The sequence below is a fragment of the Martelella sp. AMO21009 genome (assembly GCF_053484295.1).
In genome coordinates, this window is record NZ_JBAKFR010000038.1 from 1 (window position 1) to 42,739 (window position 42,739).

Annotated in this window: 43 protein-coding genes and 1 tRNA gene; 24 read left to right on the forward strand and 20 right to left on the reverse strand. The window is 63.1% G+C overall.

Annotated features, from left to right (window positions below):
- Positions 1-127: 127 nt before the first annotated feature.
- Positions 128-1,042: an EamA family transporter gene (locus tag V6766_RS22840; RefSeq protein WP_448470519.1), complete on the reverse strand. Its 915-nt coding sequence runs from the start codon at positions 1,040-1,042 to the stop codon at positions 128-130.
- Between the two features lie 261 nt (positions 1,043-1,303).
- On the opposite strand from V6766_RS22840, the gene V6766_RS22845 reads away from it, so the two are divergent.
- The 6 genes from V6766_RS22845 to V6766_RS22870 all read left to right on the forward strand — a co-directional run bounded on the left by V6766_RS22845 (position 1,304) and on the right by V6766_RS22870 (position 6,267).
- Complete coding sequence (locus V6766_RS22845; protein WP_448470521.1) at positions 1,304-2,008, forward strand: pyrimidine 5'-nucleotidase; 705 nt, start codon at positions 1,304-1,306, stop codon at positions 2,006-2,008.
- 114 nt (positions 2,009-2,122) lie between these two features.
- Entirely contained in the window at positions 2,123-2,911 is a 789-nt protein-coding gene (locus V6766_RS22850; RefSeq protein WP_448470523.1) for an EF-hand domain-containing protein, read from the forward strand.
- A gap of 185 nt (positions 2,912-3,096) precedes the next feature.
- Positions 3,097-3,948, forward strand: coding sequence for a 2,3,4,5-tetrahydropyridine-2,6-dicarboxylate N-succinyltransferase (dapD, locus tag V6766_RS22855; RefSeq protein WP_448470525.1), 852 nt, complete (start codon positions 3,097-3,099; stop codon positions 3,946-3,948).
- Positions 3,949-3,986: 38 nt separating this feature from the next.
- Entirely contained in the window at positions 3,987-5,171 is a 1,185-nt protein-coding gene (gene dapE, locus V6766_RS22860; RefSeq protein ID WP_448470527.1) for a succinyl-diaminopimelate desuccinylase, read from the forward strand.
- Complete coding sequence (locus tag V6766_RS22865; RefSeq protein WP_448470529.1) at positions 5,155-5,739, forward strand: hypothetical protein; 585 nt, start codon at positions 5,155-5,157, stop codon at positions 5,737-5,739. The genes dapE and V6766_RS22865 overlap by 17 nt, the downstream gene beginning before the upstream one ends.
- Before the next feature lie 63 nt (positions 5,740-5,802).
- The gene (locus V6766_RS22870; RefSeq protein ID WP_448470531.1) at positions 5,803-6,267 is read left to right on the forward strand and encodes a hypothetical protein; all 465 of its coding nucleotides are present in this window, start codon (positions 5,803-5,805) and stop codon (positions 6,265-6,267) included.
- Between the two features lie 25 nt (positions 6,268-6,292).
- On the opposite strand, the gene arsH is transcribed toward V6766_RS22870, so the two are convergent.
- From arsH to def, 5 genes are all read right to left on the reverse strand, one after another.
- A complete protein-coding gene (gene arsH, locus V6766_RS22875) occupies positions 6,293-6,937 on the reverse strand; it encodes an arsenical resistance protein ArsH (protein WP_448470601.1) in 645 nt (214 codons plus the stop codon).
- Positions 6,938-6,998: 61 nt separating this feature from the next.
- The gene (gene arsC, locus V6766_RS22880) at positions 6,999-7,412 is read right to left on the reverse strand and encodes an arsenate reductase (glutaredoxin) (RefSeq protein ID WP_448470533.1); all 414 of its coding nucleotides are present in this window, start codon (positions 7,410-7,412) and stop codon (positions 6,999-7,001) included.
- Between the two features lie 81 nt (positions 7,413-7,493).
- Positions 7,494-8,246 carry a tRNA pseudouridine(38-40) synthase TruA gene (truA, locus tag V6766_RS22885; protein ID WP_448470535.1) on the reverse strand — a complete coding sequence of 251 codons (753 nt, stop codon included), beginning with the start codon at positions 8,244-8,246 and terminating at the stop codon, positions 7,494-7,496.
- Positions 8,246-9,184, reverse strand: a complete 939-nt coding sequence (fmt, locus tag V6766_RS22890) for a methionyl-tRNA formyltransferase (protein ID WP_448470537.1) — start codon at positions 9,182-9,184, stop codon at positions 8,246-8,248. Before fmt ends, truA begins: the two co-directional genes overlap by 1 nt.
- 281 nt (positions 9,185-9,465) lie before the next feature.
- Positions 9,466-9,981 carry a peptide deformylase gene (def, locus tag V6766_RS22895; RefSeq protein WP_448470539.1) on the reverse strand — a complete coding sequence of 172 codons (516 nt, stop codon included), beginning with the start codon at positions 9,979-9,981 and terminating at the stop codon, positions 9,466-9,468.
- Between the two features lie 158 nt (positions 9,982-10,139).
- On the opposite strand from def, the gene V6766_RS22900 reads away from it, so the two are divergent.
- Positions 10,140-11,312 (forward strand): DNA recombination protein RmuC, encoded by a 1,173-nt coding sequence (locus V6766_RS22900; RefSeq protein WP_448470541.1) that lies wholly within the window; start codon positions 10,140-10,142, stop codon positions 11,310-11,312.
- Positions 11,313-11,488: 176 nt separating this feature from the next.
- A complete protein-coding gene (locus V6766_RS22905; RefSeq protein ID WP_448470543.1) occupies positions 11,489-12,388 on the forward strand; it encodes a ribokinase in 900 nt (299 codons plus the stop codon).
- Between the two features lie 463 nt (positions 12,389-12,851).
- On the opposite strand, the gene mmsB is transcribed toward V6766_RS22905, so the two are convergent.
- From mmsB to chvE (V6766_RS22925), 4 genes are all read right to left on the reverse strand, one after another.
- Positions 12,852-14,048, reverse strand: a complete 1,197-nt coding sequence (gene mmsB / locus V6766_RS22910; protein WP_448470545.1) for a multiple monosaccharide ABC transporter permease — start codon at positions 14,046-14,048, stop codon at positions 12,852-12,854.
- 7 nt (positions 14,049-14,055) lie between these two features.
- The gene (gene mmsA, locus V6766_RS22915; RefSeq protein ID WP_448470547.1) at positions 14,056-15,576 is read right to left on the reverse strand and encodes a multiple monosaccharide ABC transporter ATP-binding protein; all 1,521 of its coding nucleotides are present in this window, start codon (positions 15,574-15,576) and stop codon (positions 14,056-14,058) included.
- Between the two features lie 144 nt (positions 15,577-15,720).
- Positions 15,721-16,794 (reverse strand): multiple monosaccharide ABC transporter substrate-binding protein, encoded by a 1,074-nt coding sequence (chvE, locus tag V6766_RS22920; RefSeq protein WP_448470549.1) that lies wholly within the window; start codon positions 16,792-16,794, stop codon positions 15,721-15,723.
- Positions 16,795-16,975: 181 nt separating this feature from the next.
- Positions 16,976-18,046: a multiple monosaccharide ABC transporter substrate-binding protein gene (gene chvE / locus V6766_RS22925; RefSeq protein WP_448470551.1), complete on the reverse strand. Its 1,071-nt coding sequence runs from the start codon at positions 18,044-18,046 to the stop codon at positions 16,976-16,978.
- A 411-nt stretch (positions 18,047-18,457) separates the two neighbouring features.
- Between chvE (V6766_RS22925) and V6766_RS22930 the strand changes: the two genes are divergently transcribed.
- Positions 18,458-18,534 (forward strand) — tRNA-Arg (locus V6766_RS22930).
- A gap of 45 nt (positions 18,535-18,579) precedes the next feature.
- Here the strand turns inward: V6766_RS22930 and V6766_RS22935 are convergent.
- Entirely contained in the window at positions 18,580-19,416 is an 837-nt protein-coding gene (locus V6766_RS22935) for a VHL beta domain-containing protein (protein ID WP_448470553.1), read from the reverse strand.
- A 116-nt stretch (positions 19,417-19,532) separates the two neighbouring features.
- Between V6766_RS22935 and V6766_RS22940 the strand changes: the two genes are divergently transcribed.
- A complete protein-coding gene (locus V6766_RS22940; protein ID WP_448470555.1) occupies positions 19,533-20,006 on the forward strand; it encodes a VOC family protein in 474 nt (157 codons plus the stop codon).
- Positions 20,007-20,045: 39 nt separating this feature from the next.
- On the opposite strand, the gene V6766_RS22945 is transcribed toward V6766_RS22940, so the two are convergent.
- From V6766_RS22945 to V6766_RS22960, 4 genes are all read right to left on the reverse strand, one after another.
- On the reverse strand, positions 20,046-21,554 hold the full coding sequence (locus V6766_RS22945) for an AMP-binding protein (RefSeq protein ID WP_448470557.1): 1,509 nt from the start codon (positions 21,552-21,554) through the stop codon (positions 20,046-20,048).
- The gene (locus V6766_RS22950; protein WP_448470559.1) at positions 21,551-22,708 is read right to left on the reverse strand and encodes a thiolase domain-containing protein; all 1,158 of its coding nucleotides are present in this window, start codon (positions 22,706-22,708) and stop codon (positions 21,551-21,553) included. The genes V6766_RS22945 and V6766_RS22950 overlap by 4 nt, the downstream gene beginning before the upstream one ends.
- A gap of 1 nt (position 22,709) precedes the next feature.
- Positions 22,710-23,678, reverse strand: a complete 969-nt coding sequence (locus tag V6766_RS22955) for a fumarylacetoacetate hydrolase family protein (RefSeq protein ID WP_448470561.1) — start codon at positions 23,676-23,678, stop codon at positions 22,710-22,712.
- 128 nt (positions 23,679-23,806) lie between these two features.
- The gene (locus V6766_RS22960; protein ID WP_448470563.1) at positions 23,807-24,475 is read right to left on the reverse strand and encodes a TetR/AcrR family transcriptional regulator; all 669 of its coding nucleotides are present in this window, start codon (positions 24,473-24,475) and stop codon (positions 23,807-23,809) included.
- A 114-nt stretch (positions 24,476-24,589) separates the two neighbouring features.
- Between V6766_RS22960 and V6766_RS22965 the strand changes: the two genes are divergently transcribed.
- The 5 genes from V6766_RS22965 to V6766_RS22985 are packed head-to-tail and all read left to right on the forward strand — an operon-like array spanning position 24,590 to position 29,177.
- Complete coding sequence (locus V6766_RS22965) at positions 24,590-25,663, forward strand: C4-dicarboxylate TRAP transporter substrate-binding protein (RefSeq protein ID WP_448470565.1); 1,074 nt, start codon at positions 24,590-24,592, stop codon at positions 25,661-25,663.
- A gap of 57 nt (positions 25,664-25,720) precedes the next feature.
- Entirely contained in the window at positions 25,721-26,242 is a 522-nt protein-coding gene (locus V6766_RS22970; protein ID WP_448470567.1) for a TRAP transporter small permease subunit, read from the forward strand.
- Positions 26,239-27,552 carry a TRAP transporter large permease gene (locus V6766_RS22975; RefSeq protein ID WP_448470569.1) on the forward strand — a complete coding sequence of 438 codons (1,314 nt, stop codon included), beginning with the start codon at positions 26,239-26,241 and terminating at the stop codon, positions 27,550-27,552. Before V6766_RS22970 ends, V6766_RS22975 begins: the two co-directional genes overlap by 4 nt.
- A gap of 11 nt (positions 27,553-27,563) precedes the next feature.
- The gene (locus V6766_RS22980) at positions 27,564-28,571 is read left to right on the forward strand and encodes an MBL fold metallo-hydrolase (protein WP_448470571.1); all 1,008 of its coding nucleotides are present in this window, start codon (positions 27,564-27,566) and stop codon (positions 28,569-28,571) included.
- Between the two features lie 18 nt (positions 28,572-28,589).
- Positions 28,590-29,177, forward strand: a complete 588-nt coding sequence (locus V6766_RS22985; RefSeq protein WP_448470573.1) for a glutathione S-transferase family protein — start codon at positions 28,590-28,592, stop codon at positions 29,175-29,177.
- On the opposite strand, the gene V6766_RS22990 is transcribed toward V6766_RS22985, so the two are convergent.
- On the reverse strand, positions 29,144-31,174 hold the full coding sequence (locus V6766_RS22990) for an ATP-binding protein (RefSeq protein ID WP_448470575.1): 2,031 nt from the start codon (positions 31,172-31,174) through the stop codon (positions 29,144-29,146). The two genes, V6766_RS22985 and V6766_RS22990, sit on opposite strands and share 34 nt — an antisense overlap.
- Before the next feature lie 186 nt (positions 31,175-31,360).
- Entirely contained in the window at positions 31,361-31,741 is a 381-nt protein-coding gene (locus V6766_RS22995; protein WP_448470577.1) for a DUF4189 domain-containing protein, read from the reverse strand.
- A 283-nt stretch (positions 31,742-32,024) separates the two neighbouring features.
- Between V6766_RS22995 and V6766_RS23000 the strand changes: the two genes are divergently transcribed.
- Positions 32,025-32,744 carry a response regulator transcription factor gene (locus tag V6766_RS23000; protein WP_448470578.1) on the forward strand — a complete coding sequence of 240 codons (720 nt, stop codon included), beginning with the start codon at positions 32,025-32,027 and terminating at the stop codon, positions 32,742-32,744.
- Here V6766_RS23000 and V6766_RS23005 read toward each other — a convergent pair.
- Complete coding sequence (locus tag V6766_RS23005; RefSeq protein ID WP_448470580.1) at positions 32,737-33,936, reverse strand: winged helix-turn-helix domain-containing protein; 1,200 nt, start codon at positions 33,934-33,936, stop codon at positions 32,737-32,739. The genes V6766_RS23000 and V6766_RS23005 overlap by 8 nt on opposite strands.
- 149 nt (positions 33,937-34,085) lie before the next feature.
- Between V6766_RS23005 and V6766_RS23010 the strand changes: the two genes are divergently transcribed.
- The 3 genes from V6766_RS23010 to V6766_RS23020 are packed head-to-tail and all read left to right on the forward strand — an operon-like array spanning position 34,086 to position 35,952.
- On the forward strand, positions 34,086-34,763 hold the full coding sequence (locus tag V6766_RS23010; protein ID WP_448470583.1) for an energy-coupling factor ABC transporter ATP-binding protein: 678 nt from the start codon (positions 34,086-34,088) through the stop codon (positions 34,761-34,763).
- Positions 34,763-35,383 carry an energy-coupling factor transporter transmembrane component T family protein gene (locus V6766_RS23015; RefSeq protein WP_448470585.1) on the forward strand — a complete coding sequence of 207 codons (621 nt, stop codon included), beginning with the start codon at positions 34,763-34,765 and terminating at the stop codon, positions 35,381-35,383. Before V6766_RS23010 ends, V6766_RS23015 begins: the two co-directional genes overlap by 1 nt.
- The gene (locus V6766_RS23020; protein ID WP_448470587.1) at positions 35,380-35,952 is read left to right on the forward strand and encodes a biotin transporter BioY; all 573 of its coding nucleotides are present in this window, start codon (positions 35,380-35,382) and stop codon (positions 35,950-35,952) included. The genes V6766_RS23015 and V6766_RS23020 overlap by 4 nt, the downstream gene beginning before the upstream one ends.
- Before the next feature lie 31 nt (positions 35,953-35,983).
- On the opposite strand, the gene V6766_RS23025 is transcribed toward V6766_RS23020, so the two are convergent.
- The gene (locus V6766_RS23025; protein ID WP_018065431.1) at positions 35,984-36,382 is read right to left on the reverse strand and encodes an acyl-CoA thioesterase; all 399 of its coding nucleotides are present in this window, start codon (positions 36,380-36,382) and stop codon (positions 35,984-35,986) included.
- Between the two features lie 236 nt (positions 36,383-36,618).
- On the opposite strand from V6766_RS23025, the gene V6766_RS23030 reads away from it, so the two are divergent.
- The 5 genes from V6766_RS23030 to V6766_RS23050 all read left to right on the forward strand — a co-directional run bounded on the left by V6766_RS23030 (position 36,619) and on the right by V6766_RS23050 (position 41,976).
- Entirely contained in the window at positions 36,619-36,873 is a 255-nt protein-coding gene (locus V6766_RS23030; RefSeq protein WP_448470589.1) for an exodeoxyribonuclease VII small subunit, read from the forward strand.
- A gap of 34 nt (positions 36,874-36,907) precedes the next feature.
- A complete protein-coding gene (locus V6766_RS23035) occupies positions 36,908-37,837 on the forward strand; it encodes a pirin family protein (RefSeq protein ID WP_448470591.1) in 930 nt (309 codons plus the stop codon).
- Positions 37,838-37,986: 149 nt separating this feature from the next.
- The gene (gene dxs / locus V6766_RS23040) at positions 37,987-39,906 is read left to right on the forward strand and encodes a 1-deoxy-D-xylulose-5-phosphate synthase (RefSeq protein ID WP_448470593.1); all 1,920 of its coding nucleotides are present in this window, start codon (positions 37,987-37,989) and stop codon (positions 39,904-39,906) included.
- Positions 39,907-39,945: 39 nt separating this feature from the next.
- Positions 39,946-40,713: a TlyA family RNA methyltransferase gene (locus tag V6766_RS23045; RefSeq protein ID WP_448470595.1), complete on the forward strand. Its 768-nt coding sequence runs from the start codon at positions 39,946-39,948 to the stop codon at positions 40,711-40,713.
- A gap of 6 nt (positions 40,714-40,719) precedes the next feature.
- Entirely contained in the window at positions 40,720-41,976 is a 1,257-nt protein-coding gene (locus V6766_RS23050; protein WP_448470597.1) for a class I SAM-dependent RNA methyltransferase, read from the forward strand.
- 49 nt (positions 41,977-42,025) lie between these two features.
- Here V6766_RS23050 and V6766_RS23055 read toward each other — a convergent pair whose 3' ends face one another.
- Positions 42,026-42,574: a BA14K family protein gene (locus V6766_RS23055; protein WP_448470599.1), complete on the reverse strand. Its 549-nt coding sequence runs from the start codon at positions 42,572-42,574 to the stop codon at positions 42,026-42,028.
- Positions 42,575-42,739: the final 165 nt, after the last annotated feature.

Consider the following 42,739-nt stretch of genomic DNA (forward strand, 5'->3'; position numbering starts at 1 on the left):
ACTTCGTCTCCCACCCCATCCCAACCTCCCAGATTGCAATCCGAGAAGTGTCAGGTATGTATCAAGGCCGTACACTTGACCCGAGGGTCCAGGCAGCGTTCTCCGTGTGGCCGAAGGGGTGAGACCTTCACGCAAACAGCAGCACCAGCACGCCGCAGACCACCAGCCCGCAGCCGAGCAATTCCACGCGGGTGATTTTTTCGCGGAAGAAAAGCACCGAGGTGGCGATGGTGAACAGCATTTCGACCTGCGCCACCGCCTTGACGATAGAGGCCTGCTGCAGGGTCATGGCGATGAACCAGCCGAAGGACGCGGTCGCGCCGACGAAGCCGACGGCCAGTGCGGGACGCCATGCGCGCAGCACCTTGCCAAGCTCCGTACGGTCGAAGGCGAGCATGTAGGCGATCATCGCAACCGCCTGGATCACGATCACCACCAGCAGTGTGAAAGCCGCCTGCATGATGCTGTCGGGCTGAGGCAGTGTGGGCGCCAGCGCCAGCGAGGCCGCTCGGTAGGACACCGCCGAAAGCCCGAACAGCGTGCCGGACGCGATGCCGATCAGTGCCGTTCGGGTCATCAGACCGGCAATCAGGGCATGCAAGCTGACGGCGCTGCGCGACAGTGAGATCAGCATGACGCCGGCAATAGAGATCAGGATGGCGATCACCGCCACATAGGAGATCGTCGCCCCGAAGAACAGAAATGCGAGAATGGCGGCCTGGGCCGGCTCGGTGCGCGAATAGGCCGTGCCAACCGCGAAATTGCGGAAAGAAAACAGGTAGACGAGCAGGAATGTCGCCGCGATCTGCCCTGCCGCGCCGATCACCGACCAGAACAGGAAATCGCCATTGACGGATGGTATGGGCCGGTCGAGGCCATAGGCGAGAATCGCGAAATAGAGCGCGGCGAACGGCACGCCGAACCCGAAACGGGTGAATGTGGCCCCGAGTGTGGCCATGCGCCCTTTCAGATATTTCTGAAGGGATGAACGCAGATTTTGCAGGAATGCGGCCGCAAATGTAATGCCGATCCAGATTTCCATGGGAATTGACCTTGAAGAGGATGAAAGGGGTATATCTGACGGCAGAGGCCGCCGTTTACCGCTTCAAAGTCGTCCGTTCACCGTCTTGCAGAAATCGGCAAAGAACCGCACCGGCAGGCGCTTGCGGTCCTGCAGGATGATCGGGCTCTGGCGAATGCATGTCGACATAGACCCTGTCTACCACGCCCTTTGCCCCGGCGCCAGTTGGGTCGAAACGCAAAGCCCGTTCCCTTCCCGCCCGCACTCTGCCATAAGGCAGGCATGACAACACCGATGACGCACCCCAAGAAAACCGATTTCGAGACCGTCCGCGACTGGGTCTTCGATCTCGACAACACGCTCTACCCGCATCACGTCAACCTGTTCTCGCAGGTCGACCGCAACATGACGGACTATGTCGCCCGGCTGCTCTCGCTGCCGCATGACGAGGCGCGGGTCTTGCAGAAGCAGTATTACCGCGACCACGGCACCACGCTGCAGGGGCTGATTATCAACCACCAGATCGACCCGAACGACTTTCTCGAAAAGGCGCATGAGATCGACTACACCGTGATCGAGCCCAATCCGGTGCTGGGCGAGGCGATCAAGGCGCTGCCGGGCCGCAAGTTCATCTTCACCAACGGCTCCGTGCCGCATGCCGAAAAGACCGCCGCCGCACTCGGCATCCGCGATCATTTCGACGACATCTTCGATATCGTCGCCGCCGGCTTCGTTCCCAAGCCGGATGCGATAGCCTATCGCAAGTTCCTCGACCGCTCCGGCGTCGACACCAGTCATGCGGCGATGTTCGAGGACCTGCCCCGCAATCTGCGGGAGCCGAAAGCGCTCGGCATGCGCACCGTGCTGATCGTGCCGCCCAATCTGGAATACGGGTTCGCCGAAGCGTTCGAGCAGCTTGGCGACGAAACGGGCCACATAGATTACGTGACGGAAGACCTGACGGGTTTCGTTTCCAGCCTGTTATGATGAACGGAATATGAATTACCGATTATTCAGGCTACCTTTCCGTAAATTAAGTCGTCTTTGAGCAGGCGCTCACCTACTCTTTCCTCATCGCAACACCACAATGAGGAAGAAGTCATGAATCGCAAGCAGTTCACCGTCTCCGCCCTTGCCGCGACGCTGGCGCTCGGCGCCGCCGCAACCCCGAGCCTCGCCCGCGACATGCGCGGCCCCGCTCCCGAACGCGGCTTCATCTACCTGCTGAAGACCTCCGACACCAACAAGGACGGCAAGATCACCGAGGACGAGGTCGTGGCCTTCCAGGACGGCCGGTTCGAGGAAATCGACGTCAATGGCGACGGCGTGATCACGCCTGGCGAATTTGCCGATTTCCGCGAGGCCGAACGGCAGGCCTTCCGCGACGCCAACCCGCGCCCTGAAGGCAAGATGGCCGCCCGCGACGACGCGCCCGCAAAGCCGGGCCCCGGCGGCAAGATGGCGGCGCAGAATGGCGGACCAGACGGCATGCCCGGCCCCGGCGGCAAAATGGCCGCGCAGAATGGCGGCCCGAACGGCATGCCCGGCCCCGATGGTAAGCCCGCCCGCGAGATGGCAGACAAGGAAGCCGGCCCCACAGGCATGAACGAGGATGCCCCGCGACGCATGGCGATGAACGGCGATGGCCCGCAGCACCGCATGGGCGGCCGCGATGACGATCACGGCAGGAACCGGGATGGCAAGGAATGGGGCGGACGGCCCGGCAATGTCGAACGCATCTTCTTCGTGCGCGCCGACACCGACCGCAGCGGCCAGGTGAGCCAGGAAGAGTTCGCCCAGCTTGCCGCCAAGATGTTTTCCCGCATGGACCGCAATGGCGACATGGTGATCACGATCGAGGACCTTCCGGATCGCCGCCCGATGCGCTGATCGGCAGCTTACAGACCTCCATCGAAGTGCCCCCGCCCCTGCGGGGGCATTTTCGTTTGGCATGACGGCGGCTTGTCCGGGAAGAACGGTCGGCAAAGATTGACGCCGTGGCTGGCCTCGCTTAGATCGGTTCAGACCAAGGCTTATCTTTGCGCCCATCGGCGCGACCGGCACAGGATACCAGCATGACCGATCTCACATCCCTCGAGAAAACCATCGACAACGCCTTCGAAAACCGCGGCGAAATTTCGGTTTCGACCAAGGGCGAGGTGCGCGATGCCGTCGAAGAGGCGCTGAATCTGCTCGACAGCGGCGAGGCTCGCGTGGCCGAAAGGCAGGAACACGGCGCCTGGAAGGTCAACCAGTGGCTGAAGAAGGCGGTGCTGCTGTCGTTCCGCCTGAACGACATGGAAGTGGTCAAGGGCGGCCCCGGCAACGCCACGTGGTGGGACAAGGTGCCCTCCAAGTTCGAGGGCTGGGGCGACAACCAGTTCCGCGCGGCCGGTTTCCGCGCCGTGCCCAACGCCGTCGTGCGCCGCTCGGCCTATATCGCGCCGGGCGTGGTGCTGATGCCATCCTTCGTCAATCTCGGCGCTCGTGTCGATGAAGGCACGATGGTCGATACCTGGGCCACCGTCGGCTCCTGCGCCCAGATCGGGAAGAATGTGCATCTGTCCGGCGGCGTCGGCATTGGCGGCGTGCTGGAGCCGATGCAGGCGGGTCCCACCATCATCGAGGACAATTGCTTCATCGGCGCGCGGTCCGAAGTGGTCGAGGGCTGCATCGTGCGCGAGGGCTCCGTGCTTGGCATGGGGGTCTATATCGGCCAGTCGACCAAGATCGTCGACCGCGCCACCGGCGAGATCAGCTATGGCGAAATCCCGCCCTATTCGGTCGTCGTCGCCGGCACGCTGCCGGCCGCAAAGCCGATGGGCAATGGCGCGCCCGGCCCCGGCCTCTACTGCGCGGTGATCGTCAAGCGCGTCGATGAAAAGACCCGCTCGAAGACCGGCATCAACGAGCTTCTGCGCGACTGACCACTGGCAATCGCCGTGGAAATATCCAGATAGAGATGATGAGCGCCACCGATCCCGTCGAGAACCTGCAAGCCCTGATCCGCTGCCCCTCCGTGACCCCGGAAGAAGGCGGCGCGCTCTCGGCGCTTGAGGCGATGCTTGCCCCGCTCGGCTTTACCGTCGAGCGGATGACGGCAAGCGGGGACGACACACCGGATGTCGAAAATCTCTACGCCCGGCTCGGCGCGGAGGGCCCGCATCTGATGTTTGCCGGCCATACCGACGTGGTGCCGCCCGGCGACGAGACCTCCTGGTCCCATCCGCCCTTTGCCGCCGAGATCGCCGACGGCCTGCTTTACGGTCGCGGCGCCGTCGATATGAAGGGCGGCATTGCCTGTTTCGTGGCCGCGCTCGCCCGCTTCATCGGCGAAAACGGCAAGCCGGCGGGCTCCGTGTCGCTGCTGATCACCGGCGATGAGGAAGGCCCGGGCATCAACGGCACGGACAAACTACTGCAATGGGCGGCCGCGCGCGGCGAGCACTGGGACGCGGCGCTTGTAGGCGAGCCGACCAATCCGGACGCGCTCGGCGACATGATCAAGGTCGGTCGGCGCGGTTCGCTGACGGGCCGGCTGACCCTGACCGGCGTTCAGGGCCATGTCGCCTACCCGCACCTCGCAGACAACCCGCTCAGGACCATGGCCGGCGCGCTCGATGCGCTGATGGGCACGCCGCTCGACAACGGCACGGATCTGTTTCCGCCGACCAATCTGGAGGTGACCTCGGTCGATACCGGCAATCCGGCCACAAATGTGATCCCGGAAAAGGCGACAGCGACCTTCAACATCCGTTTCAATGACCTTTGGAGCGAAGAGACGCTGAAGGCCGAAATTCTCGACAGGATCGAACGCGCGGCGCGCACCGGCGGAAAGGATACCACCCGTTTTGCTGTCGAATGGCTCGGACGCGTCAGCCCCGTGTTTCTCACGCGTGACGAACAGCTTGCCGGCAGCCTGTCCGACGCGATCGAGGCGGTCACCGGCAAGACGCCGCAGCTTTCCACCACCGGCGGCACCTCGGATGCCCGCTTCATCAAGGATTACTGCCCGGTTGTCGAATTCGGCCTTGTCGGCCAGACCATGCACAAGGTGGATGAGCGCGTGGCGGTCGCCGACCTCGAAAATCTCACCGAAATCTACCGGCATTTCATAGAGAGGTGGTTCGCGCTTGCCGCTGCTTGCTGAGGTCCTTTTCTACCTGCGCGGACTTTGGCTGTTGTTCAAGGCCGATCCGGCCCATGCGCGCTATCTGGATTTCACCGAGCGGGGCGTGGCGCGCTCGTTCTGGGCGCTTGCCTATTGCCTTCCGCTGATGGTGGCGAGCGAGCTGGTGAGCCTTACCCGCCTTGTGCAGCCCCCGATCGACCTCACGCTCGTAACGCTTCTGCGCACCGCATTGATTCAGGGGTTGAGCTGGATGGCGCCGCTGGTTGTGCTCGGCGTCGTCTGCATGGTCTCCGGCCTGCCGCGCGCCTTCCTCAAGATCATCGTCGCCACCAACTGGCTGAGCCTGCCGGTGAACATCTTCGCAGCACTCGCGATCTTCCTGATCGCGACCGGGCTGCAGCCGCTGGCGACCATCGTGCTGATCGTGTTCCAGACCGTGCTGCTCGGCGCCTTTCTGTTCGAGATCCGGATCGTCTACATGCTGATGGATGAAAAAGTGCTGCCAACGGCGGCGGCGATCATCGCCTCGGCGATCACCGCGCTGCTGGTCACCGATATCGGCACGCGCTATATCGTGGGTGGGTGAGAGCGCCCTTACTTGACAGGGGCTGCCGCTCACGCAAAGATTGTATGCATCGGGGGATATGTCATGACCAGAAAAGCGCTGGCGCTCGCCGTTCTGCTGGGGCTCGTCGCCTGCCAGACGGGGCCGGTTTCGATTTTGTACAAGGAAGGCTCGACCCGCGCAGAGCGGCAGGAAGCCTATGACCAGTGCTTCATCGCCGCGCTGAAGGATGTGCCGCAGAACATGGTGACCGAAGTGACCGGCGGCTACAGCTACCCCGGCTTCGTGAGCTGCGACACCAACGGCGACACCACCATATGCGGCGAAGTTGGCGGCTACACCACGCCGGTGGAAAGCTATAGCTACGACACCAACGAGAAACTGCGCCAGCGCCTGATCAACCGCTGCCTTGCAGACAAGGGCTTTTCCGACGTCACGATACCCTATTGCCAGACCAAGGAAGAGCGCGCCGCCTATCAGATGCAGGTCGCCCAGCCGCCGCTCGGCGAACTCACCTGCGTCACCGGCCAGACCGTTTCAACGCAGTGAGGATGCGCCGCCGCGCATTCCAGCGTCAGGCGCCGGTCTGGCGCACGTGTTTCTCGGCCGCCTCGACCCGCTCGGAATAGCGCTCGGTCAGATATGCGCTCTGCCCGCGAAGCAGAAGGATGAACTTCACCAGTTCCTCCATGACATCGACGACGCGCCGATAATAGGGTGACGGCTTCATCCGTCCGCTCTCGTCGAATTCGTTGTAGGCCTTGGCGACGGAGGATTGGTTGGGAATTGTGAACATCCGCATCCAGCGGCCGAGAATGCGCATCTGATTGACGGTGTTGAAGCTCTGGGATCCGCCGCATACCTGCATCAGCGCCAGGGTCCGCCCCTGTGTCGGCCGCACGCCGCCCGCCGAAAGCGGCAACCAATCAATCTGGGTTTTCATGACCGAGCTCATCGCGCCGTGCCGTTCGGGCGAGCACCAGACATGCGCCTCGGACCAGATCGAGGCGGACCGCAACTCCTGCACCTTCGGATGATCTTCATCGGTGCTGCCGACCAGTGGAAGTCCGTGCGGATCGAAAATCCGCACCTCCGCGCCGAATGCCGCAAGCAAACGCGCCGCCTCCTCCGTCAGAAGCCGGGAATAGGAGCGTTCGCGCAGCGACCCGTAGAGCATCAGCACCCTGGGCGGATGCGCGATCCGGTTGCCGGAAAACAGGCGTTCGGGATCGACAGGGCCGTTTCATCCAGCGCGGGCATTGATCCCGCGTCCGGCAGGTTCACTTTTTGCCCTGCGGCGAGACCACCTCGCCGTCTTCCTTGGTGAAGCCGCCGATTGCCGGGTTCGGCAGGATTTCGAGCACGGTCTCCGACGGGCGGCACAGTTTTGCGCCTTTCTCGGTCACCACAATCGGGCGGTTGATCAGGATCGGATGTTCCATCATGGCGTCGAGCAGCTCGTCGTCGGAAAGCGCCGGATCATCGAGGCCGAGGTCTTCATAGGGCGTGCCCTTGCGGCGGAGCAGATCGCGCACCGGAATTGCCATCGCCGCGATCAATTCCTGAAGCTTTTCGCGCGTTGGCGGGGTCTTCAGATATTCGATGACCTCCAGCTCCTCGCCGGACTGCCGGATCATTGCCAGCACGTTGCGCGACGTTCCGCAGGCGGGATTGTGGTAGATGGTGACGGACATCGGAACCTCAAACATATCCATAAAGCTGGAAATATAGATATATCGGAAGACCGAACGACGCAAGCCCCGTCCGGATATCGCTCAATCGCCCGGGTAGTCCACCTGCATGAAATAAAGCCCTTCCGGCGGGGCCACCGGACCGCAGGCCTTGCGGTCGCGCGCCTCCAGCGCCTGGCGCACGTCTTCCGCCGACATCTTGCCCTCGCCGGCAAGTTTCAGCGTGCCTGCAAAGGAGCGGATCTGGTTGTGCAGAAAGCTCTGGGCGGTGGCGCGGATCTCGATGATATCGCCGTCGCGCGTCACATCGAGCCGATCGAGCGTGCGCACCGGCGATTTCGCCTGGCACTGCACCGAGCGAAATGTTGTGAAATCGTGCCTGCCGATGAGCATCTGGGCCGCCGCATGCATGGCCGCGTGGTCCAGCGGCTTCGGCACCCACCAGCCGCGCTTCCATTCCAGCGCCGGATGAGCGCGCCGGTTGATGATGCGATAGAGATAATGCCGCCTGAGCGCCGAGAACCGGGCATCGAAATCCGGCTCGGCCTCGACCACATCGACCACCGAAATGCCATCGCCGGCAAGCCGAAGATGGGCGTTGACCGCATTCAGCAGCGTGAACGGGCTCCAGGGCTTGATGAGATCGAGATGCACCACCTGGCCGCGGGCGTGAACGCCTGAATCCGTGCGCCCCGCCCCGCGGATCGACACGGTCTCGCCGGAGAACCCGGCGATCGCCTCCTCCAGCGCGCTCTGCACCGAGCGCCCCTCGGCCTGTCGCTGCCAGCCGACAAATGCCGTGCCGTCATACTCAACCTTCAGGCGGTAACGCGGCATCAGGCAATCACCATTCCCGGGAGAAGCGGCGTGCCGCGCAGGAAATCCTCGGCCGAAAGCGGCTTTCCGCCGGCCTTCTGCAGCCGGAGGAGCCGCACCGCGCCCTTGCCGCAAACGATCGTGAGATCCGGCCCCGCAAGCACCGTGCCGGGCGCGCCCTCGCCTTCGCCGAGCGCGCTTTCATGCACCTTGACCCGCTCGAGTCTCTTGCCCGCCGGCACCTCCATCCAGGCGCCCGGAAACGGCGCAAGCCCCCGGATATGATTATGCACCTCGGCGGCCGGCCGGCTGAAATCGATCCGGGTCTCGCTCTTGTCGATCTTCTTCGCGTAGGTGACGCCATCTTCGGCCTGCGGCGAAAGCGGCAGGTCACCGGCCTCGAGCTTCTTCATCGCCTCCGCCATCAGCCGCGCGCCGTCATGCATCAGCCGGTCGTGCAGCGCGCCGGCCGTCATGTCGGGACCGATCGTGACCCGTTTGGTCAGCGCCACCGGCCCGGTATCGAGCCCCTTTTCCATCTTCATGATCATCATGCCGGTCTCGCGGTCGCCGGCCATGATCGCGCGCTGGATCGGAGCAGCACCCCGCCAGCGGGGCAGAAGCGAGGCATGGCCGTTATAGGCGCCAAGCCGCGTGCCGTTCAGCACCGCTTCCGGCAGCAGCAGACCATAGGCGACCACCACCGCGACATCGGCATCGAGCGCGGCGAAGGCGGCGCGATCTTCGGGTTCACGGAAATTTTCCGGCGTGCGCACCGGCAGGCCGAGCAGTTCGGCAGCCTGATGCACCGGCGACTTCACCTCTGTCAGCCCGCGCCGGCCGGCCGCCCGCGGCGGCTGGGTATAGACGCAGGCAATCTCGTGGCCCGCCTCCTTCAACGCCCTGAGGGTGGGAACGGAGAATTCGGGTGTACCCATAAAAATGATTCTGAGGGTCATGATCGCTCCTTCCGGCCCACGCAATGCGGCAACCACGAAACCGCGGCAACCGGATAGATAGAACGCGGCCGCCGTGCTGCCAAAGACAAATCTGCCGCACCCGGAAATACACCGAACCGCAACGGCCTCCCGGCGGGACGAAACGACGCGCTTCGATATCGCAAGCAGGCCTTCAATGGGTTCGCCAATCAGGGGTTCGCCAATCAACGGAAGCACGGGCCCGCTCTCACCATGCCGTTTCGAGGCGTTTTTGCAGGCATGCCGCATCGATGCGGCATGTCCTAAAGCTTGTGCTTGGCCGCCTTGGTGAACTTCTTGATCACCCGATCGCGCTTCAAACGCGACAGATAATCGATGAACAGCGCGCCGTCGAGATGGTCGATCTCATGCTGCAGGCAGGTGGCGAGCAGGCCGTCGGCCTCGATTTCCTGCTCCTTGCCGGCGAGGTCGGTATAACGCACCCGCACGTTCGCCGGACGTTCCACCTCGGCATAAAACTCCGGTATCGACAGGCAGCCCTCCTCATAGACCGAGCGCTCGTCGGAAGTGTGCAGCACGATGGGGTTGATCACCACCATGGGCTGCTTTTCGCCCTCGTCCCTGTTGGCGACATCGAGCACCAGCATGCGGCGGGGAACCCCGACCTGGATCGCGGCAAGGCCGATGCCGGGAGCCTCATACATAGTCTCCAGCATATCGTCAGCAAATTTCTTCAGGTCGTCGTCTATGCGCTCGACCGGTTTCGAGACCGTGCGCAGCAGAGGGTCCGGCAAAATAATCAATGGCATCGTGGTCATGCCCACCCCATAGCGCATGTTCGCGCCGGGGGAAATATTTTCATACGGTCTACCTCAAACCTCCCGTCCTCTTTGTTGCCTGCCAATCATTTTGTTCACGTTTTGATCTTTATTTCAAGAAAAATCTGCGATAGGCTCGCGATAAGAGAGGTGACGTTATGGACGCAGTGATGGCCCGACTGGCGGCAATGGACACGGCGACGCTCGCCATGGCCGGCGCGTTGTGCATTATGATTGCCGCCCTCGTCATTCTCCTGGCCCGGCGCGGCGGGGCGCGGCAGGACAAGGGCCTCGAACGCGAGTTGCAGCAACTGGTGCAGGCGCAAAGCGAAATGCAGGGCCGCATGGCGACGATGGCGGAACTGTTCGGCAGCCGCCAGTCGGAACTGAATGCCGCGCTCGGCTCTCGCCTCGACGGCCTTTCGCAAAGGATCGGCACCACGCTGCACCAGCAGCACCAGACCACACACGAAAACCTCAGGCGCCTGCAGGAGCGGCTTGCCGTCATCGACGCGGCGCAGAACAACATCCAGTCGCTCGCCAAGGATGTGGTGGGCCTGCAAGCGATTCTGTCAAACAAGCAGACCCGCGGCGCTTTCGGCCAGGGGCGGATGGAGGCGATCATCGCCGATGCCCTGCCCGCCGGCAGTTTTCGGTTCCAGGCAACGCTGTCGAACGGGACCCGGCCCGACTGCGTGGTGGACATGCCGAACGGCGCGCCGCCGCTGATCATCGATGCCAAATTTCCGCTCGAATCATGGAACGCCATGCGCGCGGCGGACAGCGACGAGGCGGCGCGCGCCTCCAGCCAGCGTTTCCGCCGCGATCTCGATACCCATCTCCGCGATATCGCCGACAAATATCTGCTGCCCGGCGAAACCCAGGACACGGCCTTCCTGTTCGTGCCGTCCGAGTCGATTTTCGCCGATATTCACGAGCACTATGAGGCGGTGGTGCAGCGCGCCCATGCCATGCGCGTGGTGATCGTGTCGCCGACACTGCTGCTGCTGTCGATCCAGGTCGTGCAGGCGGTGATGAAGGACCAGCGCATGCGCGAACAGGCGCATCTGATACAGGGCGAGGTGGCCCACCTTCTGGCGGACCTCGCCCGCCTCAACGAGCGCGTGGCAAAGCTGGAAAGCCATTTCAATCAGGCCCGTCAGGATGTCGAGACGATCCGAATATCCACGGGCAAGATCGCCCGGCGCGGCGAACGGATCGCCACGCTGGAATTCGAGACCGGCGGAAAGGAGGCTGAGCCGTCTTCCACGCTTGATGAGGAACAGCAGGGGCTCGGCCGCATGAAACTGCGCGTCGTCGACGAGGACTGATTGCCATCGCGGCTTGCGCGCAATAAAAGCGCAAGAGAGAGCACCGGCGGCCGGTTTCGCGGTCGGCCGACTGGATGCGATGTTTGAGTGTGCCGGACCGGCGAGGCGTGAAAGATGGCCTCGCCTTCCGGCGGAAGCCTTCGGGTCGACCAAGCGAGGCTGACGGGAGTACTGCCATGATCACGGTCTTCGGTTCCATCAATATGGACCTCATCGCCACCACGCCGCGCCTGCCGAAACCGGGCGAAACCGTGGCCGGCACCTCCTTTGCCACCGCCCAGGGCGGAAAGGGCGCAAACCAGGCGCTTGCCGCGCGCCGCGCCGGCTCCACCGTCGCCCTGGCGGGCGCCGTCGGCAATGACGAGTTCGCCTCCACCGCCACCGCCCTCCTTTCGGAGGCCGGCGTCGACCTTTCGGCGGTGAAGACGACCGATGGCCCCACCGGCACGGCGATGATCCTTGTCGGCGGCGACGGGGAAAATGTCATCGTCATCAACGCCGCCGCCAACGGCAAGGTCACCGAAGCGGACGCCGAGGCGGTCGTGGCAGAAATGTCGCCGGACGATACGCTGGTGCTGCAGCTCGAAATTCCCGCCAATGCCATCCGCGTTGCGCTTAAGAGCGCCCGCGAAAAAGGCATCCGTACGATCCTCAACACCGCGCCGCTGACGCCGGAAGCGGCCGAACTCGGTGCGCTCGCCGATATCGTGATTGCCAATGAGACCGAGTTCGAGCGGCTCGTCGGGGCCGAGGAACTCGGCAGCGAAGGGCGAATTTCGATGCTGAAGACCCGCCATGACGAGACCGGCCAGACAATCGTGATCACGCTCGGGGCCGAGGGCGTCGTCGCCATGCATGAGGGCAATTTCCACCGCATCGACGCGCTGAAGATCGACCCGGTCGATACCGTCGGCGCCGGCGATACCTTCTGCGGCTATTTCGCAAGCGGGCTCGATCAGGGGCTGCCATTCGCGGAAGCCGCGCACCGCGCCGCCGTCGCAGGCGCGCTCGCCTGCCTCAAGCCCGGCGCCCAGCCCTCGATCCCGGAAAAGGCCGCGGTCGACGCGCGGGCCTGAAATCATCGGTCCCTGGCTTTACGCCATCCATTTCCCGGAGAGCACGGGCGGTTCAGACCAACCGGCCGATGATCCAGCCGCGCGAGTTTTTTTGACCTTGCCGTACGGCGGAAACGCAAATCCGCATTCGTCTTTCAGGTAGACGCCCGACGCCAGCGCCCTATTTCAAAGGAGGCTGCGCTTGTCGGGCGTAGCCGCTCGGCATGGTCGCAAGAACCCGAATATTGGGGCGCTGGACCCAATTGTTAAATTTTTTACTTTTCTTTTGGTCCATTTTGCGAGATGACGCGTTAATGCCCTATCCAGACGCGCCAAGGTGCCGGCTCGTCCGGCAGTCTGGAAAAAGGGGGTGCGCCCCGTGCCCCGGCACATCATCCCCCGATGTGCCGGGGTTTTTCGTGTCAGGGTCACGCATGGCGCGCGAAGCGGCAGGGCTGTGTCGCCCTGCCTTTCCCGCGGGAATTCAGGCTTTGTTCTTGTTGTAGACGTCGAAGACGACGGCGGCGAGCAGCACCAGGCCCTTGATCACCTGCTGGTAATCGATGCCGATGCCCATGATCGACATGCCGTTGTTCATGATGCCCATGATGAAGGCGCCGACCACAGCGCCGACGATTTTGCCGACACCACCCGACATCGATGCGCCGCCGATGAACACCGCCGCGATCACATCAAGCTCGAAACCATTGCCGGCCTTGGGCGTGGCTATGTTGAGGCGGGCGGCGAACACGAGACCGGCAAGTGCTGCCAGCATGCCCATGTTCACGAACACGATGAAGTTCAGCCGCTTGGTGTTGATGCCTGAAAGGGCCGCCGCCTTCTCGTTGCCGCCGATGGCATAGACTCTGCGCCCGAAGGTCGTGCTCTCAGTGATGAAGGTGTAGATCACCGTCAGGATCGCCATCGATATCAGCACGTTCGGCAGGCCGCGGAACGAGGCGAGCTTCCAGGCCACGAACACCAGCACGCCGGCAACGATGATGTTGCGGCCAAGAAAGAAGGACAGCGGCTCATCCTCGATGCCGTACGCGACGTTGCGGGCCCGCGACCGCCAGGCGAGATAGACGATCGCGGCAGCAGCGATGATGCCGGCCACAAGCGCCGTCATATTCGGCCGGCCGACGCCGAAGAGGTCGGGCACGAAACCGGTCGACAGCAGCTGGAAGGACCCCGGGAACGGGCCAACCGACTGGCCATTGAGGATCCACAGCGACAGCCCGCGGAAGATCAGCATGCCCGCGAGCGTGACGATGAAGGACGGGATGCGCCAATAGGCGACCCAGTATCCCTGCCACGCCCCGATCAGCATGCCGGCGAAGATGCAGGCAAAGAAGGCGACCACGACCGGCACCTGCCAGTGGACAATCATCACTGCGGCCAGCGCGCCGATGAACCCCACGATCGAGCCCACCGACAGGTCGATATGCCCGGCCACGATGATCATCAGCATGCCAAGCGCCATGATGATCACATAGGAGTTCTGCAGGAACAGGTTGGTGATGTTGACCGGTCGCATCAGCACGCCGTCGGTGACGATCTGGAAAAACGCGATGATGACGATCAAAGCGAGCAGGATGCCGTAATCGCGCATCCTGAGTGTCAGATAGGAGCGGATCGAGGGCTTGTGCTCGTCCGCGGCGGTTTCCTCGGGTGTATTCATCGCTCTCTCATTTCCTGACAATGAAGGACATGATGCGTTCCTGGCTCGCCTCTTCAGCGCTCAGTTCGCCCACCAATGCCCCCTCGTTCATGATGTAAATGCGGTCGCACATGCCGAGCAGTTCCGGCATTTCCGATGAGATCATCACGACGCCTCGGCCTTCGGCCGCAAGCTCGTTCATCAGCGTGTAAATCTCGTATTTGGCGCCGACATCGATGCCGCGCGTCGGTTCGTCCAGGATCAGCACGTCCGGCTGGGTGAACAGCCATTTCGACAGCACCACCTTCTGCTGGTTGCCGCCCGAAAGGTTGACGACGCGCTGGGCCACTGTCGGCGTGCGAATGTTCATGGCCTTGCGATAGTGCTCGGAGGTTTTGGTTTCCTCGGCGGTGTTCAGAACGCCATATTTGGAAACCCCGCCAAGATGGGCGAGCGTCACATTGCGGGTGATGGGCTCGTCCAGGATCAGCCCCAGCCCCTTGCGGTCCTCGGTCACATAGGCAAGCCCGGCATGGATGGCTTTCGGCACGGTGGAGACATCCACCTTCTCGCCGCCAAGCCAGACCTCGCCGGAGATATTACGGCCATAGCTGTGGCCAAAAATGCTCATGGCAAGCTCGGTGCGCCCTGCCCCCATCACGCCGGCAATGCCGACGATCTCGCCGGCACGCACGTTGAAGGCGACGTTCTTGATCACCTTGCGGTCGGCCTGTTCGGGGTGCCACACGGTCCAGTCCTTCACCGCCATCAGTTCCTCGCCGAACTTGCGCTCGCGGTCGGGATAGCGGTTTTCCATGGTCCGGCCGACCATGGCCTGGATGATCCGGGCTTCGCTGACTTCCTCCGTGGAGCAGTCGATATCGGCGACCGACGAACCATCGCGCAGCACCGTGATATTGTCGGCGATCTGTTCGACCTCGTTCAGCTTGTGCGAGATCAGGATCGAGGTGATGCCCTGCTTTTTCAGGTCCAGAAGCAGCTTGAGAAGCTTGGCGCTGTCGGATTCCGAAAGCGCGGCCGTCGGCTCGTCGAGAATGAGAAGGCGGACATCCTTGGACAGCGCCTTGGCGATCTCGACAAGCTGCTGCTTGCCGACGCCGATCTTCTCCACCAGCGTCGCCGGCGGGTCCTTCAGCCCGACCTTGCGGAGCAGTTTTTCGGTGCGGTCGAAGGTTTCCGGCCAGTCGATCACGCCGGCGCGCGACACCTCGTTGCCCAGGAAGATATTCTCCGCGATCGACAATTGCGGCACCAGCGCCAGCTCCTGGTGGATGATGATGACGCCCTTCTTTTCGCTGTCGGCAATGCCGGAAAAGGTCGCCAGTTCGCCGGCATAGTAGATTTCGCCCTCATAGGAGCCGTGGGGATAGACCCCGGAAAGCACTTTCATCAGCGTGGATTTGCCCGCGCCGTTCTCGCCGACCAGCGCGTGGATCTCGCCTTCCTCGACCTTCAGGTCGACGTCGCTCAACGCCTTCACCCCGGGAAAGGTCTTGGTGATCTTTCGCATTTCGAGCAATGTTGTCATGACACCTGTCACCGTTTGGCACCGGATCGCGCGTCAAGCGCCACCCATTCCTTCGACGCGTTACCGACAAGCCCTTGGGGCTCGCGTGCGTCAGCCCGCCGCCGGAAATGCCGGCGACGGGCGCATTGAGATCACCTCAGACGATCAATTCTCGATCTGCTGCATGGTGTAGTAGCCGCTGTCATCGACCAGGATCTGCTTCCAGTTGTCCTGGGTCACGATCACGGGCTCCAGCAGGTAGGACGGCACGTCCTTCTCGCCATTGTTGTAGGTGCTGGTGTCGTTGACTTCCGGCTCCTTGCCCTCGCCGATCGCTTCCACCATGCCGACAGTGACGCCGGCAAGCTTGCGGGTATCCTTGAAGATCGAGGAATACTGGTCGCCGTCGATGATCGCCTTGACGTTGGGCAGGTTGGAATCCTGACCGGTGATGATCGGCATCTTCATGTCGCCGGAGCCGTAGCCGATGCCCTTCAGCGACGAGATCGAACCCATGGCGAGGTCGTCATTGGAAGCGTAGACGCCGTGCAACGGCTTATCGGTGTAATAGGCCGAAAGCAGGTTATCCATGCGCGCCTGGGCGGCGGCGTTCGACCAGTTCAGCGTGCCGATCTTGTCCATGCCCATCTGGCCCGACGGGATCACGATATCGCCGGAATCAATCAGCGGCTGAAGCACGGACATCGCGCCATTATAGAAGAAATAGGCGTTGTTATCATCCGGCGAACCGCCGAAAAGCTCGACATTCCAGGGCTTCACATCGGGGAAGCGTTCCTTCAGGCCTTCTACGAGGCTGTTACCCTGCAAGACGCCGACCTTGTAGTTGTCGAAGGTCGCGTAATAATCGACATCCGGCGTGTTGAGGATCAGCCGGTCATAGGCGATCACCGGAATGTCGGCGGCGGCCGCATTGGCGAGCGGACCGGTGAGCGAACCGCCATCGATCGCCGCGATCACCAGAACGGTGACGCCCTTGGTGATCATGTTTTCGATCTGCGACAACTGCTGGGGAATTTCGTTTTCGGCATATTGCAGGTCGGTCTTGTAGCCGGCGGCCTTGAACTGCTCGACCATGGACGCGCCGTCCTTGTTCCAGCGGTCAAGGCCCTTGGTGGGCATGGCGATGCCAACATAGCCCTTGTCGGCGGCAAGCGCCGGCGCGGCGACAGCCATTGCCGCGACGGAGGCGGCTGCGAAAATGGAGATAATCTTTCTCATGTCTCTCTCCCGTTGAGGGCCGATATGGCCCGTCTCATGAATGCGCCTCCGACCTTGCGGAGGAACTTCGCCCAGCACCGGACACACGCCGGAAACATTGAGGCACGTAAGTCAAAACGGAACGAAGAAAAATCCTTCGCACCGGAAAGGGCGGGCGTCGCAACGCCCGCCCTTGTGGTGATTACTTGAGCTGGTCAAGGGTGTAGTAGCCGCTCTGGTCGACCAGGATTTCCTCCCAGTTGGAGGCGTCGATCGAGACCGGCGACAGCAGATAGGACGGGACCACCTTGACGCCATTGTCATAGGTCTCGGTGTCGTTGATTTCCGGCTCGCCGCCCTGAAGAAGGGCGTCCACCATGCCGACGGTCACGCGGGCAAGCTCACGGGTATCCTTGAACACCGTCGAGTACTGCTCATCGGCGATGATCGACTTGACCGAGGGGATTTCGGCATCCTGGCCGGTCACGATCGGCATCTGCTGGTCGCCGGTGCCATAGCCCACGCCCTTCAGCGAGGACAGGATGCCGATCGACAGGCCGTCATAGGGCGACAGCACGCCGTGGACCTGCTTGTCGGTGTAGTTGGCGGACAGAAGGTTGTCCATGCGGGCCTGCGCCTCCGCGCCGTCCCAGCGCAGCGTGCCGACCTGGTTCATGCCCATCTGGCCCGACGGGATTACGATATCGCCTGAGTCGATCAGCGGCTGCAGCACCGACATCGCGCCGTCATAGAAGAAATAGGCGTTGTTGTCGTCCGGCGAGCCGCCGAACAGCTCGACATTCCACGGCTTGGTGTCCGGGAAGCGCTGTTCCAGACCATCGACCAGGCTTTCGGCCTGAAGCACGCCGACCTGGAAATTGTCGAAGGTGGCGTAATAGTCGACATCCGGGCTCTCGCGGATCAGCCGGTCATAGGCGACCACCGGAATGCCCGAGGCGGCGGCATTTGCCAACGCGTTGGAAAGCGTGGTGCCGTCGATCGAGGCGATCACCAGCGCGTCGACGCCCTTGGTGATCATGTTTTCGATCTGTGACAGCTGGTTGGGAATATTATCCTCTGCATATTGCAGGTCGGTGTCGTAGCCCGCCTCCTGAAACTGCTCGACCATGGACTGCCCATCCGAAATCCAGCGCGCCGAGGATTTGGTCGGCATCGCGATCCCGATCGTTCCCTTGTCCTGCGCAAAGCTCGGCACGGCAAACGACGCAACCGTCACTGCCGCAACGGCAAATGCGGAAACTAACAATTTCATATCTCTCTCCCAATTCGCGAATATCTGTTCGCTCCGCGCCTCGGCCGGTGTGCCGGCGCTCAGGTCCTCCCCTTCGCAACCCGTGCGGTTGCAAAACGCAGATCGCGAGAGAAGGGTGTTATCAGAACGATGCCAGTGTCAAATTGAGATCAACGAAGCTGATATACCAATTCTGCTATATTTGCAGTCGGCACATTATCTAAGCCGTTGAATTTCCAGCCCGCCCGGCTGCGCGAAAACGGAACCGAAACAGAGGCGCCTTATCCTTTGGTCTAACAGGCGCGCGCCCGGGCCTACCCTCTCCCGCACACCCTCGATCGGCATCGTTTTTGACATCGCGCGATTTTTGCGATTGATGCCGCCCGCAAGCTGGGTTAAACAATCCGCGCAGGTGGCCACCGCCTGCCCGAAGCGCCCGTAGCTCAGCTGGATAGAGTGTTGGATTCCGATTCCAAAGGTCACAGGTTCGAATCCTGTCGGGCGCGCCATTTTCTCTTTTGTTCGAATAGTTCGCCCGACGCGGTCAGCGTTCCTCAGAAATCCTCGTATCTGAAGATCACGGTTTTCAGGCCGGGCGTGATCTCGGCATAGGCGCAGGCATCCTTGTCCAATTCCGCGACCCATTGGTGGCCGACATAGGTTTCCATCTCGATCGACTGGCCGGGAGCAAGGCGGGCGTAGGGTTGCCGCTTGCCGTCGAAATCGATCCAGTAGAGATCGAAGGGGAAATCGAGCGAGCGGTCGGCGGTGAACCGGATCTTGCGCTTGTCGCCCGTCGTTTGCGTGCGGTTGCCGCCGAGACAGGCTTCGACCGAGGGCACATAGATGGTCTCGTCGTCTGCAGCGGCCGGCATCGCGCCGGTGGAGGGCGGCGCGCCCCGACGGTCGACACATTCCCGGATCTTCAGCACCGCCGCGGTCGAGCCGGAAAGGTTGAAGCGCAGCGGTTTTTCACCGTTGATCGCGACCGTCAGCGCAGCCGACTGCATCAGGAATCCGACCTCATCCCGGGTCAGACTGGACACCGCATGTCCGCCCTCGAAGCCGAACTGCGAGTCGATAGCGCGATCATCGAAGGAGATCAGTGCGCCATCATAACGGTCCGCATCGCTGCGCCCGGTCGGCACGACGAGTTGCCATTTATCCTGATAGTTTTCGACGATCAGCGGCCCGGCAGGCTCCGTCTTCACCGCGCCGCAGCCCAGAAAGCCCGACATGGAATGATCGATGGCATAAACCCGCCAGCCTTTCACCTCGTCATAAGGCACGATCGCGTGTTCCTCGCGGTAATCCAGCCAGTTCGACCATGCCGCGCCGGCTTGGAAAACAATCGTCAGAATGAAGAAAATACGAAAAATAACGGCTCTCATGTCGCTGTCCCCTGCTCCACCGCATTTCCATCTCAACACTATTGCCATGGGGCTTGCATTTCGGCAATCTCACAATAGGATGATATCAACCTATCTGAAGCACGGGAGGAAGAACATTGCACAAGAACACGATCTGCATCTGGTACGACAAGGACGCCGAGGCAGCCGCGCGCTTTTATGCGGAGGTGTTTCCCGACAGCGCGGTGACGCGGGTCAATCGCGCGCCGGGCGACTATCCCTCCGGCAAGAAGGGCGACGTGCTCACCGTCGAGTTCACCGTCTGCGGCATTCCCTGCCTCGGCCTCAATGGCGGTCCGGCCTTCAGCCACACCGAGGCCTTCTCGTTTCAGATATCGACGGAGGACCAGGCGGAGACCGATCGCTATTGGGACGCGATCGTGGGCAATGGCGGCGAGGAGAGCGCCTGCGGCTGGTGCAAGGATAGATGGGGTCTCTCCTGGCAGATCACGCCCCGCACACTGATGGAGGCACTGGCGGCAGGCGGCGATGAGGCGAAGCGGGCTTTCGAGGCCATGATGCAGATGCGCAAGATCGACGTCGCGGCGATCGATGACGCCCGCAAGGGCTGATCAAGTTCGCGTCGCGAAGAGGTCAGACAGCCCTGGATGTCAGCCCTGTTCGCGTTCCCGCAACCGCAGCTCGGTTTTCAGAACCTTGCCATAGGCATTCTTCGGCAGCGCGTCCACGAAGCGATAGGCCTTGGGGCGCTTGAAGCGGGCGATCGAGGCGAGGCAATGCGCGTCAAGCTCCGCCGCGCTCAAGGCCGCGCCCGGCGCGATCACCACGAAGGCCACCACATCCTCGCCCCATTCGGCAGACGGCCGGCCGATCACCGCGACCTCGTCCACCGCAGGGTGGGTCAGCAGCGCCTCCTCGACTTCGCGCGGATAGATATTGGTGCCGCCGGAGATGATCACGTCCTTCGAGCGGTCATGCATGGTGACGTAGCCATCGGCCGACATCGCGCCGCGATCCCCGGTTCTGAGCCAGCCACCGACAAGGGCTTCCGCGCTTGCCTCCGGCGCATTCCAGTAGCCGGGCATGACGAGCGCGCCCTGCACCACGATCTCGCCGATCTCGCCCGGTTCGGCGGGCGTGCCGTCGTCGCGCAGGATATTCACCGTCACCGCCGATTGCGCCCGTCCGACCGATGTGATCCGCATCGGCCAGTCGGGATGATCCCGGTCGGCGATCTCGGCGCGCGAAAGCGCCGTGATGCCCATCGGGCATTCGCCCTGGCCGTAGATCTGTACGAATTTCGGGCCGAAATGATCGAGCGCCGCTTCGATATCGGCGCGATACATCGGACCGCCGCCATAAACGACAGTACGCAGCCCCTCGCCCCTGCTGCCGGATGCGCGGGCGGCATGGGTGAGCCGGTGCACCATGGTCGGTGCCAGGAACGCGCTGACGGAGCCATGGGCGGCGGCGATCGTGAGAAACTCATCGGCATCATAGCCGCCGGAGGGCGGGCAGATATGGCCCGCGCCGCGCAGCACGTGAACCAGCGCGTAGAGCCCCGCGCCATGGCTCATCGGCGCGGCGTAGAGTGCTGCGTCCCGGCCGGTCACGTCGTCGACATCGGCGAGATAGCTGAGCGACATGTCGGCGAGCATGGCGTGGGTTATGATCACGCCCTTGGGCCTGCCGGTGGTGCCGGATGTGTAGAACAGCCAGGCCAGTTCGCGCGGTCCGCGCTCTTGGGTCGGCAGAACCGGCATATGGGTCGCGAGGGCAAATATCTCGCCCGGCGCAGTCAGCATGGACGGGGCTTCGATGCCCTCCGCCAGGCTTTCGGAGACCAGCGCCAGCCGCGCGCCGGAATGGGAGATGATCCAGTTCGCCTCTTTCGGATGGAGCTTGGCGTTGACCGGCACCGCGGCCGCCCCCGCCTTCCAGATGCCGAACAGCGCGATCAGATATTCCGGGCAATTCTTCATGAACAGCACGACCCTGTCGCCCGGCGCGATGCCCGCTTCCTCAACGAGCCAGCGCGCAAACCCGCCGGCGCGCGCATTGAACGCGGCATAATCCGCCACAATTTCGTTGCCCACGAGCAAAGCAGGCGCTTCGGGCCAGCGCTTCGCCGCGCGATCAAGCCAGTGCGCGATATTCATGTCGCCGCCGCCTCAAGCACCGAGGCATAGTTGGCGACGCCCGAACCGCCCATGTTGAAGACCAGCGCGCGCTCCGCGCCGGCACGCTGCATGCCGCCCGCCTCGCCCAGAACCTGCCTTGCGGCCATGACATGCATCGAAACGCCGGTGGCCCCGACAGGATGGCCCTTGGCCTTCAGCCCGCCGGAAAGATTGACGGGGAGGATGCCGTCCCGCGCGACCCAGCCTTCCTCGATCGCCCGGTGGCCCTCGCCGGGTGTGGCCAGCCCCATCGCCTCATAGATCATCAGTTCGGCGATGGTGAAGCAGTCATGCACTTCCGCGACATCGATATCGCCAATGCCGAGCCCCGCCGCCTCCAGCGCGCGGCGGATCGCACGGGCAGCGCCCGTCAGTTCCGTCGCCGAACGGCGCGACATCGGCAGGAAATCGTTGACCTGGGACCGCGACCGGATGGCAACCGCCCTTGCCGCGCCCCGCGCCGCCTCGTCGCGGGTAACCACGAGTGCGGCCGCGCCATCGGAAATCAGCGAGCAATCGGTGACCTTCAGCGGATCGGCGATCATTGGATTGCGGTTGGAAACCTCCCGGCAGAAATCGAAATCGAGCGGCTTATGCATCTGCGCCAACGGGTTCGCCATGGCATTGGCGTGGTTCTTGACCGCGATCCGGGCCAGCGCATCGGTCCTGTCGCCGTATTCAGCGGCATAGGCCCGTGCGAAGCGGGCGAAGATTTCGGGGAAGGAGACGCCGGCCTCCTCCCGCTGGTCGGACGCGCCGGCAAGCCCGGCCGTCACCTCCGGCGTCGTCAGATGGGTCATCTTCTCCACGCCGATCACCAGCGCCGCATCCACCCTGCCCGCCTCGACGGCATCGAGCGCGCCCCAAAGCGCCGCCGAGCCAGAGGCGCAGGCGTTTTCAAGCCGAGTCGCGGGCGTGAAACGCAGGTCAGGATCGATATCGAGCGCCAGCGACGAGGCGAAAGCGTCGCCGACCATGCCGGAATTGAAGTGCCCGAGCCAGATGCCGCCAATCTCGGCGGCGGGAACGCCGGAATGATCCAGCGCCTCCCGCCCGGCGGCGACCACCAGTTCCGGCAGCGTTTCGGCTAGCCTTCCAAAGGGCGTATGGCCCCAACCGATGATGCGCGCCATGTCAGTCGACCTTGACCAGCCGGTTGCGCAGGATGCCGATGCCCTCGACCTCGAGCTCGACGACATCGCCCGGCGACAGGAAGCGCATGTGCTCGAGCCCGCAGCCGTTTCCGACGGTGCCCGAGCCCAGAAACTCGCCGGGCCGCAGCGTCTCGGAGGCCGAGACGTGTTCGATCACCTGTTCGAAGCTCCAGAACATCGTGCCGGTATTGCCCCGGCCCCATTCCTCGCCGTTGACGCGGCAGATCATGGTCTTGTCATTGGGATTGCCGAATTCGTCCGCCGTCACCAGGCACGGGCCCATCGGGTTGGCGGTGTCGAAATCCTTGCCCTTGGCGGGGCCAAGCTGACCGCCCATTTCGGCGGTCTGGGCATCGCGGGCGGTGAAATCGTTGAAGATCGTGTAGCCGAAGATATAGGGACGGGCATCGGCCGCCTTCACGTCCTTGGCGGTCTTGCCGATGTAGATCCCGAACTCCAGCTCGAAATCCATGAATTTGGAATAGCGCGGCCAGATCACATCGGTTTCGTGGCCGACGACGGAGAAGCGGTTGGCCTTGTAATAGATCGGCTGTTCGTAAAAGGTTTCCGGCACCGAGAGAATGCCCTTGCGGGCCATTTCCGCCTCCGCCTCTTCCGGATTATCGAACTGTCTGGCGCGCAGCTTGCGGGCCTGCTGGAAGGCCTGTTTCAGATGGGTTTCGAAGCACAGGCAATCGCGCATCTGGATCGGCGGCTCGATCGGCGCCATCAGCCGCACGGCGCTTCGCTCAACCATATGGCCGTTCGACGCCGATGCTTCGGCGTTCCGGGCGCGCTCAAGCGCCGCGTCACCGCCCTCGATCAGCCCCTGGATCGAGGCGATGGCCCCATCAGTGGCCGCCGCAAGATCAAGAATGCGTTCGCCATCGCCCAGAAGCGCGCCGGGGCGGCCGACGCCGTCGCCGCGATCATAAGTCACCAGTTTCATTGAATTTCCTCCCAAGAAACAACTTCTAGAGCATTTCCGGAAAACACCGGATCACCGGAAATGCTCTAACTTTCTGTTTTTACGCGCGTCCAGACGGAAAACCGGTATCCACTTTTCCTGGACGCGCTCTAACTGTTTGCGGTCTGGCTCCGGTCGCGGTGCTTCAGGCCGGCCGTCAGCATCGCCACGATATGGGTGGCCGCGGCAGAGGTGTCGGCCGAGTTCGCCGTGCCTCCGGAAAGCCGGGCGATGCGGCCATTGTCCATCATCACGATCATCATCGCGCCGAGCATGGTCTGGTAGGCCCAGTTCACCTCCGCCCGGGTCCAGTCCGGAAAACATTCCGCGAGCGCGTCGAGCATCATTTCCGCCACCGGATCGAAGGTTTCGCGGAAGATACCGCGCCCCTCCGAGCTCGGATCGGACAGTTCGCGCGCCAGGATGCGGCCGAAGGCGCCGTCATTGGCATCGTCGCGAAGGCCGAACATCGGCACGATCAGCGCCTTGACCACAAGCTCCACCCGCCTGTCCCAATCCGGTTCCGAACGGGCGAGTTGAAGCCCGACCACGCGCTGGCCGCGGATCGCCGGCGAGCGGGTCTCGAAAATGGCGCGGTAAAGCCCTTCCTTGGAGCCGAAATGATAGTTGATCAGCGCCACCGGCACGTCCGCTCGGGCGGCGATCTTGCGCACCGTGGTCGCGTCATATCCGTATTTGCCGAACACGGCTTCGCCGGCCGAAAGAATCTTCTCCTTCGACGTCGCACCTTGTTTTTCTTGCGCTTTTGACTCTTCCACTATGCTTTCCCGACTTGAGTTGAACAAACAATAAAAAAGCTTGAACACTTGTTCAAGTGCCATTATCCTTTTTTTTTGGAGGCACCGGCAACGGTGACAATCAGGGAGGATTTGATGAACCGAATTATCACCACACTTGCGCTTACAAGCGGCGTCGCGCTTGCCGCACTCTCGCCGGCGATGGCGCAGGAAACGCTCCGTCTCACCATCGCATCGGGCCATCCGGAGGTGTTTCTCTGGGTCAAGCACATGCACGAGACCTTCATTCCCACGGTCAATGCCGCGCTTGCAGAAAAGGGCGATGTGCAAATTGAATGGACCGAGGCCTATGGCGGCACGCTGATGAAGCTCGGCTCGGAAGCGGAAGCGCTTGAAACCGGCATTGCAGATGTCGCGATGGCCTCAGGCGTGTTTGATCCCGCGGGCATGGGCATCCTCAATATCACCTACGCCATGCCCTTCGGCCCGATCGATCCGGAAATGGTCACATCGGCGGTCGAGGACGCGCTTTACGGCACCGAGGGCCTGATCGACCAGCTCACGGATGAAACCGGCGTCGTCTATATCGGCGGCGGCGTGGCGATCGACGGCTACAACATTGCCGCCAAGCGCCCGATCCGCACCCGCGCGGACATGGACGGCATGCGCATCGGCGGCGCCGGGCCGAACCTTGCCTGGCTGAACTCCACCGGCGCGGTTGGCGTGCAGGGCAGCTACGTCACCTTCTACAATGACATCTCGACCGGGGTTTATGACGGCAATATCGGCTGGATGACCGCCAATGTGCCGGCCCGCATCTACGAGGTCGCGCCCTACTGGAACCGCACCGATTTCGGCGCGATGTATATCGGCGGCCTCGGCGTTGCCGAACGGCTCTGGGACGAGTTCTCCGACGACACCAAGGACGCCTTCCGCAAGGGCGCGGAAGCCTATTCCAAAGCCTTCTTCGAGGAGCAGGCGGCGAAATACGCGGCGAATGAAAAGACCATGATCGAGGGCGGCGGCGAGGAGATCAAGATGGAGCCCGCCGAACGCCAGGCGTGGATCGACGGCATGGACAACCCTGTGACGGCATGGCGCGATGCAGCGCTCGCCCGCGGCGAACCGGTGGACGAGATGCTGGAAATCTACCGCGACACGCTTGCCGAAGACGGCTTCACCTTCCCGCGCGACTATCTCGCCGAATAATCCGGCGCGGCCCGGCCTTCATCGCCGGGCCGTACGAAGACCAATCTGGAGAAAACCATGGCAAATGCACGCGGCCGGCCGGGCCTGCTGCTTGGCCCCATCGTCGCCGGGCTCAACGCCCTTGGCTCGGTCTGGATCATCGGCCTGATGCTGTTGATCTGCGCCGACATCATCATGCGCGGCGCCTTCAACGCGCCGATCGCGGGCGTCGCCGAAATGGTGGCGTTTTCCATCGTCGGCATCGTGTTCCTGCAGCTCGCCCACACGCTGCGTAGCGGCTCGCTGACCCGGTCCGATCTGCTGCTTATCGTCGCCGAGCGCCACAGCCCGCGGCTGAAAGGGTTTCTGCTGGCGCTCTATAATCTCGCCGGCGCTGCCATTCTGGCGATCGCGCTCTGGCACTTCCTGCCGTCATTCCTCAGCGCCTGGGACAGGCCGGAGCGGCATTTCATGGGCAATCCCGGTTTCTTCCAGATCCCGACATGGCCGCTTTACGGCCTGATGAGCATCGGCATGGCGGCGACCATCCTGCAATTCCTGGCGAACTCGCTCGCGGCGCTCAAGGGAGAAGACGTATGAGCGGCGTTGAAATCGCGCTCGGCTCGGTCGCCCTCATGCTGGTGCTGATCTATGCCGGGCTGCATGTCGCGATCGCGCTGATCCTCGTCAGCTTCGTCGGCGTCTGGGTGCTGAAGGACAATTTCGATCTCGCCGCCAACATGCTGGTCGTCGCCTTCAAGGATTCGATCACCGACCAGTTGTTCGGCGTGGTGCCGCTGTTCGTGCTGATGGGGTTGGTGGTCTCGATCTCCGGCATGGGGCGCGACACCTTCGATGTCGCGCAACAGGCCTTCCGGCGCATTCGCGGCGGGCTCGGGGTCGCGACCGTCGCGGCAAACGCCGTGTTCGCGGCGATTACCGGCATTTCGATCGCGTCGGCCGCCGTGTTCACCAAGGTCGCGGTGCCCGAAATGCGGGCACGGGGCTACACGCCGGAATTCTCGGTGGGCGTGGTGGCCGGCTCCTCGGTGCTCGGCATGCTGATCCCGCCATCGCTGCTGTTCATTCTCTACGGCATTCTGACGGAGCAATCGGTCGGCTCGCTGTTCATCGCCGGCGTCCTGCCCGGCCTGCTCCTGGCGGTGACCTATAGCATCGGCATCGTCGCCATGGCGCATCTGAGGCCCGGCTTCGTCGGCGGCCAGATGGCGCAGGAATTCGACGCTCCGCATATGGGCTGGGGCGAGATCGCCGCCAAGCTTTTGCCGATCGCGGCGCTTGTGGCGCTGGTCCTTGGCGGCATCTATGGCGGCCTGTTCACGCCGACGGAAGCCGGCGGCGCGGGCGCCGCCGGCGCGCTGGTGATCGCTCTCGTCAAGCGCCGCCTGTCATGGCGCGATTTCTGGCAGGTGCTGGTCCAGACCGGCCACACCACCGCCTCGATCTGTTTCCTGATCATCGGCGCCAGCCTCTATTCGCGCATGCTCGCCTTCACCGGCATGCCGGGCTGGCTTGGCCGCACGGTACTGGAAGCCGGATTTTCGACCGAGGGCGTGGTGCTCGCCATGGTCGTCGTGATGGTGCTGCTCGGCACCATTCTCGACAGTTCCTCGATCATGCTTCTGGTGCTGCCGATCGCGGTTCCGATCCTGAACGGTCTTGGCGTCGACCTGATCTGGCTCGGCGTGATCGCGATCCTCGCCGTCGAGATCGGGCTGCTGACGCCGCCCTTCGGCATCGCCGTCTACGTCATCAAATCAACGCTCGGTCCGGAAAGTGACATCACGCTCGGGCAGATCTTCCGCGGCGCGGCCCCGTTCGCGCTGATGATGCTGTTCGTGCTCGCGCTCGTATTCGCCTTCCCGGCCATCGCCACCGCATTACTTTAGGGAGAAGACCTATGACCAAATGGAAATACACCAAGGGACTGCACGATCTCGGCAATGGCTGCTGGGGCTATCTGGTGCCGGACGGTTCATGGGGCTGGTCCAATGCAGGCCTGATCGCCGACGGCGAGGCCACCCTGCTCGTCGACACGCTGTTTGACCTGAAATGCACCGGCGACATGCTGGCCGAGATGCGCAACGCCGTGCCGGCGTCGGAAAAGATCGGAGTCCTGGTCAATACCCATGCCGATGGCGACCACACCTTCGGCAACCAGTTGGTCAAGGGCGCGCGCATCATCGGCACCGAGGGCACGGTCACCGATTTCAACCGCTTCGATCCCAAGGTTCTGCTCGCGGTTCAAAACGATCCGAAGAAATTCGGCCGCTCCGGCGAATTCATGGCTGAATGCTTCCGCCCGTTCGACTTTTCCGGCATCGAGCTGACGCCGCCGACTGAGACCTTCAAGGACCGGATGACGATCAAGGTCGGCAACAAGACGGTGGAGCTGATCGAGGTCGGCCCCTCCCATTCGCTGGGTGACGCGCTGATCTATGTGCCGGAGGACAAGGTGCTCTACACCGGCGACATCCTGTTTTCCGCCGGCACGCCGATCGCCTGGTACGGGCCGATCGCCCGCTGGATCAACGTCTGCAACATGGTGCTGGACATGGATGTCGAGATCATCGTCGCCGGCCACGGCCCGCTGTCCACCAAGGACGACGTGCGCAAGATGCGCGACTACCTGCTCGACATCACCGAGAAGGCGCGCCCGTTCTACGAGCAGGGCGTCGACTATCTCGATGCGGCCTACAAGATCGATCTCGGCGAATATCGCGACTGGAACGATGCCGAGCGCGTTGTCGTGACGCTGCGAACGCTCTATGACGATTTCGACAATGCCCCGGTCCGGCCCACCCGCGTGCCCATTCCCTTCTTCGAGCAGATGAAGGATATGCGCGAAAGCCTCGGAAAGCCGCCGGTGCATCACGAATATTGCAGCCACGATCATCACGATCACTGAGCCTTTCGGGAGATATCCATGAAGCTGTTCCACGCGCCCGGCGCTTGCTCCGAAGGTATCCGGCTGCTGCTTGACAGGATCGGCCAACCCTACGAGATCCACGAGATCAATGTGCGGACGGGCGAGCAGCGCCAGCCCGACTATCTGGCGATCAACCCGAAGGGCAAGGTTCCCGCGCTCTTGCGCGACGACGGCAGGCTTCTGACCGAGTTTCCGGCGATCGCCTTCTGGCTTGCCCGCAAATTTCCCGAGGCGGAACTGCTGCCGACGGACCCCGATGGCGAGGCAAGAGCGCTGGAGCTGCTCGATTTCATCGTCTCATCGCTTCACATGCGCGGCACCGCGCTGGTGATGCGGCCATCGGCCTTCGCTACCTCCGCCGAGGCACAGGAAGAGGTCAAGGCGACGGGCCGGCAAATGGTCGAGAAAGGTCTGGCCCAGCTTGACCGGGAACTCGGCGACCAGAACTTCCTGATGGGCGAGCGCTTCACCCTGCCGGACGCCGCCGCCTATTACCTGCTCGGCTGGCAACCCCGCTATCAGGTGCCGCTCGGAAAACGGCTGGAGACTTACTACGCGCGGCTTTCCAGGCTCTCTCCGGCCTGAGCGATCGGAAAGGAAAGCACAACGATCGTTCCCCCGCCTTCCACGCTTTCGATATCGATGGCGGCGGCGTGGGCGGCGGCGATGCGCGACACCAGCGACAGCCCCATGCCGGTGCCCTTTATCCTGCTCGTATTGGAACCGCGCACCCTGGCCTGGAGCACCGTGCCGATTTCGTCGCTCGGAATGCCTATTCCCTGATCCTCAACGGCAATCCGGACATTGCCGCCGACAATCTCAACGGACAGCATGACCGCTCCATTGCCGGTCGGCCCCGAATATTTCACCGCATTTTCGAGAAGATTGACCAGCGCCAGATTGACCATATCGGCATCGACGCAGATCTCCGCCCCGACCGCATCCTCCGTGATATCCACGGTAATGGTGGCATCCGGCATCAGGTCCCGGCTTCTGCGGGCGGCATCCAGCACGATCGTGCTGACCGGCGTGGGGATTGCCTCCGGTTCTAGCGCCAGGCCTTGCACACGGCTGCGCTCCAGATGGATTTCAAGCACTTCGACCAGACGGGCAATGCCGCGCCGTATCCGCGCGATCCGCTGATGGTTGGCCTTGTCGTCGTCCCCGAGCCCGAGCTCCATCGTATCGACGCTGGACCGGATCGAGGCGAGCGGCGTGCGATACTGGTGCGAAATCACCTCCATGAAACGGACCTGGTTTTTCTGCTGCTGGAGTTCGGCTTCGAGCGCGGCCTCGGCGGTGCGTTTCGCCTCGGCGAGTTCGGCGGTGCGTATCTCGACCATTTCGGCCGCCCGTTGTCCGGCGCTGCGGGCGGCCTGGAGCGCTTCTTCCTGCAGGGCGGAATTGAGGCGATGGGCGGCTCTGAGCCGCCAGCTCAGCATGGCAGTGAGGAGCAGCGCCTCCAGCAGGCAGGCAATGGCGTAACCCTTGGAGGCCCAGTCTGGCAGGCCCGGAACATTCCAGTAGTAAAGGAGCATCACCGTCATGCCGACCCACAGCACCAGGAAGGCGGCGGCGCGCAGATAGCTTGCCCAGTCACCCCGCCTGATCATCACCAACCCGTAGATGGCCGCAAGCGTGACGCAAGCCAATATGAAGATGTTGCGCACCGGCGCGGTGTAGAGGTTGAGCCCCACGAAAATCGAAAGCGTGGAAACGAGACCGACGGCGCCGGAAATGGCGCAGACCCAATACATCCAGTGGCGCGGACTGGTGAGGTCGAACGCCCGCATCGTCGTCATCGCGCCGGCCAACAGGCCGAAGGACGAAAAGAAGGCCAGGAACAGATCATTGCCTCTGCCGCCATCGGAAAACAGCAGCCGCGCATAACCGAGGCTGCCGATATGATAGGCCGCCGCCGAGATCGTGCTGAGCGCCAGAAACAGATAGAGCGGATCGGGATCGAAGCGATAGAGCATGAGCTGGGTCACCAGCAGCAGCGCCATGCATCCGATCACGGCGCCACCGACCGTGGAGACCAGCGCCTTGTGCATCAGATAGTCTCTCGGCTGATAGAACCGGACGTTCACCATCATCATGACGTTTGGAGAGGCCGCGCGGATATAGATCACCTTGGGGATGCCCGCGGAAAATTCGAGCGCCACCGCATCCTCGAAACCGGACAAGGCGTCATCGGAGAGCGGACGCCCCGCGCCCAGACCGAAATGTGAGAAATCCGCCTCCGAAAGGCGGGGGCGTTCATCGGCTGCATAGACGTCCACAAACTCGACAAAGGTCGGGGTGAGCGCCATGACCGCCTGCATCGCCCTTTGCGAGGTGACCGTGATGCGCAGCCAGACCGCATCCCTGGTGAACTGCGCCGGTATCCCGCTGCCTTTCACTGGCGTAAAGACGGCATCGCCGTCGATGATATCAGCCAGCGTCAAAGTCGCTGTAGGATCGGCGAAAATCGCAAACTCCGGTTCGGACATCACATCCGCGCGCGCCGGACCGACGGCCGCAAGCATCACGGCGACAAGCACCGGAAACACGCAGAACAGAAGACGGCATTGATGGCGCAAAGGCGATTTTCTCCCTCATATCCGGCTTCGCCGGAGCATCGCCTCAACGAGACGCCGGCGGCGCAGCGAAGACGGCATGCGCACCGGCCCCGCTGCCGTTGCGGCCATTATAGCCAAGCAATGATGAGGCGCGTTGCGTCAAGGCGAAATCGCCCCGAGCGCCGGACGAAAACCTGATCACCGCTGCTATTCGAGGTTCGACGGCGCGCAGTAAGTGTCGTGAATGTTGCAGCCCTCAGCGCCACCCTCGGCGCATTTTGCCATGGCCTCATCCTGGGAGGCCTGTCTGCTGGAACCGGCGCCGATTCCCATCGCGGCCCTGCTCGTCGCCCGCGCGAGCGAAACGCACATATCCGCGCCCGAAAAGGCAATCTTGCAGTCGCCGGCGCCGCCCTTGCCGCATTCCGACATCGCCTTGTCGCTGGCCGCCGATTCGGAGTCCGCTTCGGCAAAGCCGACATCCTGGGTAGAACTGCTATAGGCAACCGCAACATTGGATTCCGCGTAGGCCGCAGCCGGCAGCGCCCATATTGCCGCGACGACGACCATTTCCAGATACTTTTTCATGTGTCCCCCTGTGAAACCGCTCAAACCGCCGACCATCACGGCAATGTATTCATGCTAAAATAAATATTTACCAGCAGCAAATATAAACAACACCAATTCTGGCTGAGGGCGAATAATTAAAGTAATCCAACGTAACGAAACATGACGCACTCGTCTTGAAACCAGAACTGAGTCACCCGCCGGCCATGCCATCCTGGCGGCAGGCTTTGACATGTCAGCAAAGCCGTACATTAAATATGTCCCGACGCACGCCTAACTCGCTCAAAGGGAGCCCCATCGCACAATGGCTGGCCAGACACAAAAGGCAGAAGACGACGCACATGGAATCCGCATTCTTCTCGTGGAGGATGAACGGGATTTGCGGCAGAGCTTCGCCGACTACCTGACGATGCGGGGCAACATGGTGACGGAAGCGAGTTCCGGGCTCGAATTTTACCGGGCATTGCGGAAACAGAAGTTCGATGTCGCGATCATCGACGTCAACCTGCCCGATATCAGCGGTTTCGAACTTGCCGAGGAACTTGCCAAGGAAACCGAAGGCGTCGGCATCGTCATGCTGACCGCCCGCGCCGGCCGCGAGGACCGTATCAGCGGCTACAGCGCCGGCGCCGATCTCTATTTGACGAAACCGGTTGATGGCGATGAACTGCTTCTGGCAGTCAACAATCTGGCGCGTCGCCTTTCCGAAAAGAGCTCCGCCGCAGCCGCCCCGTGGAAGCTCGATACGGTCGGCTACACGCTGACCGCGCCCGATGGCACCCGGATCGAGCTCACCGGCCGCGAACTCGACTTTTTGAAACTGCTTGCCGATGGCGGCGGCAATCCGGTCAGCCGCGCGGTTCTGTCCGCCGAACTTGGCTATGACGACCGGCCGGAGGCGCGCGGCATCGACGCGATCATTCAAAGGCTGAAACACAAGGCCGGCGCGATCGACATGGACCTGCCGATCAAGACTATTCGCCTCGTCGGCACCAGCTTCACCGCAAGGGTCGAGATCAGATAGCCTCGCCCCGCCACCCCGGCAGGTACTCGACCGTGTCCACGCCGGTGAAACGGGCGAGGCGCGCAAGCTCGGCATCGAGTTTATCGAAGCGCCCGGAGGACGCTCGCACGCCCGGCTCCAGCCACAGCCTGCGGACATCAAGCGAACTCCGCTTGCGGTCGGCCTTCATGTCGATCCGCCCGATCATGCGGTCGCCCTCGATCAAGGGAAAGACGTAATAGCCATATTGCCGCTTCGGCTCCGGCACGAAAACCTCGATGCGATAGGAAAAGCCGAACAGCCGTTCCGCCCGCGCCCGGTCGCGCAGCAGCGGGTCGAACGGGCTCAGCACCCTAACCCGCGAGGGCGGCTCCGGCACGTCGAACAGACCCGGCATCTCGTCGGCAAGCGCCACCGCCGCCCGCGACCTGCCGCTGTCGACGGTTTCGACCTGCACCTCGGCGAGTTGGCCCGCATTCGCATCCACCCAATCCCTGGCCTCCTGCGGCGTGACAACAGCGAAAAAGGCGGCGATCTCGCCGGAGGTCGCGAAGCCCAGGCGGGTAAGGGCGGCGCGGCAGGCCCAGTCGACAAATTCCGCGTGATCGACCTCGGCAAGACGATACCGGTCCGGGATCACCCGTTCGGCCAGATCGTAGGCCTTCTGGAAATTATGCCTGTGGCAGATCGCGAAATGGCCGGTGCGCCAGTGATATTCCAGCGCGGTCTTGGCCGGATGCCAGTTCCACCAACCGCCGGATACGTGATCCTCCTGCTTCAGTTCGCGCGCGAAGATCGGACCGCTCGCCCGCACCTGTTCATAAGTGTGCTCGAACGCGGCGGCGAAGTCCTCCCCGTGCCATTTGCGCCAGCGCTCCTGCAGCCGCTCCTCCTCCCGGCGGAAGCGGTGCTTCCAGTAAGGGTAGAACCTCATCGGAATGATGGAGGCGTCATGGGTCCAGTGCTCGAACAGCGCCCGGTCGCGTTCCAAAAGCGTCGTCAAGTGCTCGCGGCGAAAGGTCTGGTTGCGCGAAAACAGGATCAGGTCATGGGCGCGCTCGACCGTGCGGATCGAATCCACCTGCACGAAGCCGATCGTCTCGATCAGGTCGAGAAGCCCGGCCTTGTCCATCGCCCTGCCGGGCGGCGCGGACAGGCCCTGTCGGGCAAGGAAAATGCGCCGGGCATCGGCGTTGGAGATTGTGATGGTCATGGCGCGAGCCTAATGCGATTCGGACAAAATAAGAACATCCGATCCGCGCCGCCCTCACGCGGCGTCCCGGCAACCTGTGCAGCAACGGGAACGGCCCTTCCGGAACCGGACGTTCATGCCTATAAGAGGAAAAAAGTCCGGGGGCGAAATTGCAGATCGAATTCACCGAAGCCGGCGTCATGCATGAGGGCCGGGTGGCGCTTCATCCGCTGACGCTGTCGCTGACCGGCCGCAGGATCGGCGTGATCGGCCTCAACGGCTCCGGCAAGACCACGTTTGCGCGGCTGATCAACGGCCTGACGCAGCCCACGACCGGCGCAGTCGCGGTCAATGGCCGCGACACCGTGGCCGAATCGCAAGCGGTGATGGCGGATGCGGGGTTCGTGTTTCAGTCGCCGCAGAACCAGATCATCCTGCCGATCCTTCAGGACGATATCGAACTGGGGCTGAAGGCGCGCGGCGTCGCCAAGGCTGAAGTGCCCGAACGCACGCAGGAGGCGCTCGCCCGGCTCGGCATCGCCCACCTCGCCAGACGCCGCGCCCATGAGCTTTCCGGCGGCGAGCTTCAGCTTGCCGCCCTTGCCGCCGTACTCGCCACCCGGCCCTCGCTGGTGATCCTTGACGAACCGACCAACCAGCTCGATCTCAAGAACCGCCGCCGCGTCGCCGAGACGATCGCGGCGCTTGATGAGGATGTCATCATTATCTCCCACGACCTTGCCATACTGGAGAATTTCGAGCGCGTGCTGCTGTTTCACGAGGGCCGGCTTGCCGGTGACGGCGCGCCGCATGATGTGATCGCGCAATATGAGGCGATGAACCGCTGATGCAATCGCTCTATGTCGAAGCGGACAGCATTCTCCACCGCATGTCGCCGGGCGTGAAGCTCGGCGGGCTGGTCGCCTTTTCGATCGCCGTCTTTCTCACGACAAACCTGTGGGGCCTCGCCGGTTTCGCCGCCGCAGCCGCCTTCGCTTATTTCACCCTGCCGATAGGGCTGCGCCCGGCGTTGGCCCGGCTGGTTCCGATGGCGTTCGCCGTCCTGCTCGTCGGCGGCTTCAGCCTGATCTTCAACCCTTGGGAACAGGCGCTGGCCTCGGTTCTGCGGCTCTCCGCGCTGATGCTGGCCGCCGCCGCCATTACCGCCAGCACGCCCGTGCCGGACTTTGTCGACACGATCACGCGCGCCGCCCGGCCGCTCGAAAGGGCCGGGCTTGTCCGCGCCGCCGATATCGGGCTTGCGGTCGGCCTTGTCATCCGCTTCGTGCCGGATATTCTCTCCTCCTACGGCGCGATCCGCGACGCCCATCGCGCCCGGGGCATAAGGTTTCGTCCGACGGGCGCAATCGTCCCGCTGATCATCTTGACCCTGCGCGATGCCGACAGTATCGCCGACGCCATTGATGCCCGCGGCATTCGCGGCGAAGACAGAAGGAACGTCAAATGAACTCGCGTGATCTGGTTCTCGTGTCGCTTTTCGCGGCCATCATCGTGGCGCTCGGCCTGCTGCCGGCCATACCGCTTGCCTTCATTCCCGTGCCGATCACCGCGCAGACGCTCGGCGTCATGCTTGCCGGTTTGATCCTTGGCCGCAGGCGCGGCGCGGCCGCCGTGCTGGTGGTGTTCGTGCTGGTCGCGATCGGGCTTCCGGTGCTTGCCGGCGGGCGCGGCGGCCTCGGCAGTTTCGCCGCACCGACGGCGGGCTTCCTCATCGGCTGGCTGCCGGCGGCCTATGTCGCTGGCGCGCTTGCCGAATACGCGGCGGAGACCGAGAATGCGCTGCGACAGACCTTCGGCTTCTTCATCGCGGCCTTCGCGGGCGGCATCGTGGTCGTCTATTTCTTCGGCATCGCCTGGCTTGCCTATGGCATCGGCATGGGCATTTCGCCCGCAGTCGCGGGTTCGATGGGCTTCATTCCGGGCGATATCATCAAGGCGGTGCTGGCGGCGCTTGCCGCGCGCGCGGTGATGGTCGGTTATCCGCTGCTGCCGAAAAGCCTCTCCAGCCAGAGCTGATTTGCCAAGCCGGCATCAGTCGCTCGGGACGTCAGTCGAGAAATGAAAACAGCCAGTCCCGCGTCGCTTCCGGAAGGGGCGCGGGTTCTCCGTTCACGCGGTTGACGGCCGTCCACAGCAGTTCGACCTCGGCGGCGATGTGATTGCCGGACTGCACCGCGACATTGAAGCCGATCGACTTGCCGCCGATCTTGGCCGCGCGCACCACCAAATCCGCCGTCTCGCCGTTCTTCAGCCCGCGATAAAAGGTGCAGCCGACCTTGCGCACCACATAGGCGGGCTCGTTCTCCACCTCCGGACGGTACTGCCAGAACCGCGCAAGGGCTTCCTCGGCATGCTCGATATAGGCGGCGGTGTGCATGCGCCCATGCATGTCGATATCGCGATAGGGAACGCGAAGTTCCGTTCTTTCAGGATGAAGTTCATCCATCAGCCACACCTTCCCGGCGCTAAGCAACGCCGTTACGCACGTTTTCACCGGCTCTTCGCAATGGCGCGGGCGCGCTGCAATGCGGAAAAGCTCAGCACTCTATAGAACCTTTCCAGGTCAAACGCCATGATATGGTTATCTGATGGTTAGCAAGCGCGCGGCTTGACTTGCAATCGCGCCGGGGCGCATTACCTTGCCGAAACGAAATGCGCGCGAAAAACTTGAGAGGCCAGACCATGACGGAAGCAACCAAACCGACCGATGTGAGCGGCCTCAGCTTCGAGCGCGCGGTCGAGGAACTCGAATCGATCGTGGCGCGGCTGGAGCGCGGCGACGTCGCGCTGGAAGAATCGATCAAGATCTATGAACGCGGCGAGGCCCTGAAGAAGCACTGCGAAAAACTGCTGAGCGCGGCGGAAGCCCGGGTCGAGAAAATCCGGCTCGATCGCGATGGCCGGCCGGCGGGAACGGAACCGCTGGACCCACAATAAAACTCGGCGCAAACCGGCGCCCGGAGTATCGGACATGTCGTTTTTTCCCGGCCAGGATCCCGAATTCGGCGATGCCGCAAGCTGCAATGCCGTTGCCCAGCTGATCATCCCGCGCACCAGCGATATCGGCGGCTTCGAGGTGCGGCGCGCGCTTCCGACGATCAAGCGCCGGCTCGTCGGCCCGTTCATCTTCTTCGATCGCATGGGCCCCGCTCGCTTCGGCGGCCATGGCGAGGCGCTCGACGTCAAGCCGCATCCCCATATCGGGCTCTCCACCGTCACCTATCTCACCTCCGGCGAGATCGGCCATCGCGACACGCTCGGCAACCACACCGTCATCCGCCCCGGCGACGTGAACCTGATGACGGCGGGGCGCGGCATCGTCCACTCCGAGCGCACGCCCGACGACCTGCGCCTGCGCCCGCATGCGCTGTCCGGCGTCCAGACCTGGCTTGCCCTGCCGGAACACGACGAGGAGATCGATCCGACATTCGGCCATACCGAGAAAAACGCGTTGCCGACGATTTCGGAGACCGGCGTCAGCGGTCGCCTGGTGCTCGGCCATTTCTGCGGCATGAAGGCGGATGTGAAGACATTCACGGACACGCTGCTCGCCGATATCGCTCTGCGCGCCGGGGCCCGGCTTTCGTTCCCGGCGGAGCATGAGGAACGCGCGATCTATATCCTCGAAGGCCAGCTTGGCGTTGCCGGCGACGTGTTCGATGCCGAGCAATTGCTGGTGCTCGCCCCCAACGATCCGATCACGATCGAGGGAGCGGGGGAACACGGATGCCGTCTCATGCTTTTTGGCGGAGAGGCGTTGGAAAAGCCGCGCCATATCTGGTGGAATTTCGTGTCTTCCTCGAAGGAACGGATAGAACAGGCGAAGGAAGACTGGCGGCAGGGCCGATTTGGACTGGTGCCGGGAGACGAGAAGGAATTTGTTCCTTTGCCCGAACGCTGAAATTCGCTAGAAACGATTTAGAAAGCGCACAGGTGACTGCCGGTATTCCGGTTCGCCGAGCGAAACAATAAGGACAGGGAGCATCTCCGGCTTGCGCCGCAGGTGCTTCAGGCAGGAACAACGTCTTTCAGGGCGTATGAGGCTCCACAGTGACGCTACCGTCAAAAACCTCCATTCTCGACCGGATCAAGCTGCCCGCAGACCTTCGCGAAGTCCACGACCGCGACCTGCCGCAGCTTGCCGAGGAAGTGCGCGCGGAGATGATATCCTCGGTGTCGCGTACCGGCGGGCATCTCGGCGCCGGTCTCGGCGTTGTCGAGTTGACGATCGCGATCCACAAGGTGTTCAACACGCCCGACGACCGGCTGATCTTCGATGTCGGCCACCAGTGCTACCCGCACAAGATCCTGACCGGACGGCGCGAGCGGATGGGGACGCTGCGCCAGGAAAACGGCATTTCCGGCTTCACCCGCCGCGCCGAAAGCGAATACGACCCCTTCGGCGCGGGCCATTCCTCCACCTCGATTTCCGCCGGTCTCGGCATGGCGGTCGCCTCCAAGCTCCAGGACCATCCCCGCAACGTGATCTCGGTGATCGGCGACGGCGCGATGTCGGCCGGCATGGCCTATGAGGCGCTGAACAATGCCGGCGCGCTCGGCGCTCGACAGATCGTGATCCTCAACGACAACGACATGTCGATCGCAAGGCCGACCGGGGCGATGAGCGCCTATCTGGCGCGGCTTGCCTCCGGCAAGACCTATCTCGAGGTCCGCGATTTCGGCAAGCGGCTGACCTCCTATCTCGGCAAGTCGATCGAAAGCGCAATCTCGCGCGCCGTCGGCCATGCGCGCGGCTATGTCACCGGCGGCACCATGTTCGAGGAGCTTGGCTTCTATCATATCGGCCCGATCGACGGTCATTCCTTCGATCACCTCCTGCCGGTGCTGCGCAACGCCCGCGACAATGCCCGCGGCCCAGTGCTGATCCATGTCGTGACCCAGAAGGGCAAGGGCTATGCGCCCGCCGAAGCTGCGTCCGACAAGCTGCACGCCGTCAGCCGTTTCGATGTGGTCACCGGCCATCAGGCGAAAGCCAAGCCGAACGCGCCGAGCTATACTTCCGTTTTCGCCAAGGCGCTGATCGAGGAAGCGCGCAACGACAAGGATGTGGTGGCGATCACCGCCGCCATGCCGTCCGGCACCGGACTCGACAAGTTCGAGGAAATCTATCCGAGCCGGATCTTCGATGTCGGCATTGCCGAGCAGCACGCGGTGACCTTTGCCGCCGGGCTTGCCAGCGAAGGCATCAAGCCGTTCTGCGCACTCTACTCCACCTTCCTCCAGCGCGGCTACGACCAGGTGGTCCACGATGTCGCGATCCAGGGCCTGCCGGTGCGCTTCCCGATCGACCGCGCCGGTTTCGTTGGCGCCGACGGGCCGACCCATGCGGGCTCCTTCGACACGACATACCTTGCCACCCTGCCCGGCTTCGTGGTGATGGCCGCCGGCGACGAGGCCGAACTTATGCACATGGTGCGCACCGCCGCAGCCTACGATGAAGGCCCGATCTCGTTCCGCTACCCGCGCGGCGAAGGCACCGGCGTGGTCCTGCCGGAGCGCGGAGAAATCCTCGAAATCGGCAAGGGTCGGATCATTTCCGAGGGCTCCAAGGTGGCGCTGCTGTCCTTCGGCACGCGATTGGGCGAATGTCGCGAGGCGGCGACCGTGCTTAACGCCGCCGGCCTTTCGACGACTGTTGCCGATGCCCGTTTCGCCAAGCCGCTCGACCACGACCTGATCCGCCAGCTCGCCGCCCATCACGAGGTGCTGGTAACGATTGAAGAAGGGGCCGCCGGCGGGTTCGGGGCCCATGTGGTGCAGTTCCTCGCCAATGAGGGCTTGCTCGATCACGGTCTGCGCGTGCGCCAGATGGTGCTGCCGGATATCTGGATGGAACAGGCCAAGCCCGAGGACATGTATGCCAAGGCCGGGCTTAACCGAGACGGGATCGTGGAAACCGTGTTCCGCGCGCTTGGCCGCCACGGCGTTTCGACCGGCACCGTCGGCTGAAAGCTTGCGCCGGCGACCAAAAGCGTCCATGGAGCGGCCATGACCGCTCCCGCTGCCCCCATGCGTCTCGACCAATTGCTGGTCGCGCTCAACCGTTTCGAGACCCGTTCGCGGGCCCGCGACGCGATCGCGCGCGGCGCGGTGACGGTCAACGGCAAAACGGTAACAAAGCCCGGCATGACCGTCAGTCCCGACGCCGTGATCGCGATTGACGACCCGGCCGAACAGTATGTCTCCCGCGCCGCGCTGAAGCTTTCGGCGGCGCTCGATCATTTCGCATTGTCGCCGGAAGGCGCGCATGCGCTCGATATCGGCGCTTCGACCGGCGGGTTCACGCAGATTCTGCTGGAGCGCGGCGCGCGTCATGTCACCGCCATCGATGTCGGCCACGGCCAGATGGCGGAGCGGATCGCCGACGATCCGCGCGTCACCAATATCGAGGGGCTGAACGCCCGTCACCTGACCCGCGAGGATATTGCCGAAGGGCCGGTGCACTGGGTTGTCTCCGATGTCTCCTTCATCTCGCTCAGGCTCGCTCTGCCGCCCGCGCTGGAACTCGCCGAACCCGGCGCGACCTGCATCCTGCTGGTGAAGCCGCAATTCGAGGCGGGCAAGGACAATATCGGCAAGAAGGGCCTGCTCAAGGACCCCGAGCTTGGCCCCGTGATTGCTGCCAGGCTTGAGCAATGGCTTACCGAAGAGATGGGCTGGCAAAGCCTCGGCATCGCGCCCTCGCCGATCGAGGGCGGCGACGGCAACCGCGAATTTCTGCTCGCCGGGCGCAAACCCGACAGAAAAGAGGAATAAAATCCCATGGCAGCCGAAACCGTGATCATCGAGAAACTGGGCGCAAAGGGCGATGGCGTTGCGCAGACGCCCGAGGGCCCTGTCTTCGTGCCCTTCGCCCTGCCTGGAGAGCGCATCACGATTGCCCGACAGAAATCGGCAGGCGTCATGCTCGCGCTGATGGAACCGGCGGCCGAGCGCATCGATCCCGCCTGTCGGCATTTCGGCCCGGACGGCAAGAACGGCACCTGTGGGGGCTGTTCGCTCCAGCATCTGGCTCCCGCGCCCTATCAGGATTTCAAGCGACAGGTCGTGATCGACGCGCTTTCCGCCCACGGCCTCGACTGTCCGGTCGAGCCGCTCGTTGGAGCGGCACCGGGCCAACGCCGCCGGGCGACCTTTTCTGCGCGCAAGACCGAGGCCGGCATCGTGCTCGGCTTTTCGAGCCCGGAAAGCCACCATATCGTCGAGATCGAGGAATGTCCGGTGCTGTCGCCGGCGCTGTTTTCCCGCCTGCCCGCCCTGCGCCTTCTGGCAGGCATTCTGGCGAGCGGAAGCGACCCGTTCCGGATCGCCGTGCTGGAGACCGAAACAGGACTCGACATCAGTTTCTCAGGCCTCAAGCCCCCATCGGAAAAGCGCCGGCAGGCCGCGACCCGCGCGGTGATGGCGGTGAAGGGCATCGCCCGTCTGACCTATGAGGACGAAATCATCGTCGAGCCGGTGCGCCCTGCCCTCGATATTGCCGGAACGAGGGTGAACCCGCCACCGTCCGGTTTCGCCCAGGCGACCCGCGAGGCCGAGGAGGCGATGGCGGGGCTGGTGGCGAAGCATCTGGAAAGCGCCAGACATGTCGCCGATCTGTTCAGCGGGTTCGGCACCTTTGCCTTGAGGCTGGCCGCGAGATCCAAGGTGCACGCCGTCGAGTTCGATGCGAAGGCGCTTGCAGCACTCGATATGGCGGTGCGCAACCGCCAGGGGCTGAAGCCGGTGACAAGCGAGCGTCGCGACCTTTTCCGCCGCCCGCTGCTGGCGCGCGAACTCTCGGGCTTTGACGGCGCGGTGTTTGACCCGCCGCGCGCCGGCGCGCGCGAGCAGGCCGAGGAACTGGCCCGCTCCAAGGTCGCGAAGGTCGCCGCTGTTTCCTGCAACCCCGCCACCCTTGCCCGGGATCTCCGGCTTCTCGTGGATGGCGGTTACCGGATCGAGCGCGTGATTCCGATCGACCAGTTCCTCTGGTCCTATCACGTGGAGGCCGTGGCGCTTCTCAGCCGCCCAAGATAAAACCCCGGCGGAAAACCGCCGGGGTTCAATGTCACGCCATCACGTGCACTCAGTAGTAAGGCGACAGGCACTGCTTGCGCGGCCCGTTATAGGGCTGGAAGGTGTTATCGTAGCTGCGATAGGAACGATAACGGTTCTCGCACCAGGCATAATGCTTGGGGTTCAGCCCGTTCGTCTGCTGCGGACGGTTGTTGTTGCCGGCCGCGATCGCGCCGCCGATGATCAGAGCGCCTGCCCCCAGAACCGCGAGCGGCACCCACGCATTGTCATCATTATCCCAGCGGTAGTTCGGGCCCGGACGCGGCGGACGGTAGCCTGGCGGGTAACGGTAATAGCGATCGCCGTTGTAGTAGCCGCCCCTGCCATTATAAGCCTGATGGCGACGATCATAACCGGGACGGCGATCATAACCATGACGACGGTCCCAATTGCGACCGCCCCGGTCGCCGTTCCAGTTGCGACCATCGACGCGTTCAATTCTTGCATCCGCGCCGGCCGGATTTACGGAAATCGGCATGGACTGAGCAGGGATGGCGCTTGTCGCCACGACAATCGAGGCAAGCCCTGCGGCCACCATTTTCTTTGCCCGATCTAACATCTGCATCTCCCGTTCTTTCTTTAAAGCCGAAGCCGGATTGGCCTCCTACGCTATGTGACAACCATAAAACCCTTCACCTGAACTCAGGATTAACGGCTTATTTAGGTTTTACTAGAGCGTCGGGCGATTAGTCTGCAACGCATGCTGTTGATTTGAAGTAGTTCC

What these genes read in the sequence shown, in the direction of transcription:
- V6766_RS22840 (WP_448470519.1), bottom strand. Translation starts at nt 1,042, where the DNA reads ATGGAAATCTGGATCGGCATTACATTTGCGGCCGCATTCCTGCAAAAT.
- V6766_RS22845 (WP_448470521.1), top strand. Translation starts at nt 1,304, where the DNA reads ATGACAACACCGATGACGCACCCCAAGAAAACCGATTTCGAGACCGTC.
- V6766_RS22850 (WP_448470523.1), top strand. Translation starts at nt 2,123, where the DNA reads ATGAATCGCAAGCAGTTCACCGTCTCCGCCCTTGCCGCGACGCTGGCG.
- dapD (WP_448470525.1), top strand. Translation starts at nt 3,097, where the DNA reads ATGACCGATCTCACATCCCTCGAGAAAACCATCGACAACGCCTTCGAA.
- dapE (WP_448470527.1), top strand. Translation starts at nt 3,987, where the DNA reads ATGAGCGCCACCGATCCCGTCGAGAACCTGCAAGCCCTGATCCGCTGC.
- V6766_RS22870 (WP_448470531.1), top strand. Translation starts at nt 5,803, where the DNA reads ATGACCAGAAAAGCGCTGGCGCTCGCCGTTCTGCTGGGGCTCGTCGCC.
- arsC (WP_448470533.1), bottom strand. Translation starts at nt 7,412, where the DNA reads ATGTCCGTCACCATCTACCACAATCCCGCCTGCGGAACGTCGCGCAAC.
- truA (WP_448470535.1), bottom strand. Translation starts at nt 8,246, where the DNA reads ATGCCGCGTTACCGCCTGAAGGTTGAGTATGACGGCACGGCATTTGTC.
- fmt (WP_448470537.1), bottom strand. Translation starts at nt 9,184, where the DNA reads ATGACCCTCAGAATCATTTTTATGGGTACACCCGAATTCTCCGTTCCC.
- def (WP_448470539.1), bottom strand. Translation starts at nt 9,981, where the DNA reads ATGACCACGATGCCATTGATTATTTTGCCGGACCCTCTGCTGCGCACG.
- V6766_RS22900 (WP_448470541.1), top strand. Translation starts at nt 10,140, where the DNA reads ATGGACGCAGTGATGGCCCGACTGGCGGCAATGGACACGGCGACGCTC.
- V6766_RS22905 (WP_448470543.1), top strand. Translation starts at nt 11,489, where the DNA reads ATGATCACGGTCTTCGGTTCCATCAATATGGACCTCATCGCCACCACG.
- mmsB (WP_448470545.1), bottom strand. Translation starts at nt 14,048, where the DNA reads ATGAATACACCCGAGGAAACCGCCGCGGACGAGCACAAGCCCTCGATC.
- mmsA (WP_448470547.1), bottom strand. Translation starts at nt 15,576, where the DNA reads ATGACAACATTGCTCGAAATGCGAAAGATCACCAAGACCTTTCCCGGG.
- chvE (WP_448470549.1), bottom strand. Translation starts at nt 16,794, where the DNA reads ATGAGAAAGATTATCTCCATTTTCGCAGCCGCCTCCGTCGCGGCAATG.
- chvE (WP_448470551.1), bottom strand. Translation starts at nt 18,046, where the DNA reads ATGAAATTGTTAGTTTCCGCATTTGCCGTTGCGGCAGTGACGGTTGCG.
- V6766_RS22935 (WP_448470553.1), bottom strand. Translation starts at nt 19,416, where the DNA reads ATGAGAGCCGTTATTTTTCGTATTTTCTTCATTCTGACGATTGTTTTC.
- V6766_RS22945 (WP_448470557.1), bottom strand. Translation starts at nt 21,554, where the DNA reads ATGAATATCGCGCACTGGCTTGATCGCGCGGCGAAGCGCTGGCCCGAA.
- V6766_RS22950 (WP_448470559.1), bottom strand. Translation starts at nt 22,708, where the DNA reads ATGGCGCGCATCATCGGTTGGGGCCATACGCCCTTTGGAAGGCTAGCC.
- V6766_RS22955 (WP_448470561.1), bottom strand. Translation starts at nt 23,678, where the DNA reads ATGAAACTGGTGACTTATGATCGCGGCGACGGCGTCGGCCGCCCCGGC.
- V6766_RS22965 (WP_448470565.1), top strand. Translation starts at nt 24,590, where the DNA reads ATGAACCGAATTATCACCACACTTGCGCTTACAAGCGGCGTCGCGCTT.
- V6766_RS22970 (WP_448470567.1), top strand. Translation starts at nt 25,721, where the DNA reads ATGGCAAATGCACGCGGCCGGCCGGGCCTGCTGCTTGGCCCCATCGTC.
- V6766_RS22975 (WP_448470569.1), top strand. Translation starts at nt 26,239, where the DNA reads ATGAGCGGCGTTGAAATCGCGCTCGGCTCGGTCGCCCTCATGCTGGTG.
- V6766_RS22980 (WP_448470571.1), top strand. Translation starts at nt 27,564, where the DNA reads ATGACCAAATGGAAATACACCAAGGGACTGCACGATCTCGGCAATGGC.
- V6766_RS22985 (WP_448470573.1), top strand. Translation starts at nt 28,590, where the DNA reads ATGAAGCTGTTCCACGCGCCCGGCGCTTGCTCCGAAGGTATCCGGCTG.
- V6766_RS22995 (WP_448470577.1), bottom strand. Translation starts at nt 31,741, where the DNA reads ATGAAAAAGTATCTGGAAATGGTCGTCGTCGCGGCAATATGGGCGCTG.
- V6766_RS23000 (WP_448470578.1), top strand. Translation starts at nt 32,025, where the DNA reads ATGGCTGGCCAGACACAAAAGGCAGAAGACGACGCACATGGAATCCGC.
- V6766_RS23005 (WP_448470580.1), bottom strand. Translation starts at nt 33,936, where the DNA reads ATGACCATCACAATCTCCAACGCCGATGCCCGGCGCATTTTCCTTGCC.
- V6766_RS23015 (WP_448470585.1), top strand. Translation starts at nt 34,763, where the DNA reads ATGCAATCGCTCTATGTCGAAGCGGACAGCATTCTCCACCGCATGTCG.
- V6766_RS23020 (WP_448470587.1), top strand. Translation starts at nt 35,380, where the DNA reads ATGAACTCGCGTGATCTGGTTCTCGTGTCGCTTTTCGCGGCCATCATC.
- V6766_RS23025 (WP_018065431.1), bottom strand. Translation starts at nt 36,382, where the DNA reads ATGGATGAACTTCATCCTGAAAGAACGGAACTTCGCGTTCCCTATCGC.
- V6766_RS23030 (WP_448470589.1), top strand. Translation starts at nt 36,619, where the DNA reads ATGACGGAAGCAACCAAACCGACCGATGTGAGCGGCCTCAGCTTCGAG.
- V6766_RS23035 (WP_448470591.1), top strand. Translation starts at nt 36,908, where the DNA reads ATGTCGTTTTTTCCCGGCCAGGATCCCGAATTCGGCGATGCCGCAAGC.
- V6766_RS23045 (WP_448470595.1), top strand. Translation starts at nt 39,946, where the DNA reads ATGACCGCTCCCGCTGCCCCCATGCGTCTCGACCAATTGCTGGTCGCG.
- V6766_RS23050 (WP_448470597.1), top strand. Translation starts at nt 40,720, where the DNA reads ATGGCAGCCGAAACCGTGATCATCGAGAAACTGGGCGCAAAGGGCGAT.
- V6766_RS23055 (WP_448470599.1), bottom strand. Translation starts at nt 42,574, where the DNA reads ATGTTAGATCGGGCAAAGAAAATGGTGGCCGCAGGGCTTGCCTCGATT.